Origin of the sequence: Bifidobacterium asteroides (genome assembly GCF_009683175.1) — a bacterium.
Taxonomy (GTDB): Bacteria; Actinomycetota; Actinomycetes; order Actinomycetales; family Bifidobacteriaceae; genus Bombiscardovia; species Bombiscardovia asteroides_H.
On the sequence record NZ_WKKW01000003.1, the window covers coordinates 173,015 to 230,685 of the forward strand.

Consider the following 57,671-nt stretch of genomic DNA (forward strand, 5'->3'; position numbering starts at 1 on the left):
CGCCTACGGGGAAGGTGCGGGTGATGTCGGCCGTGTAGAGGCTGTTGACCTCCACGCCGGCGTCGATCAGGAGCAGGTCGCCCTTCTGAACGGTTCCGTCATTGCGCATCCAGTGCAGGATGGGGGCGTGCTTGCCCGAGGCGATGATGGAACCGTAGCCCACGTCGTTGCCCTTCTCGCGGGCGTTGGCATTGAAAACGCCTTCCAGCATCCGCTCGGAGCGGGGTTTGCCCACCACCTGGGGCAGGTGGGTCAGAATCCGGTCGAACCCGTCCTTGGTGGCGGCGATGGCCTTGCGCATCTCGCCCACCTCGTAGTCGTCCTTGATCATGCGGGCCTCGGAGGTGAACTCTTCAAGCTTGTCGTCGGCTTCCTCATTGCGGTCCGGACCACCGATGCCGTTGGCCTTGCGGGCGGCCTCAACCTGGTTCAGGACCTCCTGGTCAGCAGTGCGGATCACCCGCATCTTGACCGCACCCTGGTCCGGTCCCAGATCCTTGGCGATGGCATCAGGGAAGGAGGCGATGTCCTTGGTGGGGATGCCGGTCATGACGGCCAGCTCCCGCAGCCCGGCCCGGGGACCCACCCAGTACTCCCCGTACTGGGCGGACCGGTAGTAGTCGCGAGTGGACTGATCGGCCCGGGGATGGACGAAGAGCTCAGGGGTATGGGTCAGGCCCTTGGCGGCCTCTGGACTGTCAGGGTCCACCGGGTCCAGGACCAGGATGGCTCCGGGTTCATAGTCCTCGCCCAGTCCCGTGTAGTAGGCGAAGGTGGTGTCTGGGCGGAAGGCGTAATCGTTGTCGTTGTTACGGGTCTTGTAGGATCCTGCGGGGATGACCAGGCGTTCGCCAGGGAAGCGTTTACCCAGTTCACGCAGACGGCGCTCGGTGTATTTGCTGGACTCCAGCGGCTCGATTTGAGGCTCCTGGGCCTGCCAGCCGGTGGTCATGAACTTCTGGAAGGCGGGGGAGTTGGGGCGCAGGGTGCGGTTGTTCACCCGGTCCTCCATATTCTGCTCATCCAGGTCCACGTTCTTGGGATCGGTGTCTCCTTGTAGATGCTCATGAGCGGATGCGGTCACGTCCAGCCTCCTTGAAATTCCGGTTCTGACTATGTTGGTTCCATGGTAGTGCGTTCGGCCGATGTGACAGTCGGCTGTTTCGGCCTTCAATCGGGGCCGGTCGCGCATAGAATGGGCGGGAAGCATCCACAGCCAGCAGGAGGCGCAGGCAGAATATGTCATTCGAACACCCCAACAGCAAGGGTCAGAATATTCGCGATGTCGAGCGGGCCATCATGTCGCGTCCCGCCGAACATGACAGCCCAAATCTGGACTTGGATAGGATGGGGATGATGCTGGACCTGCTGGGCCACCCCGAGCACAGCTTCCGGGTCATCCACGTCACCGGGACCAACGGTAAGGGGTCCACGGCGCGGATGGCCGAGGCCCTGGTGCGGGCCTATGGTCTGCGCACCGGGCTCTATACATCGCCCCACCTGGAGCGGATCAACGAGCGGATCGCCATCGACGGCAAGGAGCTTTCAGACGAGGACTTCGTAGACCTTTACCAGCAGATCGAGGATTTCATCGCCATGGTGGATGACCGCTTCGCCCAGCAGGGCAGGGCTCCCATGAGCTTCTTCGAGGTCCTGACCGCTATGGCTGTCTGGGCCTTCGCCGACGCCCCCGTGGATGTGGCCATTGTCGAGGTGGGGATGGGCGGCCGCTGGGATGCCACCAACGTCCTCGATGGCGATGCCTCCATCATCGGGCCGGTGGACATGGACCATATGCAGTGGCTGGGGGATACGGTCGAGCAGATAGCAGGGGAGAAGGCCGGGATCATCAAGCCCAAGTCCACGGTCATCGTCGGCGCCCAGCCCCATGAGGATGCCGTCATGCCCATCATCGAGCAGGCCGTGCGCGAGCAGGGCGCCCCCACACTGTTGAGGGATGGCAACGAGCTGGAGGTGGTCTCCCGCATGCCCGCAGTTGGCGGTCAGGTGGCCACCTTGCGCACGCCCCAGGGACTCTACGAGGATGTGCCCATCGACAAGTTCGGCGAGCACCAGGCCCACAACGCCCTGGCGGCCTTGGCGGCGGCCGAGACCGTCATCCCCGTCAACGGGGCCCTGGACCAGGATCTGGTGGCCGAGGCCTTGAGCCAGGTGCGCATCCCCGGACGGATCGAGCAGGTGCGCACTTCGCCCACCATCATCATCGATGGCGGGCACAACCTGAACGCGGCCCAGTCCCTGCGCTCGGCCATCGAGGAGAACTACGACTTCAAGCAGCTGGTGGGCGTGATCTCCATGATGGCCGACAAGCAGGTGGAGGACTACCTGGGCCTGTTGGAGCCCGTGCTGGACAGCGTCGTGGTCACCGAGAACTCCTGGAAGGGCCGGGTCATGCCGGCCGAGGATCTGGAGCGGGTCGCCGTGAGGGTATTCGGGCCAGACCGGGTGGTCCGGCGCGACCGGATGCCCGATGCCATCCAGACGGCCGTTGACATGGTCGACAGTGAGGACCAGACTGGCGTGGGCTATGGCCGGGGGGTGCTGATCTGCGGCAGCTTCGTCACCGCCGGCGACGCCCGCACCCTGCTGGCCGAGCGTCCCAATCCTGACTTGGCCAAACCTAAGGCGGAGCGCGCCTGATGTATCTCAAGGAGCTGACCCTCAAGGGCTTCAAGTCCTTCGCCTCGGCCACCACCCTGCGTTTCGAGCCGGGCATCACCGCTGTGGTGGGCCCCAACGGATCAGGCAAATCGAACATCGTCGACGCCCTGGCCTGGGTCATGGGCGAGCAGGGGGCCAAGAGCCTGCGCGGCGGATCCATGGAGGACGTCATCTTCGCAGGCACCTCCTCCAGGCCGCCGCTGGGCCGGGCGCAGGTCACCCTGACCATCGACAACACCGACCGGACCTTGGACATCGACTACACCGAGGTCACCATCAGCCGGACCATCTACCGCAACGGCGGGTCCGAATACGCCATCAACGGATCAGACTGCCGCCTGCTGGACATCCAGGAGCTGCTCAGCGACACCGGGCTGGGCCAGCAGATGCACGTCATCGTCGGTCAGGGGCGGCTGGATGCCATCCTGCGGGCTGATCCGGCCGGCCATCGGGCCTTCATCGAGGAGGCGGCCGGCATCCTCAAGCACCGCAAGCGTAAGGAGCGGGCCCTGCACAAGCTGGCCAACACCGAGGCCAACCTGTCCCGCCTGGATGACCTGATCGGCGAAATTCATCGGCAGCTGGGCCCGCTGGGCCGACAGGCCAAGGTCTCCCGCCGGGCCGACATGATCCAGGTCAGCCTGCGGGACGCCCAGGCCCGCATCCATGCCGACGACGCCCTGACCTCGCAAAAGAAGCTGGAGGATCTGCACTCGCGGATGGTTCAGACCCGTGGGCAGCTGGCCCGGGGGCAGGAGGAGCTGACCAGGGTCAAGCTGCGCATCGAACAGCTGGAGGGGCTGGATCGGCAGTCCAGTCCGGCCCTGGATGCGGTCAACCAGCAGTGGAACGACCTGACCAAGCTGGGTGAGCGGGCCGGGTCCCTGGCATCCTTGGCCAGGGAGCGCAGCCGTTCGCTGGAGGCCGGCATGGTGGCCGACCAGGGGCAGGATCCCGGGGTGCTCAGGCGGCGGGCCGACGAACTCAGGGGCCAGGCCGACCAGGAGGAGGGCCAGGTCGGAGCCGACCGGATCGCCCTGGATGGCTGCGTTCAAGCCCGTGCGGATCTTGAGCGGCGGCTGGCCGCTCACCGGCAGACCATGACCGAGCTGCGGCAGGCGGCCAGAAAGCGACAGGCTCGGTTGGGGGACCTGGCGCAGCTGGTGGCCAAGGAGGAATCGGCTCTGGAACTTTCCAGGCAGCGCGAGCGTGACCTGATCCGCCAGCAGGATCAGCTCAGGGAGGGCTTGGAGCGGGCCAGAAACCGGGTACGCGACCTGGATAGCCAGGAGGAAAGCCCCGACCAGGACGGCAGACAGGCCCTGGATCAGGCAGGTCAGGTCAGGGACCAGGCCCGCAGCAGACTCAACGACCTCCAGGAGCACGAACGTCGCATCCAGTCCGATGCCATCTCGGCCCAGGCCAAGGCCGACGCCCTGGCGGACACGCTGGACCATCGTGGCGCTGGCGAGGCCTTGTCCCAGGCCGGGGATCCGGCCCTGCTGGGTCAGCTGACCGACTTCGTCCGCGTAGAGGAGGGTTGGGAGGAGCCCTTGGCCCAGGCCCTGCACGACTATGCTTCGGCCCTGGTGGCCAAGGATGGCCAGACAGTCGATCAGACCCTGGAGCGGGCGCGCCGGGACCGTCTGGGACGTGCTGCACTGATTTCGGCATCAGGCCCGCTCGAGGGGGCAGGTGTAAAGCCGGGCGATGGCCCCTGGCGGTCGGCCGCCGACCTGGTGGCCCTGCGTGATCATCCTGCCGATTCTGACCGGGCCCAGGGAGTGCTGGATGCTGTCCGCAGTCTGCTGGCCTCCACAGCTGCCGTTGATGACACTGATCAGGCCCGACGTGCCCTGAAGGATGGATGGCAGCAGGCGTTGACCCGCTTGGGCGACCTCTACGACCGGGTGGGTGCTGTGGGCGGTTCCGCCCCGGCCACCAGTGATCTGGCGCTGACCGCACGCAGGGATAAGGCCCTGGCACAGGTGGAGGCCCTACAGGAGGAATCCAAGGCATTGCAGCCGCAGATGGATGCGGCCCATTCCGTTCTTGAGCAGGCTGAGAAGAAGCTGCAGGAGGCGCGCAACCAGTGCACCGAGGCCCGGGTCAAGGCCGAGCAGGCCGCCCGGGAGCTGGCAGCAGCCCGCAAGGAATCGGATCGGGCCCAGGCAGGGGTCAAGGATTTGGAAGACCGGCTGACCCAGGTGCGTGACCAGGTGCGCACCCACGAACTCAAACTGGAGGATCTCAGGGCCGGCCTGGCCCGAGCCCAGGAGGACGGGGGGTCTGATCCTGATGACCCGGAGGGCATGGAAGAGCGGCAACATGAATTGGAGACGGCCCTGGACCAGGCCCGCACGGCCGAGATGGAGGCCAAACTGACCTGGACCGAGACCGACCGGCGGCACGCCTCCCTGCTGCGGCAGATTGATCTGCTGCGGGATCAGGCCGACCAGGCCGAACGTCATCGGCAGCGGATAGGCGAGGAGAACCGTCGTCGCAGGGCAGGCATGGCCTCCCTGGGGCTGATTGCGCTCAGGGCCGACCTGCTGGCCCAGCTGATCAAGGGCAGGATGGACCATACGGCCCGCCGCCGAGATCAGCTCAGGGCCAAGGCCTCGGCACATGACAAGGAGCTGACCGATCTGCGGGCCGATAGGGACGCTCTGGAACCCAAGGTGGCCGGTCTGCGACAGGACGAGCATGGTCTGGATCTGGAGCGGGAGCGTCTGGCCGGCGAGGACGGCCGTCTGCGCCAGCGCATCCAGGATGACCTGGGCATGGAGCCGACGGAACTGATCCGCGAATACGGTCCAGACCGTCCGGTGCCTGTCCTGGATGATGAGGGCAATCCGGTGCCTCTGGACCAGGAGGGGACGGATGAAGACGGGGATTCGCCGGCCTTCAAAACAGTGCCCTATCGGCGCGGTGAGCAGGAGAAGCGGCTGGCCAAGGCCAAGCGGGACCTGGCCGCCCTGGGCAAGGTCAACCCGCTGGCCACCGAGGAATACGAAGCCCTGGAGTCCCGCAACCGCTACCTGCACGAGCAGCGTCAGGATGTAATAGGTTCCCGGGACGATCTGATGGCCCTGGTCAAGGATCTGGATTCGACCATGGTCACGGTCTTCAAGGAGGCCTTCGACGACACCGCCCAGGCCTTCGAACGCATCTTCGCCACCCTCTTCCCCGGCGGACGCGGGCGGCTGCGGCTGGAGGACCCGGACGACCTGCTGACCACCGGCGTTCTGGTCGAGGCCAGTCCGGCCGGCAAGAAGGTCCGTCGGCTCTCCCTGCTTTCTGGCGGGGAACGGTCGCTGACGGCCCTGGCCCTGCTTCTGGCCATCTTCACGGCCCGACCCAGCCCCTTCTATGTCATGGACGAGGTCGAGGCAGCTCTGGACGACGTCAACCTGACCAGGCTGCTCAAGGCCTTCGAGCAGCTGCGGGAGCATGCCCAGCTGATCATCATCACCCACCAGCAGCGGACCATGGGCATCGCCGACGCCCTCTACGGGGTCACCATGAGGGGGGACGGGGTGACGGCCGTCATTTCCCAGCGGCTGAAGGATCCGAATCGTTCCGGTCGCGAAGAGCCCGAGCCCGATCAAGGGTGACCTCTGCCAGGACTGCCTGAGAGTCCACGATGGGCAGTTGCGGCATGGGGTAGGCCTCGTTGAGCACCGAGAGCTCGGTGCAGCCCAGCAGGACCGAATCGCAGTGGTAGTCGTTCAGGAAAGCCTGGAGGACGCTCAGGTAGCGGTCCCGGTCCAGTCGCCCTTCCTTGACATCGTCGTAGATCAGCGCGCTCACCCGGTCCTGCAGGGCCTGGTCCGGGTCCACCAGCCGGTAGCCGGCGCTGTCGGCCGGGCCCTGGTAGATGGCGGCATGGCGGGACCCCTCGGTGCCCATGTACCCCATGCGCGGATGGGATTTCGCAGGATAGTGCCGATCTGCCCAGTCGATGGTGGCCTGGGGCATGCTCAAAATGGGCACCGGGGTCAGGGCCTGGAGCCTGGGCAGAATCTGATGGGCGGTGTTGCAGGCCATGACCATGAAGGAGGCTCCCATGGCTGTGGCCTGGCGCACGTCCTCGGCCAAATAAGGGAAAGGATCATCCTTGCTGCGGCCCAGGATGAACTCGGTGCGGTCGGGCACGGTGGCGTGGTTGAAGACCACGTAGTCCAGAAAGTCCTGGTCCCGGTGCGCCCCGGTCATCCGGTCCAGCACCCGTACGAAACTCTCGGTGGCCAGCGTGCCCATGCCGCCCAGGACGACGAAGAAGTTCCTCATGCCAGTGTCCTCTTGTCACGGAAGTAGCGCCGGTAACGACGCCTATAGATGGAAAACATGTGTCGAATCAGCAGCCAGCGCTTGAAATTGCGGTCCTTGCTGTACTCCAGGGTGGTGCCCCAGTCCCCGCGGCGAATCATGGCCATGGCCTGTCGCTTGTCCTCGGATTCGGCGCAGTATTTGCGGAAGATGTCCTTGGGGATCTCCATCCAGAGGCGATGCCCCCGGCCGAAGACGGTGCGTCCGTTGAAGGGGGTGTCCAGAACCAGGTCGTCCACGAAGTAGCGGGCCAGGTTGAAGCCGTTCAGGGTGACCACGTAGCTGCTGCGGCCCTGGCGCAGATTGATCTCGAAGAGCTTGTAGACGCCGTCGCGCGGGTCGTACTTCATGTCGAAGTTGGCCACCCCGCTGTACTTGATGTCCTCAAGGAAGGCCTTGATCCGGTCGAAGATGTCCTGGTTGTAGTCGGGGATGATGGCCGCGTAGTTGCCCACGGCCTCGGGCGCGGGATCCTCCAGCAGGGGATGGCCCAGGAACATCATGCGCACCCGGTGGTGACGGTCCACGTAGGCATTGAGCACCCTCATGTTGTCATCGCCCCCGGGCACGAAGTCCTGGATGACCATCTGAGAGGTGTACCCGGCCTGGTAGGACCTGCGGATCATGGTGTCCAGCTCATCCGGGTTGCTGAAGATGAAGGCCTTCTTCCTTCCGGGGAAGTCGATGCCCAGCCACTCGTCGCTGTCCGCGGGCTTCATGGCCACCGGGTAGTCGAAGGGCAGGTTGCGGTGGCGACCGGCTTTGACGTCATCGGCATCCACCGAAACAGTCTTCGGGTGGGGCAGGTCGTAGCGGTCGCAGAGCTCGTAGAAGGAGGATTTGAGCGAGAGGGAACGGTTCAGTTCCTTGTCGATGGCGTTGAAGACGAACCGTTCGCGCAGGGGCTCGCCGAACTCGTCCAGCAGGTTGGCATAGGTGTCCCCGCAGGGCAGCAGGAGCAGGGTGGCTCCCGGGTGGTCCCGGTGATAAGCGTCGGCCCACTCGTTCAGGGTGGACACGAAGACCTTGGGATTGGTAAAGTCGTGGACCAGGTGCAGGTCCAGGATCTTGCTGTATTTGGTCGGGGAGAGCTGGTAGTGGCCGAATGCGGTGGAGACCAGGCCGTAGGCCTCGTGGAAGGCTCGCGCCATCCCGTAGGTGTTGATGTCGGTTCCCAGTATGACCGGTTGGAATTCTTTCATGTTTCTGAAACCACCTACCATGTGCTCGTGCGCCCCACCCTGCCGCGGGGCATTCGGCTTTCCATCTTAGAACCTGCCGGGATCGTCAGACCTTGGCTGCGCCGGTGGCTCCCAGGTCGTAGCTTTTCGTGCCCAGCAGACGTGCCACTACGTGGTCGTCGCCCTCGTAGGGCACGTGGCGGCCTTGATTCTTGAACCAGCGCTCCTCGCCCTTGCCGGTGACCAGAATGATCCGCAGACGATCCCCCGGCTGGCCCGGTTGGCCAAGACCCTGTTCGATGGCCTGGGTCCTGTCCAGTACGATGCTGGTCTTCAGGTTGGCGTTGGTGACGAAACTCAGCATCTCTTGGTCCACATGTTCCGAGCTCTCCTCGTTTTCGTCGTCAGAGGTCAGGATGAGTCGATTGACGCGGTCCTGGGCTGCCTGGACGATGCCCTTTCGTCGGTCGATACCCCTGCCGCCGGTTGCTCCGCAGACCAGGGTGATCTCAGGTTTGCGCTCGCCGTAGTGCTCATCCACAAAGTCCAGCAAGGCCTTCATAGAGGCGTAATTATGGGCGTAATCGACATAGGCAATCCGGTTGTCGGCTTGGAAGCATTCCATCCTGCCGGCGATGCGGATCTTCTCCATGGCGTGGAGCGCATCGGCATCGGGTTCCAGCCCCAGCCTGTTCAGCATGGCAAAGGCGGCTATGGCGTTCAAGGCGTTGAAATCACCGGCTATGGACAGGCTGATCGGGGCCATGGGACCACTGGCAGGGCCGATCAGATAGTCGTTGCCCTTGCCCGGGGCCTTGCGGGCCACGAAGTCGGCCTCTTGTTGGCCGAATCCAAAAGTGGTCACTGGAATACCGGCGGCGTCGGCATCTTGGCGGATCAGGTCGGCCCTCTGGATGTCGGCTCCCATGACCAGCTGCCTGCTGTTGTAGGCTATACGGCGCTTGCAGTAAAGATAGTCCTCGAAGGTGGGGTGCTCCATGGGGCTGACGTGGTCGGGTGAGATGTTCAGGAAAGCCCCCAGGTCGAAGGTCAGTCCGTAGACGCGATCCACCTTGTAGGCCTGGGAGGAGACCTCCATGACCAGGTAGCGCATGCCGGCATCCACCGCCTGGCGCATCATGCGGAAGAGGTCCAGCGACTCGGGCGTGGTCAGCTGGGATTCCACGTAATGGCGGCCGTCCAGGCAGTTGTCCACAGAGGAGAAGAGGGCCGTCCGGCCTCCGGAGAGTTCACCCAGCATGGCGTGCAGGTAGTAGGCGGTGGTGGTCTTGCCCTTGGTGCCGGTGATTCCCACCAGGGTCAGCTGGTTCTGCGGATAGCCGTAGAAGGCGGCCGAGAGCAGGCTCATGGACTTGCGCACGTCATTGACGATGATTCCCGGGGCGCTGGTGTGAGCGGACAGGTCCTGCTGGGCCACGTAGGCCGCCGGACCTTCGGGACCACAGGCATCCATGTATTCGGGCAGGAAATGCCCCTTGCAGAAGAGCAGGCTGCCGGGTCCGGCCTGGCGGGTGTCGTAGGTGACGTCGGTGAAGGGCTTGAGCGAGGAGTGATCCGCCGGCTGATCCAAGGTCCATCGATCACCCTGAATTACCTCGCGCAGCTGATCGTGTTTGCGCAGCAGCTCCAGGGCCGAAGCCATCGTCAGCGCCATGCCGTCTTCCTCCTCGTCTGATGGGATTCTTTCAGCCCGACTGCAATCCGGTCGAGGCCAGGTCCAAGTCTATAGTCCCGGCCAGGCAGGCACAGAGGAGTCCCGCCACCCCTTGACCGAAAATATACATATGCTTCAGGTCCCATACCGGAAGTGACTGGGCCAACCATTGCCCGGTGATGAAAGGTCAGAGCCAGGAGTCGGTGACCGGGCGGCGGCCCTGGGAGATCAGGTGCTGGTTGAAATGTTCCCGCCACTTGGCCTGTGCCTGCCGCTGCCAGTCCATAAGGGAGTCCATGGTGATCCGGGCCACCTGGGGGAAGAGGGTGGTCATGGGCTTGATCAGGTCCACGGCGGCCACAGTATCCGCCGTGGCATTGTGGAAGTTGCCGTGGGGGATGACGCCGTAGTACTCGCTGGTCATTCCCAGGTTGCGGCGGCCCGACCGATGGGAGATCTCCCTGTCCAGAACAAGAGGGTCCACCACCAGCAGATCGCCCTCGCTCAGGGGCTTGACCGAGCCCGCGCACCAGCGGGCGATGTCCCCGTCCAGCATCTGCACGTCGAAGGGGGCGTTGTAGGCCAGCAGGGGAATGCGCTTGTCCTGGGCCCGGGCGATGAATCCGGCCATCTGCTCGGTGGCCAGCTCAGGCTCCATGCCCTCGGTGGCCAGCTGCTGATCGGTGAACCCGTTGACCCGACTGGCACCCTTGCTGATATGCCGGTGCGGATTGACTATCCAGGTGGCTACTGCATCCCCTGAGTAGCCCTTGGTCGGGTCGCGCAGAACCAGGCTGGCCGAGACAATGCCGTCCTTGCCCGGTCTGGTGCCCGTGGTCTCGGTGTCGAACCCCAGAAGCCAGGAGTCCCCCAGGCGAGTCGACCCCTCCTGCTGCGGGGCGGACGCAAGCGCCTGCTCCATGCTTGTGTGCTCGGTGTTTTCCATAAGCGATTTCTCCTCTGCCATTATGGTAACCGAGGAGCGACCTGCCCGCGACCGGGTCGGAACCGCAACGGGCGAGGGGGGATGGCACAATAGGGGTGTGGCAGATACCAGCGAACTCGAAAGCAGAAAACGTCAATTCGAGGCCCTGGCCATGCCTGCGGTCGATGTGCTCTACCGTCAGGCCATGCGCCTGACCAACAACCCGGATGACGCCCAGGATCTGGTCCAGGATACTTTCGAGCGCGGATTCAAGGCCTTTGACCGCTTCCAGCCTGGCAGCAACTTCGAGGCCTGGATGACCACCATCGAGCGCAATGCCTACTTCAACCAGTACCACAAGGCCAAGCGGCGCCCGCAAAGGGCCAACGACTCGACCGGCGAGTACAACGACTGGGACATCTATTCGGCCTCGGAACACGGGTCCGAGGGGCTCAAGTCCGCAGAGCAGGAATACATGGAGACCTTCGCTCCCGAGGAGATCATGGCCGCCTTGGACCGGCTCAGTCCGGAACGTCGGCGAGTCTTCATCGACGCCGCCATCGACGGCAAGAGCTACCAGCAGGTGGCCGATGAGGAGGGCATCAAGATCGGCACGGTCATGAGCAGGCTGAACCGTGCGCGCTCGCAGCTGCGCCAGGAGCTGGAGCGGTATGCCAAGGAGCGGGGCTACCAGCAGGAGCACGGAGCTGCAGGCAAGCCCTCAGCGGAACGCCATGGACCTGCTGAGGCCAGGCCTAGTATAAAAAAAGAGATCAGCAGCAAGGGGCACTGAGGGCCCCCGAAGATCGGGTATCAGGAAGCGGGCAGGAGCATGGACGGACGCGTGGAGATGAGTCACTACGCCTACGATGACGGCGGCTCTGTCAGGGTGACCCACACCAGTCTGCGCATCTATCAGGATGCCTCCTGCGTGGATCCCAGCGACTGCTTCGATCCGGAATCCTGCTGTGATGATCGCGAGCGCATGGTCATCGAGGAGCTGCGCCGGTATCTACGTCCCGAATGCGCGCCGGACTGTCTGCTGGATCGGCTCAGGCACATGTTCGATCAGATGGATGAACTGGAGCAGGGGACTCCGGACCGCACTACGGACAAGTAGATCAAGTAGATAAAGTCAAGTAGATTCAGCCGGTTTCTCGGCAAAGCAGCGGTTCTGTCCGGCTGTTCAGGCTATTGCAGGAATCATGGTCATGCCTATGCAGCCATGTTTTTTTTTTTTACGTATATATGCAAAACCCCGGCACCGTTGGTGCCGGGGCAGACGATCAGGTGTTCGGCCTCTTGCCGTGGTTGGCGGCCTTCTTGCGGCGATCCCTGCGCTTGCGTCCGCGCATGCCCATGATTGGACTCCTTTGCTACTGATGAACCTATAAGCCTTGCCGATTATCGCACACCGGGCTGACCTTTGTCGACCAGCCAGGATGCTCAGATGCTGCTCAGACCTCTTGTGCCCGGTAACCCACCTGGGTGGTATAGATGGCGGCAGGCTGCAGAATGACCAGGTTACGGCCAGTTCTGAAGGCGTTGGCATAGGCCGTCATGGGTTCCACGGCAACTCCGGCCGGGCGCATGCCCGCGTCGAAGCCGGTCCCGGTGCAGACCTGCCATGAGGTGATGGTCTCATCGCCCCAGAGCTGAATGCGGATGCCGTCCGGCCGGGTGAACCAGGCCGAGCAGGTGCCGTCGTCGTCCCGTTCCACATCGGTCCAGGCATCGTCGAAGTTCGCATCCTCGCCCAGCGCAGGGCCCTGGCGCAGATCGGTTCGCCCCTGGACGGGTTCGGTGCCGGTGGGCAGCAGCCTGTCCGGATCGACCACCACATGGGTGCGGCAGGGGATGGACAGGGTGCAGGGGGCGTTGTCCTTCTGAATCTGATCACCGACGCCCTGCTTGCCATTGGCCAGCCAGGGGTGGATGCCGAAGGCCCAGGGTGCGGCCTCATCGCCCAGGTTCAGGGCACGGGTGGTCATGGTCAGCCCCTGGTCGTCCAGGGTATAGGTGACGGTGACCACCACGTCGAAGGGGTATCCGCCCATGTCCGGCACCCGCCAGGAGAGGCTGACGGAGTCCTCGGTCAGGGCTTGCAGCCGCCAGTAGGCCCGGTATCCGTACCCGTGAATGGCGGTGTTCCGGTCGTGCTCGTCGATGGGCAGGGTGTAGGTGTGGCCCTGGAATTCGTAGGTGCCGTCCTCGATCCGGTTGGGGAAGGGGACCAGCACGTTCCCGTTGCTGCAGGGTACGGTTCCATCCGGGTCGAATGAGGCCAGCAGGTCCTTTCCCCGGTATTTCAGAACGCGCAGGATGGCTCCCAGCTCGGTCACCACCGCCTCGTAGTCCCCGTGACGGATGCTGTACTGCTGTCCTGTCCGGGGCACGGCCCCGCCCATCATCTCGTTCGTATGCATGCTCCCACTTCCATAGTGCCGTTGATGCTTGGTACGCCACCATCCTAGCGCCTGAGTGGTCTTGGCTTCTTGGTGAAAGAGTGGCGGATGGACTACCGGGGTGCTCTCCGGCTTTCTACCATGGACTTGCATTGTCCGGAACCGTCCGGATTGACATCGATAAGGAGCGGCAGTGGCAGGATTTCGGACCACCGTGTGCGAACAGCCGACCCCACAGGGGCGGGGGCGGGTCATTCTGGCTGATCCACGCGGGTTCTGCGCGGGGGTGGACCGAGCCATCCAGACCGTGCAGACCATCCTGGATGCGGACAACCCCCACCAGGATCAGGGTCTGCCACCGGTCTATGTGCGCCGGCAGATAGTCCACAACCGGCATGTGGTCGAGGACCTGTCCCGGCGGGGGGCCGTGTTCGTGGATGAGCTGGACCAGATTCCCGACCAGGCCGTCCGTGCCGGGGTCCCTGTGGTCTTCTCGGCCCATGGAATCGCCCCCTCGGTCGTCAAGGAGGCCCAGCGGCGGGGGATGCGCGTGGTCGATGCCTCATGCCCACTGGTCAGCAAGGTCCACCGGGAGGTCCAGCGCTTCGTTCGCGACGGCTACCGGATCATTTACATAGGCCACCGGGGGCACGACGAGGCTATCGGAGTCATGGGGGAGGCCCCGGACCGGGTTCATCTGGTGGAGAATGAGGATGATATTGAGGCTTTGGACTTCGGACCCGACACCCCGCTGGTCATGCTGACACAGACCACTCTGAGCCTTGACGAGACCGCCGACCTGGCTGCGGCCCTGCGCCGACGCTTCCCCTGGATTCAGGAGCCACCGGGCTCGGACATCTGCTACGCCACCCAGAACAGGCAGCAGGCGGTCAAGCTGGTGGCCGGTCAGGCGGACTGCATGATTGTGGTGGGGTCGGCCAACTCCTCCAATTCGGTGCGTCTGGTCGAGGTGGCCCGTCAGGCCCTGGATGCGCGTTTCCCCGGTCAGGGCCAGCAGAGGGCCCATCGGGTCGACGATGCTGGCGAGCTGGACCCGACCTGGCTGCAGGGCATGGATTCGGTAGGACTCACCTCGGGTGCCTCGGTTCCCGAAAACCTGGTTCAGGGGGTGCTGGAGACCCTGGCTGCCCGAGGGTTCACCCAGGTGACCCGGGAACGAGCAGTCGATGAGCACATGCACTTCGTTCTGCCTGCCGCCCTTCGTTCAGCACGCGCATCAAAGAAAGTCCCGCAACCACAGGGCTAAGGCCACCGCTCAGATCTTTCAGTCGGTGGCTAGAGGTGCGGTCTTGGCCTTGAGGACACGGATCAGATCCCGAGGGTCCAGCCCAAGGCTGATGCCACGCTTGCCGCCGGAGACCATGATGGTGTCGAACTCCAATGCGCCCTGGTCCAGCACGGTCACGTGTTGGGTGCGCTGTCCGAAAGGCGATATACCGCCCAGGACGTATCCGCTCTCTCGTTCGGCCTGGGCCTTGTCGGCCATTTTTGCTTTCTTGGCGCCTACAGCTGCCGCCAGGTGCTTGAGGTTCAGGTGGCCGGTCACCGGTACTATGCCGATGACCCGCTCCTTGCCCGTGTCGGCCATCAGGGTCTTGTAGACCGTGCGCGGGTCCAGGCCCAGCTTTTTGGCGGCCTCGATGCCGTACCCCTGGTCCATGTGGTCCGCATTGTGTTGATACTCGTGGATCGCGAAGGGAACCCCCAGACGCTCCAGCTGGGCCATGGCCGGAGTCGCGGCATCTGAGTCTGCCCGCTTCTTCTTGCTCATGACTCCATGCTAAGGTACTGACCGTTCAGGTAGGCTGAGGGGTGTCTTTGATGCGATCGCGCGGAAAGGGTGGTCCATGACCGCTGTCAATGCCTGGCTGCTCGATGCGGTGACAGGCGGCTGGGGGCTGGCCGTGCTGTTCCTGGCCGCCTTTCTGGATGCCCTGATTATTCCCATACCCACGGAGCTCATGGTCCTGGCCACAGCTTCGGCCTTTCGGGCCTCGGGGCGACCCCTGCCCGTCCTGGTCTTTCTGGTATGCGCCCTGGCCTTCGCGGGCGGCGATGCCTGCACCTATGGGCTGGGGCGGCTGGTCCCCCTGAATCGGCTGGCTGTCTTCCGAGGTGCCGCAGGCAAGGCTGTGACCTCATGGGCCCACCGGGCCCTGCTGCGGGGAGGCGGATTCTTCACACTGGCCTCGCGCTTCGTTCCCTCGGGCCGGACCGTGGTCAATCTGACGGCCGGCGCGGCGCGGTATCCGCTGAACCGTTACCTGCCCCTGGCTGCCCTGGCAGGTCTGCTCTGGTCGATTTATATGTGGACCCTGGGGTATCTGGCCGCCTCCTGGCTGGAGAACAACCCTCTGGCCGTTATGGCCATCGGCTTTTTGGCGGGTATGGTCGTAGGCCTGGTCTGCGACCTGGCCATGCGGGCGCTCACCCGGAGGCGCTGAATACAAACAAGGGGCCCGCCCCCATAGGGAACGGACCCCATAATCGCTATGGCCGGAGGAACTGGCCGGATGCTCAGTCGCCCAGTTCGGCGAAGTAGAGCAGGGTGCGGATCATGTTGCTGGTGAAGCCGTACTCGTTGTCGTAGAAGGCAACGGTGCGGACCAGCTGGTCGTCACCATAGGTGTTGACATCGGTCTGCGTGGGATCGAAGATGCCACCGTGGGTGTCGCCGATCACGTCGGAGGAGACGATGCCCTCGTCGTTGTAGCCGAAGTAGTCCTTGCCCTCGAAGGCCTTCTTGGCGGCGTCGTTGATCTCGTCGACGGTGACCTTCTTGTCCAGGACGCAGGTCAGCTCGGTGACGGAGCCGGAGGGAACGGCCACACGCTGTGCATGGCCCTGCAGCTTGCCGTCAACGGAGGGAACGACCTTGCCGATGGCCTTGGCGGCACCGGTGGAGTGCTCGATGGTGTTGATGGCGGCGGCGCGGGTGTTCCGCGGCTTGTTGCCCTTGGGGCCGTCCAGCAGCATCTGGGAGCCGGTGTAGGCGTGGATGGTGGTCATGTAGCCGATGCGGATGCCGAAGTTGTCATCCAGCATCTTGACCATGGCGGCCAGGGAGCCGGTGGTGCAGGATCCGGCGGAGATGATCTTGTCGGAAGGCTTCAGGGTCTTCTCGTTGACGCCGTAGACCACGGTGGGCGTGGTGTCGTCCTTGGCGGGAGCGGAGATCAGAACCTTCTTGGCCCCGGCGTTCAGGTGGGCCTGGGACTTCTCGGAGGAGGTGTAGAAGCCGGTGCACTCCAGCACGTAGTCCACGCCGTCGTTCTTGACCCAGGGGATGTTGTTGGCATCCTTCTCGGCGTAGACCGGGATCTCCTTGCCGTCCACCACGATGGCGGTGTCGGTTGAGGTGACCGACACATTGGTGCCGTCGTCGTGACGGAAGGTGCCCTGGGTGCTGTCGTACTTGAGCAGATAGGCCAGAATGGCCGGGGTGGTCAGATCGTTGATGGCGGCAACCTCGATGTTGGAGGCGTCGCCGCCACGGGCCTGGAGCTCAAAGATGCGCCGGAAGGCCAGACGACCGATGCGTCCGAATCCGTTGATGCCAATCTTTACTGTCATTCAATTCTCCCTTGGAGATTGGCCGTATACAGCACAAAAATTACCGGACCGTATATGGCCGATTACTGATAACATCTCATAGTTTATAGAACCCTGTGTACTTATAGCAAGCGATTACGCGGGTTCTGCCAAGGAAAAAACGAACAAAAAAATTGGTAGGTTTTGTTGTTTGTTTGCGCAACAAAACGATCAGGAATTGTGAGGATTTTCGTTCGTATCGGCCAGCCAATCCTCCCACTGCTGCTGGTGGAATCCGACCAGGACATGCCGGCCGTCCAGCAGAATGGGACGCTTGACCAGCATGCCGTCGGTCGACAGCAGTTGCAGAGCCTGCTCCGTATCCATCTGCGGCAGGCGCTTGCTCAGGCCCAGGCTGCGATAGGCCTGACCCGAGGTGTTGAAGAATCGCCGAACGGGCAGGCCGCTCATGTTCAGCCATTCGGTCAGTTCCTCCTGGGTGGGGTGGTCCCCCTTGATGTCTCTCTCGGTGAAGTCCACATTGTGGTCACGCAGCCAGGTGCGGGCCTTGGCGCAGGTGGAGCAGCGGCTGTAGCAGATGAAGAGTGGGTGTTCGGGTGTAGGTGATGCTGTCATAGTTTTCCTTTCCAAGTAGGATTTCAAGTCAAAAGAGGCTCAGGCCAGCCGTCGGGAGGGCCGGGTCTCCAGGGAGCCCAGGTCGGCCTTGGGCACCAGGCTGGTGCTCCAGACCGGCTCGGGCGCCGAAGTGGGGTAGGTGACGAACACAGTTCCCTGCTTCAAGGCTATGTGTGCGGGCCTGCCGGTCAGGAACTCGTTGCTGACGCCGGTCACCTGCTGGTTGGTCATGGTCATGCCGTCCGTCTGATATTTGAGGCCCTGCTCGACTACGCCCAGGGCCTGGTCGTCGGCTGCCAGGACGGAGACCATGGACCTGGGCGGGCAGTCCCAGGCGGGGAAGTCCAGGTTTCCGGGGCCAAGTGCCGTGACAAGCATCCCCTGGCCCCAGAGTTCGGCCCGGCCCCCGCTGGCTGCAATCATGTGGATCAGATTCAGGTTGGCCAGCGTGTGGTCCATACGCCCGCCCAGGCCACCATATATAAGGAATCGTCGGCAACCCCGCTGCCAGCCCACTTTGACTGCAGCCAGCAGGTCCGTATCGTCCTTCTCGGCAGGCAGGACCCGGCGGGGGATGTCTGTTCGTAGCCTTCGGCTACCAGCGGGCAGGGAGTCGAAGTCGCCCACGACCAGGTCGGGCTCGTCACCATGATCCAGGGCCGGCTCCAGTCCTCCGTCCGCCGCGATGACCAGGGCCTGTCCTCCGCGTGCCACCTCTTCGCCAAAGTATTGTCCGGCGCCCCAGATCCGGCAGAGCAGTCCCTGAGCAGACTGACCGTCATCCTGCATAAGATTCTTCTTTCTGCGCTCGCCCATTGGACGCGTCCCCATCATCCCAGACCAACCAGACGGATCAGGAAGATCAGCCACCCTTGCACCAAGGCCATGTAGGTCAGGGTGCCGCAGGCGATGCTGACCATCATGTTCCGCCAGCGCAGGTGGACCAGGGCCGTGACTAGCAGAGCCAGAGCTTCATAGAGCCCGTGGTCGCCTCCCATCAGGTTGGTGTGCCTCAAGGAATAGACCACCAGCAGTCCCATGACGGCGGCGGGCAGCAGACGTCCCAGCCGGGTCACCAGTGCCGGCGGCCGACGCCCCTCCGGCCAGATTATGAAGGGCAGGAATCTGGTGGCCATGGTTCCCAGGACCACAATGCCTATGGTGATCAGTTGCTGCGCAGTGGTCATGAGGCCTCCCTTTGGCTGTGGAAGTCCAAGAGGATGAAGATGGCCAGGATGGCCACCATGGACGGGATGATGAACCGGTCGGGTCCGAAGACCAGCAGGCAGGCCAGCGAGGCCAGCAGACCGATCAGGGCCGGCACGCGGGCCTCGGCCTGTCGCCACTGCTCCAGGAAGAGCACCAGGAACATGGCGGTCAGCACGAAATCCAGCCCCCTGGTGTCGAAGTTCGCCAGGTTGCCCAGTACGGCACCCAGGGTGGCGCCGCCCACCCAGTAGATCTGGTTGAGCAGGGTGACGAAGAAGAGGTACCAGCCCTTGTCGGTTCCGGCAGGATGAGGATCGGCAGACTCCAGAGCGAAGGTCTCATCACACATGCCGAAGATCAGGTAGGGCTTCTTCCGGCCCGTCCCTCGAAAGACCGGCAGCATGGCCAGGCCATAGAAAAGGTGCCGTGCATTGACCATCAGGGTCAGCATCAGCGCACCCCAGGGATTGAAGCTGGACAAGAGCAGGTCCACGGTCACGAACTCCATGGACCCGGCATAGATCAGGGCACTCATGGCCAGCGGATAGATCACCGGGAATCCGCGGCTGGTCATCAGAAAGCCGTAGGAGATCCCCAGCACCAGAAATCCGGCCATGATGGGCAGGGTCCGTGGGAAGGCCGCAGCCAGGGAGCCCAGAATGGTCCCGGCGGACCTCGCGTCTTCGTCAGCATCTTCCTGCGCTCGCTGCATGACCCGCCTCCTGACTTCGATTTGGAGATGGTCATATGATAATCGCCTCTTACGCTGCTGGGGCAAGCCGGTCGACAATGTGAGAAGGCTGTCAAGACGTAACAGGGTCGGAATAGGCGCTCTCCGGCTCCTGTTGAGCCTAGCAAAGGCAGAAGTATGCGAGGAGGAATCATGGATAAGAACAAGATTTCGACCAACAACCCGGCCACGGTCGTTCTGGCTGGAGGATGCTTCTGGGGCATCGAGCGGTTCTTCCAGGAGGTGGACGGGATCATCGACACGCAGGTGGGATACGCCCAGTCCACAGTGCCCAACCCCAGCTATGAGCAGGTCTGCAGCGGTGTCACCGACGCCGTGGAGAGCGTGCGGCTGACCTATGATCCCCATGCGGTCAGTCTGCGGACCCTGACCCTGCTTCTGCTGGATGTGATCGACCCCTTCTCGGTGGATCGGCAGGGTAACGACCGGGGCCGGCAGTATCGGAGCGGCCTCTACTGGGATCCCGAGCATCGCGAGCAGGAGGAGCCCGTCTTCCGACGCGCCTTGGAGGAACTGGAGCGCAGGACCGGCCGTCATCCCGCTGTGCAGGTGGAGGCCCTGATCAACTTCTATCCGGCGGAGGAGTCCCACCAGGACTACCTGCTCAAGAACCCCGGCGGATACTGCCACATCCCGCTGGAGGCCATTGCCAACGCCGCCTCCCGCCAGCGCTACATCGAGCGCATCTGGTCCCTGGATCCTGAAAGCTACGAGGTGACCCAGCACGCGGCCACCGAGCGGCCCTTCGCCAACGCCTACGACGGGGAGTTCCGCCCCGGCATCTATGTGGACGTGGTCAGCGGGCAGCCGCTCTTCTCATCCGCGGACAAGTACGATTCCGGATGTGGCTGGCCCGCATTCACCAAGCCCATCGATCCCGACCTGCTGGTCAACCGCAAGGACTACAAGCTGCTGGGTCGGCCCCGGATCGAGGTGCGGACGGCACAGACCGGCATCCATCTTGGGCACGTTTTCGACGACGGTCCGGCCGACCGTGGCGGGCAGCGCTACTGCATGAACTCCGCCGCCCTGCGGTTCGTGCCGCGGGACCGGATGGAGGAGGAGGGCTACGGAGACTATCTGCCCCTGGTGGACGGAGCAACCGCCTGACCAGGCCCGGTCCTGAGGGTTGTGCTATACTGCTTCTCGGCTTGAGAAATCAAGAAAGCGGATGATCCCACCTGGGGGCCTTCCATGGCTTCGGGTTCGACCTGCGCCGGTGACGGTCGGCCGTCATCTTGTGCGGTGCGGGTATTGGCTGTTTCACTGCCATACGGCTGCGACAGTCATGTTCGAAACTATGGGTTCTTCGCTGGGCAGTGGATGTTGTGGTATTTGAGAAGGAGTCATCATTAGCGACGAACCAAGGATTAACGACGATATACGAGTGTCTCAGGTACGCCTGATCGGGCCCAACGGCGAGCAGGTGGGAATCATTGCGACCTCCGTCGCCCTCAACCTGGCCAAGGAGGCCAACCTTGACCTGGTCGAGGTTGCACCCAAGGCCAAGCCTCCGGTCGCCAAGCTCATTGATTACGGCAAGTTCAAATACAACGAGAAGATCAAGGCTCGTGAGGCGCGCCGCAACCAGAGCATGTCGGAGATCAAGGAGATCCGCTTCAGATTGAAGATCGACGACCACGACTTCGAGGTCAAGGAGGGGCACGTGCGCCGCTTCCTGTCCGCCGGGGACAAGGTCAAGGTCACCATCATGCTGCGTGGGCGCGAGCAGTCCCGGCCCATCGGCGGCGTGGAGCTCCTGCGCAAGCTGGCTGACGACGTCGCGGATCTGGGCTCCATCGAGTTTGCCCCCAAGCAGGAGGGGCGCAACATCATCATGACCCTCTCGCCCAAGGGCAAGAAGGTCCACACCCAGTCCGAGCAGCGTCGGCGGGGCGGCCAGGCCCGTGCCGAGCGCAAGGCCCGTCAGGCGGCCCATCTGGCTGCCAAGGCCGACAACAATACTTCTCCCAAGCAGATGAAATCCAAGGAGGGCAGCAATGCCGAAGATGAAAAGTAACTCCGCCGCATCCAAGCGCGTCCGGACCACAGGTTCGGGCAAGCTCATGCACGCCGGGACCGGTATGCGCCACAATCTGGAGCACAAGTCGGCCAAGAAGCGTCGTCACCTGTCCACTGACGAGGTGCTCGCTCCGACCCAGTCCAAGAACATGAAGAGGATGCTGGCCCGCTGAGCGGGTGCTGTCGCGTCGAGTGAGATTTTAGAAAGCTGAGGAATATCTATGGCACGAGTCAAGCGGGCAGTCAACGCGCATAAGAAGCGTCGGGTCGTCCTGGAGCGGGCGTCAGGCTACCGTGGCCAGCGCTCCCGTCTCTACCGCAAGGCCAAGGAGCAGCTGCTCCATTCATATACATACAACTTCCGGGACCGCAAGGCCCGCAAGGGCGACTTCCGCAAGCTGTGGATCCAGCGCATCAACGCCGGATGCCGCGCCCAGGGAATCACCTACAACCGCTTCATCCAGGGGCTGCGCCTGGCCGGGATCGAGCTGGACCGCCGTGCCCTGGCCGACCTGGTCGTCAACGACATCGACACCTTCAACGCCATCGTGGCCGAGGCCAAGAAGGCCCTGCCTGCCGATGTGAACGCTCCGGTCGCTGCCTGATCAGCGGACCTGAACACCGTATTGCAGGAACCTCGCCTTTCGCGGGGTTCTTTGCATATTTGACCATTCCTCAGGGGGACGGTAAGTTGATTGACGACAATGATGCCGGGAGCCGCCATGAACGATGATCACAGCCTAGACGCATCGGCTGTCTCGGCAGAATCGGCGGATCAGGTCAGTCCATCACCGGGCAGCGGCACTGCCAAGCGGGCCGGATTCAGTCAGCCGCGCCCTATTTTGCGGTCGCGGGTTTTTCTCTATGTGACGGAGTTCTTCTCGGGGATGGCCGTCATGGCCGCCGAGCTCGGGGCCTCCCGTCTGCTGGCTCCTTACTTCTCGTCCTCCCAGATCGTGTGGACCATCATCATCGGGACCATCATGATTGCCCTGGCCCTGGGCGCCGTTATCGGCGGTCGCTGGGCCGATAGAAATCCTGACCCGGACAGGCTCTACCTGTGCATTATGGCCGCGGCCGTCTGGATCGCCCTGATCCCCCTGGTCGGCAAGTATCTGATCATCCTGATCTCTGGACTTCTGATCGTGGCCGTCTCCACGAATTTCCTGGTCCTGGCGGCCTTCATCTCCTGCCTGATCATCTTTGTTCCGCCCCTCTTCCTCCTGGGCACCATCACCCCCGGCCTGGTCAAGAGCGCCACCGACTCCCTGGACGACAACGCTTCGGTGGTCGGTCGACTCAGCGCCTGCAACACCGTGGGGTCCATCCTGGGCACCTTCCTGCCCACCTTCGTGACCATCCCTGCCGTAGGGACCTTCGTCACCTTCCTGATCTTCTCCGGGATACTGCTCCTGGTGGCCTTGGCCTACTTTCTTTCCTCCCAAGCCCACCGCTTGGCCTGCCTGATCGCCACGGTGGCCTTTGTGGTCTCGGCCGCCCTGTCCCCGATGACGGGGTTCGCCTTCTGGGAGAAGGGCCTGGCCTACGAGGGCGAGTCCATCTACAACTACCTGCAGGTCAAAACCCTGGCGGACAGAACCATCCTTTCCACCAACGTGCTCTTCGGCGTCCAGTCGGTGACCATGAAGCATCCCGGGATGACCGGCATGTACTACGACACAGCCCTGGCGGCGCCGCTCATGGCCGATCAGGCCCGCTCGGCCCTGATTCTGGGGATGGGGACAGGGACCTACGCCCGGCAGCTGAGGCGGTACTATCCTCGGATGGCCATCCAGGGGGTTGAGATCGATCGGACCATCAGCGATCTGGCCATCAAGTATTTCGATCAGCCCAGTGATATTCCGGTTTCCACATACGACGGGCGAGCCTGGCTGGCAGCCAGCGCTCAGCGCTATGATCTGATCATGGTCGATGCCTATCAGGACATCACCATACCCTTCCAGATGAGCTCCACCGAGTTCTTCAACCTGGTCAGGAAGCACCTGAATCCGGGTGGTGTCATGGTGGTCAACATGAACATGATCGACGACGGCCAGGGGTCCATCAATGCAGCCCTGACCAACACCATCACCAGGGTCTTCGGATCCGACGCCATTCTGATGGCCGACGTGCCCCAGACCACCAATCGCGAGCTCTTTGCTCGTCGCCCAGTTTCCGAGGCTTTTGCGGAATCTGGGGGACTCAAGAAGGCAGCGATGCGGGACTATCCTGGTTCTGACCTGCTGGCAGAAGCTGCCTCCAGGGTCAGTCCTGATCCGGACCTGTCCCAGATGATGGAGCAGGTCAGCTCCCGCCTGCGCACGGTTGGAAATGCAAAGGGGAGGGTATTGACCGATGACAATGCGCCGGTGGAGTTGCTGGGCATGCACGCCATCGACGGCATCATCAGCAGGGAGGCCGGCCCCTACCGACGCATTCTTCAGCAGGAGGGGATTCAAGGGCTGATCCGTGAGGTCTCCTAGGCGGTCGTCTCAATCCCAAGCGCGTTGGAAGCATGGAAACAGAGGAGCGTAGCGTTACTATGGCCTGAGACCAGCACTGATGAAAGAGAACCGGAGGTTAAGCGGTAGTGGACGGTGATCATCAGGAGGGGCTGACCGCATTGTTGGACCAGTTCCTGGCCTACACCGGTCTGGAGCGGGGTCTTGCACCCGCCACGGTCAAGGCTTATAAGTCCGATCTGACCATGTATATCAACTGGTTGTCCGGCCGCGGCATCACCAGCCTGGAGCAGATCCAGACCGCCGATGTGGAAGGTTTTCTTGCCCATCTGGCCGATGAGAGTCCAGCCAGCCGCTCGCGGAGGATGGCCGCCGTCCATGAGTGGCATCGGTTCGCCCTCAAGCAGGGGGTGACCGACCAGGATGTCTCCCGTACTGTCAAGGCTCCCAAGGGTACCTCGGCCCTGCCGGATGTGCTGGACGTGGACCAGGTGACCCGGCTGCTGGATGTGGCCGCCATGGGCGGGTCCAAGGATCCGGTGGTCCTGCGAGACAAGGCCCTGCTGGAATTCATGTACGCCACCGGCTGCCGGGTCTCGGAGGCCGTAGGCACCAACCTTGAGGACATGGACCTGGATGAGCGGGTGGTCCGTCTGACCGGCAAGGGCGACAAGCAGCGTCTGGTGCCCATGGGATCCTATGCCTGCCAGGCCATGCAGACCTACCTGAATCTGGGACGGGCCAGCCTGTGCAATCGGGCCACCAAGGGCAGGGAGCTGCGGGCCGTCTTCCTCAACAAGCGCGGCAAGCGGCTGACCAGGCAGACGGTCTGGCAGGTAGTCAGGGATGCCGGTCGCCGTGCGGGCCTGAACAGGCCCCTGCACCCCCACACCCTGCGGCACTCCTTCGCCACTCATCTGCTCGAGGGAGGCGCAGATGTGCGGTCGGTCCAGGAGCTGCTGGGCCACGCTTCGGTGACCACGACGCAGATCTACACGCATGTAAGCCCCCAGGCCCTGATGGAGACCTACCAGACGGCCCATCCTCGCGCTCGCTGACCCGCCAACCCGCGAATGCGGTCGGAAACTTGATAGGGTAGAGGCATGCCTACGGATTTGTTAGGGCGCGAGTATGAGACGTTCGCTGCCCCGGAGCCTTTGAAACAGCACGGCCCGGCCCGTGTCCTCGCCATGTGCAACCAGAAGGGCGGCGTGGGCAAGACCACCTCATCGATCAACATCGCTGGGGCCATGTGCCAGTATGGGCGACGGGTGCTGATTGTGGACTTCGACCCCCAGGGCGCGGCCACCGTGGGTCTGGGCATCAATGCCAACAGCGTGGACAACACCATTTACACCGCCATGTTCGACACCACCCTGGATGTTCACGAGGTGGTCCGGCACACCCGTTTTGACGGTCTGGACATCATTCCGGCCAACATCGATCTGTCAGCCGCAGAGATTCAGCTGGTCACCGAGGTCGGCAGGGAACAGGCCCTGGCGGCCACCATCCGGCCCCTGCGGCAGGAGTATGACGCCATCATCATCGACTGCCAGCCCTCGCTCGGTCTGCTGACCGTCAACGCGCTGACCGCCGCGGACGGGGTCATCATTCCTGTGGCGGCCGAGTTCTTCGCCCTGCGCGGTGTAGCGTTGCTCATGCAATCCATAGAGAAGGTTCGCAGCCGCATCAACCCCGACCTGCAGGTTTACGGGGTACTGGTCACCATGTACACCAAGACCCTGCATTCGGATGAGGTGCTTCAGCGCATATACGAGGCCTTCAAGGACAAGGTCCTGCACTCCATCATCAGCCGGTCCATCAAGCTGCCCGACGCCACGGTGGCCGGCGAGCCCATCACCATGTTCGCCCCCGAGCACAAGACCGCCAAGGAGTATCGGGAGGTCGCCCGGGAGCTGATCGCCCGCGGCATCGTGGCGTGAGCGGATCATCGGACGGCTTTGCCGTCGATCTGGATGTCTACCAGGGGCCCTTCGACCTGCTGCTGGGCATGCTGGCCAACCGAAAACTCTCCCTGACGGAGGTCTCCTTGGCCTCTATCACCGGGGAATTTCTGGACTATGTGCGCACCCTGGACTTCAGCCAGGGCCTGGACCAGGCCAGCGCCTTCCTGGATGTGGCCTCGGTTCTGGTGGAGGCCAAGAGCGCTGCCCTCCTGCCGGTGGAGGACGAGTCCATGCGCGACCAGGCCTCCATGGATGCCCTCCGGGAGCGTGATTTGCTCTTCGCCAGGCTGCTGCAGTACCGGGCTTTCAAGCAGGCGGGGCAGGACTTCCGAGCCAGGCTGGCCGCCAACTCGGGCCGCTACCCGCATCCCGGCCATCTGGAGCCCCAGCTGACCCATCTGTTGCCTGATCTGGTCTGGACTCTGAAACCAGAGGATCTGGCCCTGCTCTGTGCCAATGCCCTGGTCAACGCTCCGGCTTCAGAGGTTCGTTTGGACCAGCTGCACGTGCCCTTGGTTGATCTGAACAAGGAGGCCGACCAGGTTCGCCGGGCCCTGCTGGCACAGCCCGGCCAGCCGGTGGCCTTCGCCGATCTGGTTGCCTCCTCCAAGGGCCGGGCACAGGTGGTGGCCCGATTCCTGGCCGTGCTGATCTTCTTCAGGCAGGAATTGATCCAGTATCGTCAGGATGGCCCCTATCAGCCGCTCTACCTGCGCTGGGTAGGGCCGACCCAGGAGCCGGAAACGGCCTTGATCAGTGAGGGGGACTTTGCATGAGCCAATCCTCGGCTCCCGATACCCGTCCCGAATATGTGGACTTCGACGTGCAGGACTTTCCCGGCGGACTGGCCGCCTGTCTGGAGGCCATTCTGGTGGCCACGGACCGGCCGCTGACTGCAGAGGATTTCTCCCGGGTTCTGGCCGTGGACCCGGCACCGGTCAATGCCGCCCTGGAATCGCTGGCCGAGTCCTACAGCGACCGAGGATTCGAACTGCGCCGGACCGCCCGGGGCTGGCAACTGGCCAGCCGGGCCGCCTACCAGCCCGTTGTGGCGGCTTTCGTCAAGGACGGTCAGACGGCACGCCTCTCCCAGGCGGCCTTGGAGGCCCTGGCCATCGTGGCCTACCGCCAGCCCATGACCCGTGCCCAGGTGGGTCAGATCCGCGGGGTCAACTCCGACGGGGTCATCCGGGCCCTGCTGGTGCGCGGCCTGGTTCGTGAGGAGGGCCTGGACGAGCAGACCCACGCCGCCCTGCTGGTCACCACTGATCTCTTCCTTGAACGGATGGGCCTGCAATCCTTGGAGGATCTGCCCTCCCTGGCCCCCTTCCTGCCCGACGAGGACTCGGCCCTGGCCCAGGCCCGCCAGGAGCTGTCCGGTCAGCTTCAGTCCCCGGATCCGGCCCAGGGTTCGCCCCAGGGCGAGGAGCAGTGATCGCCTGTCACACAAGGCGGTTACACTTGTCTCTGTTTGTCCAATTCCTGGACCACGCCAGCCGGCAGACAGGTCGGTGGGGGCATGGATAGCATTCACGAGAATGAGGTTTTGATGGCGGTACGCGGCGATATACGAAATGTGGCGATTGTGGCACACGTTGACCACGGTAAGACCACCCTGGTCAACGCCATGCTGCAGCAGTCGCACGTCTTCTCCGAACGGGAGGAGGTGCCCGACCGGGTCATGGATTCCAACGACCTGGAGAAGGAGAAGGGCATCACCATCCTGGCCAAGAACACCGCCGTCAAGTACACAGGCCCTCTGGCACCCAAGCTGGGCCAGCCCGACGGCATCACCATCAATGTGGTGGACACCCCCGGCCACGCCGACTTCGGCGGCGAAGTGGAACGCGGCATCTCCATGGTCGACGGCGTGGTGCTGCTGGTGGACGCCTCCGAGGGACCCCTGCCCCAGACCCGCTTCGTCCTGCGCAAGGCCCTGGAGGCCAAGCTGCCCGTCATTTTGGTCATCAACAAGACCGACCGTCCCGATGCCCGCATCTCCGAGGTGGTCTCCGAGTCCACCGATCTGCTCCTGGGTCTGGCCCAGGACGTGAGCGAGGAGGGAGTGGACCTGGACCTGGATTCCCTCCTGGATCTGCCGGTGATTTACTGCGCAGCCAAGGCCGGCAAGGCCTCCGTCAACCAACCCGCCGACGGCGCTGTGCCCGACAACGACGACCTGGAGCCGCTCTTCGAGGCCATCCTGAACAACATCCCCGCCCCGGAGTACGAGGAGGGCGCGCCCCTGCAGGCCCATGTGACCAACATCGACGCCTCGGACTACCTGGGCCGTCTGGGCCTGGTGCGCATCTACAACGGCACCCTGACCAAGGGCCGCCAGTACGGTCTGTCGCGCGTGGACGGGTCCATCGAGAACTTCAAACTGACCGAGATCCTGCGCACCAAGGGCCTGCAGCGCTTCCCGGTGGATGAGGCCGGCCCCGGAGACATCGTGGCTGTGGCAGGTGTGGAAGACATCATGATCGGCGAGACCATCGTCGACCAGGACGATCCCCGCCCCCTGCCTTTGATTCACGTGGATGACCCGGCCGTCTCCATGACCTTCGGCACCAACGATTCGCCCCTGGCCGGCACCGAGGGCAAGGATCACAAGCTGACTGCCCGCATGCTCAAGGACCGTCTGGACCGCGAGCTGATCGGCAACGTCTCCATCAAGGTGCTGCCCACCGACCGTCCCGACGCCTGGGAGGTCCAGGGCCGTGGCGAGCTGGCCCTGGCCATCCTGGCCGAGCAGATGCGCCGAGAGGGTTACGAGCTGACCGTGGGCCGCCCCCAGGTGGTCACCAAGACCGTGGACGGCAAGCTTCAGGAGCCCATGGAGTCCGACACCATCGACGTGCCCGAGGAGTACATGGGCGCGGTCACCCAGCTCATGGCCGACCGCAAGGGCCGTATGGAGACCATGACCAACCATGGATCCGGCTGGGTCAGGATGCAGTTCACCGTGCCTTCCCGTGGCCTGCTGGGCTTCCGCACCGCCTTGCTGACCGCCACCCGAGGCACCGGCATCTCCTCGTCGATCTCCGCCGGCTACGCCCCCTGGGCGGGCGACATCAAGACCCGGCAGAACGGGTCCATGGTCTCCGACCGCTCAGGTAAGGCCAGCCCCTACGCCATGCAGAAGCTCCAGGCCCGCGGCGAGTTCTTCGTCAAGCCCCAGTCGCCCGTCTACGAGGGGCAGATCGTGGGCATCAACAACAAGCCCGGCGACTTGGACATCAACATCACCCTGGAGAAGCACATGACCAACATGCGTTCCTCCACCGCCGACGTGCTGGAGACCCTGACCCCGCCCATCGACATGAGCCTGGAGGAGTCCCTGGACTTCGCCAACGATGACGAGTGCGTGGAGGTGACCCCCGAGTCCATCCGCGTGCGCAAGATCATCCTGGACAGGGATGCCTGGTACAAGTGGAACGCCCGCCAGCGCAGGGCCAACAAGAAGTAAGTCTTCTCTCACAATCAGAACAGTCCGACCCGGCCGCCCCACGGTGACCGGGTCGGACTAGTCTTGAACCCATGAAGTCTCAGGTTTTCAAATCCAAGGACCAGGCCGCCTCCCATTCGACGGGGGAGTCTGGCAAGGCAAGTCTCTTCCGCTGCCTGCTGGGACTGCCCATCGGTCTGGCTGTTGGCGTGCTGGGAACCCTGGTCCAGCGTTCCGGGGCCGCCCAGGGTCTGCCCTGGGGGATGGTCCTGGCCTATCTGCTGGTGGCTCTGGCCTCCTGGTGGGTCCGTTGCGACAGCGGCACCATGGGTCTGGCCCTGCATCTGGTGGCCTCGACGGTCACGGTCTGGCTGCTCTCCATGCGGGGGCCGGGCGGTGATGTGCTCATGCCCTACGCCAACTTCCCCACATTCTTTGCCAAGTATGCGGTCTTCCTCTGGATGGGTGGACTGGTCCTTATCCAGACCCTGGCCATCTGCCTGCCGGCCTCCTGGTTTGCTGACGGTCCCCTGCGTCGTCATGGGCGATCCGCATGAGCCAGGCTTCGTCAGACCGTATTCCCCTGCACTTCCTGGGACCCGAGGGGACCTTCACCCATCAGGCCGCCCTTGAGGCCGCCAACCTCATGGAGACAAGGCTGGGCTGCCAGGCGTATCTGAGGCCCTGCACGGATGCGGCCGCCATTGTGGCTGCCGTGGAGGAGGGCCGAGGCTGGGGGGTGCTGGCCTGGGAGAACAACGTGGAGGGTCATGTGGTGCCCAACATGGATGCCCTGATCGACGCTGAATCGGTAGCGGGTTTCGGCATGGTCCGCCTGCCCATCGTCTTCGATGCCTTCGTCCGGGCCGACCATGGCCCCCTGCGCCAGGTGGGCGCCCACCCTCATGGACTGGCCCAGTGCAAGGGCTTTATCAAAGAGACCGGCCTGAATCCGGTGACAGCCAACTCCAACGCTGCGGCCTGCCGTGATCTGGGCCCCGATCAGGTGGCTCTGGGTCCGCGCATCTGCGGGAGCCTCTACGGACTGGAGACCTACCGGCGTGAGGTTCAGGACTATCAGGGGGCCCGCACCGACTTTCTGATGCTGGCTCCCCGGAATCAGGCCGCCGGGCTGGCACGCCGTCTGACGCCGGGAGGGGATTTCGAGTCCATTGTCACTTTTATCCCCCTGAATACCGGGCCGGGCGTGCTGGCCAACCTGCTGGACCGTCTGCGCGATGCGGGCCTGAACATGACCTCATTCATGTCCCGGCCCATCAAAGGGCACGACGGGACCTACAGCTTTGTAGCCAGCATCGACGCCGCACCGTGGCAGAAGGGTCTGCATCAGGTGCTGGCCGACCTGCTGGAAAGGGGGGACTGGCTCAAGACCCTGGCGGTCCATCCGCGCACCCCGCATCCAGCTCCCCCCATCCGTGAATGGATGCTGCCCAGGGCGGGGGCCTTCCGGGGTGAGGACCCTGATTCCGAGACGATCAGCAAGGAGTTGCTATGGTAGATGAATCCGCGACCTTCCCACACATGGACCTGTCCGGGCCCGAGCACATGCACCCGATAGCAGGCATGGCCGCCTCGCCGGTGCTGACCTCGGCCCACAAGATCGCCGTGGCGGGACTGGGTCTGATCGGCGGGTCGCTGGCCCGTCGCCTGGCCGCCCGTGGCCGGTTCGTGATTGCATGGAACCATAACGACCGTCCCTATGAGCAGGCCCGCAGCCAGGGAATCCATTGCGTCGACACCTTGGAGGAGCTGGCCAAGGGCAAGGCCGACGTGCTTGTGCTGGCCACCCCCTTGCGGGCCATGCCCGACGTGCTCCAGGCCTTGGCACCCGTGCTGACCCGTGGCACCACCCTGACCGACGTGGGCAGCGTCAAGGGACCGGTCCGCAGGCAGGTCGAGCAGGCCGGTCTGGCCGATCGTTATGTAGGCGCCCATCCCATGGCAGGCAGCGAAGGCTCCGGCTATGAGGACTCGGACCCGGCCCTTTTGGAAGATGCCCTTTGGGCTCTATGCGTCGATGAGCATACGGACTACAGCCGCTTTTTGACAGTGGCCGACATGGTCACTCAGGGGCTGGGCAACCGGCTGATTGTCCTGGACGATGCCACCCATGACCGTGCTGTGGCATTGATCTCGCATATGCCCCATGTGGTGGCCACCGCCCTGGCCAACATGCTGACAAGGTCGCCTGACCGCCGTGTGGCTTCGGCCCTGGCGGCCGGATCCTGGCGGGACATGACCCGTGTGGCCCTGACCGACCCGGAACGAACCCGGGCCATGGTGGAGGAGAACGCAGACCAGGTGGCCGACCTTCTGGATGTCCTGGTCGAGAATCTGCAGGGCACGGCTTCCCTTTTGCGGGATCAGAAGCCGGAGACCGGCGAAAGGCGTAAGGACTTCTTCCTCCAGGCCGATCCCTTCCGGCGTTACAAGGCTGCCTTGAGCGACCAGGAGCAAATCCCCACAACTGATTTGGAACTGGATTCGCAGGAGGGCAACTGGCGGCAGGATCTGCTGGATTCGGCCCTGCGCGGGGAGCAGGTCTCGGCCTTCCTGACCACAAGCCGGGCCCGGGTGTTGTACCCGCCGGTCATCGACTGAGACTGGAAGGGTCCGGGCGGGGCGAGCGGCGTTCCGGGACCGGCTTCAGCGCCACCATGTCTGCCGCCTGAAGGGTCACGCGCTCCCCGGGACGCGACCCATTGGCCGCCGGGTCCCTGTCCAGGATCAGCCGCCGTCCGTCCCAGTCGACCACATGGCCCACATAGTCGCGGAATTTGGGCCTTCCGTCTTCCGGGTCCTGTCCCAGGGCAATCCTGACCACCAGCCGTGCTCCGGCCGGTATGGTTGCTGGCAAACGCATGGCCATCCACCTCCTGGGTCAGTATCGCCTGCGGCTGCGACGGGGTGAAAGAGCCTAGACTGTATTGCATATACTGCACAGCCAAGCGAAGGGAGCGCCCGTAGTGGACCAGGATCTGCAGGACTTTACCGACTATCTTTCCCGGGTGGCAGGCAAGAGTCCCAATACCGTGCGATCCTATCGGGCCGATCTGGCGGGCTTCCTGCACCTGATGCATCTGCACGGCATCGATGACCCTGCACAGATCGACCTGGCCACCATCAGGTCCTGGCTGGCCCACGAGGCATCGACCCACGCCCGCTCGACCATGGCCCGGAAGACAGCGGCGCTGAGGTCCTTCTTCGGCTGGCTCAGCCGGCACGGCCGCATCGAGACTGACCCCACCCTGGCCCTGAGTAGCCCCAAGCAGTCCGAGCACCTTCCACGGATCCTGACGCACGACCAGGCCCGCACCCTGATGGATACTGTCGACCAGGATCCGGTCGAGCACCGGGAGGACGAGAAAGTTCAGGCGGCCCTGCAGATGCGGGACGCGGCCATGCTGGAGCTGCTGTACGCCACAGGCATGCGTGTGGCCGAGCTGTGCGGGCTGGATCTGGATGACGTGAACAGGCGCAGCCGCACTGTAAAGGTCCTGGGCAAGGGTTCCAAGGAGCGGGTCCTGCCCTATGGCCTGCCCGCCGATCGAGCCCTGGATCGCTGGCTGGGGGAGGGGCGGCCGGTCCTGGCGGGCGCAAGGGCCAAATCGGCCCGCAAGGCGGGTCAGGCCCTCTTCCTGGGTCAGCTGGGCGGCAGGGTTGGCCAGCGCCAGGTCCGCAAGGTGGTCCACCAGGCGGCCGGTCAGGCCGGTGTGCCCGACATCGCCCCCCACGCCCTGCGGCACTCGGCCGCCACGCATATGCTGGATGGGGGAGCCGACCTGCGCGAGGTTCAGGAGATGCTGGGCCACTCCTCCCTGCGAACCACCCAGCGCTACACCCACGTCTCCATCGAGCAGCTGCGGGCCCGGTACAGGCAGGCGTTTCCCCGGGCCTGAGATTCGGCAAGTGAGACGAGACCTGTCCTGTGAAACATACTGGTATCAGAATGTGGCGTATCGCAGCCTACACGTCAGTCAAGGAACGGCGGTCAGGAACCTTCGAGGTGTACGCGCGACGGTGAGAACCAGCTCAACAAGGGGGCAGTAGCCATGAAGAAGGGTTCAAAGCTTACGCTTGTATCCGCAACCATCTGTGCCTTGGCGCTCTTGGCCAGCGGCTGCGGCGGTGGCGGCACCAACACAGAGGGTGCCGAGCAGTCGTCCAGCAGCCAACCCAGCAGCAACACAGTGGTCTCGGTCCATGGATGCGAGCCGGCCCAGCCGCTCATTCCCAGCAGTACTGCGGAGAGTTGCGGCGGGCAGGTCGTAAACGCCATCAACTCCAGACTGGTCCGCTTTGACGACCAGGGCAAGGCCCGCAACGATCTGGCCTCCGAGATCAAGGGCAACGACGACATGTCCCAGTACAAGATCACCCTGACTGACGGACGCAAGTTCTCGGACGGCACTCCAATCACCGCCAAGTCATTCACAAGGGCCTGGTCCTGGAGCGCCAACGTGACCAACGGCCAGCTGAACGCCAGCTTCTTCTCCAACATCAAGGGCTTTGACGATCTGCAGAAGCAGGGTGTGCCTGCGGATGCCCAGTTCTCCGGGTTGAAGGTCATCGACGATAAGACCTTCACCGTGGATTTGAGCTCGCCCTCCTCCACCTTCCCCATCCAGGTGGGCTACATGGCTTTCGCGCCCCTGCCCGAGTCCTTCTACAAGGACCCCAAGGCCTACGGGGAGAACCCGGTCAGTTCGGGCCCCTACAAATTTGAGTCCTGGCAGCACAACGGCATGATCAAACTTGGCAAGAACAGCGACTACAACGGTGATATCAAAGTCCAGAACGGCGGCATTGACTACAAGGTCTACACCGACTTGGGTTCCGCCTATTCGGATGTGCAGGCGGGCAACCTGGATGTGATTGACAGGATTCCCACCTCCGCCGTCAAGACCTTCATGACGGACAGCATGGTCCAGAGCTACAACAAGCCCGGTTCCGGCCTGCAGATGTTCACCATTCCCACAGCCATGGAGCACTTCGGCCAGGATCGGGAGGGTCACCTGCGTCGTCAGGCCATCTCCATGGCGATTGACCGCAAGATGTTGATCGACAAGGTCCTGGGCGGTCTGGGTGTCCAGCCCACCGACTTCACCGCACCTACCATCCCGGGCTATGCCAAGAGCCTCAAGGGTTCGGACAAGATCAAATACAACGCCAATAAGGCCAAGGAGTACTGGTCCAAGGCCGACGCCATCAGCCAGTGGCCGGCTGACAGGACTTTCAGGATGCTCTACAATGCAGACGGCGGTGCCAAGGATTTCTATGACGGCATGGCCAATTCCATCAAGAACACGCTTGGAATCAAGGCCGAGGCCACCCCCGTGCCCACCTTCAGCGAGTTTCGTGGCAACGTCAAAAAGCGCCTTTACAATGATGCGGCCTTCAGGTCATCCTGGTCACCCGACTACCCATCGCCTGAGACCTACCTGATGAGCAACTTCGCAAGCTCTGCGGCCGATGGGAATGGGTCCAACGACGGCGACTACAAGAACCCCAAGTTCGATGCCCTGCTCCAGCAGGCAGCCAAGGCCAAGGACACCGATGAGGCCAACAAGTTCTTCCAGCAGTCGGAGGAGATTCTTCTGCAGGACATGCCGGCGGTGCCGCTCTACTACGCCAACAACACCGGCGCCTCTGCCAAGATGGTCCATGGTATGCGTCTGGGCTGGGATGGCTTCCCGATCTTCGCGGAGCTTTCCAAGGACCAGTGATGGCAAGCAGCTGCTGACCTGAGACCGGCAAATGAGATGAGACTTGCTTTACGAAACATCTTCGTACCAGAATATGGCGTAATGTGGCTTACACGTCAGTCAGGGATCCTTGAGGTTCGGTCATCCCATTGTTCCTGGTCATAGACGTGAGGTTGACACTCAGTAAATATAAGCAATATAGGGAGCAGCAGCAATGAAGAAGGGTTCACAGCTTACGCTCGTGTCCGCTACCATCTGTGCTTTGGCGCTTTTGGCAAGCGGCTGCGGTGGAGGTTCAGACACCAAGGGCGCACAGCAGTCGTCCAGCAGCCAGTCCAGCAACGATACCGTCATTTCGGTCCATGGGTGTGAACCGGCCAAGCCGCTCATTCCCAGCAACACAGTTGAGAGCTGCGGCGGGCAGGTCGTGGATGCCATCAACTCCAAGCTGGTCCGCTTTGACGATCAAGGCAAGGCCCATAATGATCTGGCTTCGGAGATCAAGGGCAACGATGACATGACCCAGTACAAGGTCACCCTGGTCGATGGGCGCAAGTTCTCGGACGGCACCCCAATCACGGCCAAGTCCTTCACCCAGGCCTGGTCCTGGGCGGCCAATGTGAACAACGGGCAGCTGGCTTCCAGCTTCTTCGCCAACATCAAGGGCTATGACGATCTGCAGAAGCAGGGCGCGCCCGCGGACGGGCAGCTGTCCGGCCTGAAAGTCGTGGATGACAAGACCTTCACCGTGGATCTGAGCTCGCCTTCGTCCACCTTCCCCATCCAGGTGGGCTACACCGCCTTTGCGCCGCTGCCTGAGTCCTTCTATAAGGACACCAAGGCCTATGGCGAGAACCCGGTCAGCTCGGGCCCCTACAAGTTCGATTCCTGGCAGCACAACGCCATGGTCAAGCTCCGCAAGAACACCACCTACAAGGGTGATGTCAAGGTCCAGAACGGCGGCATCGACTTCAAGGTCTACACCGACGTTGCTGCGGCCTACTCCGATGTGCAGGCGGGCAACCTGGACGCGATCGATACCATTCCCACCTCGGCCCAGAAGACCTTCATGACCGACAACCTGGTTCAGGGCTACAACAAGCCTGGTTCCGTCCTGCAGATGTTCACCATCCCGACCACCATGGAACACTTCGGCCAGAACGAGGAGGGCCACCTGCGTCGTCAGGCCATCTCCATGGCTCTGGACCGCAAGATGCTGATCGACAAGGTCCTGGGCGGTCTGGGTGTGCAACCCACCGACTTCACCGCGCCGGCCATTCCCGGCTACTCCAAGAACCTCAAGGGTTCCGATAATCTGAAGTACAACGCCAAGAAGGCCAAGGAGTACTGGGCCAAGGCCGATGCCATCAGCAAGTGGCCTGCCGACAAGAGCTTCCAAATGGTCTACAACGCCGACGGCGGAGCCAAGGACTTCTATGACGGCATGGCCAACTCCATCAAGAACACACTGGGGATCAAGGCCATAGCCACGCCTGTGCCCACCTTCAGCGAGTTCCGTGGCAACGTCAACAAGCGCGCTTACAACGATGCGGCCTTCCGTTCGGCCTGGTCGCCCGACTACCCCTCGCCCGAGAGCTATCTGCTGAGCAACTTCGCCAGCTCGGCTGCCGATGGCAACGGGTCCAACGACGGCGACTACAAGAACCCCAAGTTCGACGATCTGCTGAAGCAGGCTGCCAAGGCCAAGGACACCAATGAGGCCAACAAGCTTTTCCAGCAGGCCGAGGAGATCCTTCTGCAGGACATGCCGGCTGTGCCGCTCTACTACGCCAACAACAAGGGTGCGTCAGCCAAGAATGTGCAGGGATTGACTCTGGGCTGGAACAGCTATCCGAACTTCGCGGAGTTGTCCAAGAAGAAGTGATGATCGTGCCGGAAACGGCATAATCCGTCGTCACTGACCCGGCCGGATCCGCATCAAAGCGGATTCGTGCCCGGGTCTTGTGTACTAGCGGCGGATTCGGGAAACCAACCAAAGGAAAGAGCAGCATATATGAAGAAGCAATCGGCCCTGACCATTGCTGGCGCCGGACTGTGCGTCATGGCGCTCACGCTGGGCGCCTGCGGCGGATCCGGCGGATCCGACTCCTCAGCCAAGGGAACCGACAGCGGCAGCTCGGATGCCGTCATCTCGGTCTTCAACCCTGAGCCGGCCAATCCACTCATTCCCAGCATGACCAACGAGGTGGGCGGTGGAAACCCCATCGACGTCATGTTCTCCAAGCTGGTCCGCTTCGACGACAAGGGCAAGCCGGCCAACGAGATCGCCAAGCAGATCAAGGCCAACGAGGACAACACCCAGTACACCGTTACCATCAACGACGGCTGGAAGTTCTCGGATGGCACCCCGGTCACCGCACAGTCCTTCACCAAGGCCTGGTCCTGGGCGGCCAACATCGCCAACAAGCAGTTGGGTTCCAGCTTCTTCGCCAACATCAAGGGCTATGACGACCTGCAGAAGGAGGGCACGCCTGGCGATGTCCAGCTGTCCGGCCTCAAGGTCATCGACGACAAGACCTTCACTGTGGATCTGACTTCGCCCTCGTCCACCTTCCCCATTCAGGTGGGTTACACCGCCTTTGCGCCGCTGCCTGAGTCCTTTTACAAGGACACCAAGGCCTTCGGCGAGAAGCCGGTGACCGTGGGACCCTACAAGTTCCAGTCCTGGGAGCACAACAAGGCCATCAAGCTGGTCAAGGATCCTTCCTACAAGGGCGGCATCAAGGTCAAGAACGGCGGCATTGAGTTCCGCGCCTACACCGATGCCACCGCAGCCTACCGCGACGTGCAGGCCGGCAACCTGGATGTGCTGGACACCCTGCCTGCCTCGGCCCGCAAGACCTTCCAGACCGACAACACGGTCCAGGCCATCAACGATCCCGGCTCGGTCATCCAGATGTTCACCATCCCGACCTACATGAAGCACTTCGGCCAGGATCAGGAGGGCAAGCTCCGTCGCCAGGCCATCTCCATGGCCATCGACCGGCCGACCATCATCAAGAAGGTGCTGTCCGGAACCGCCAAGGAGGTCCACGACTTCACCGCCCCCGTCATCCCCGGCTATTCAACCAGCATCAAGGGATCCGACGTGCTCAAGTACAACCCGTCCAAGGCCAAGGAGCTCTGGGCCGAGGCCAACAAAATCTCCCCCTGGGGCGAGGGCGACACCTTCAAGATCGCCTTCAACGCCGACGGCGCCCACAAGGAGATCTACGACGCCGTCACCAACTCCATCAAGAACGCCCTGGGAATCCAGGCTGCGGGCAACCCTCTGCCCACCTTCAGCGAGTTCCGCTCCAACGTGCAGAACCGCAAGTTCACCGACTCGGCCTTCCGCTCGGGTTGGCAGCCCGACTACCCTTCTCCCGAGAGTTACCTGTCCAGCAACTTCGCCAGCTCGGCAGCCAATGGCAACGGATCCAACGACGGCGACTACAAGAACCCCGAGTTCGACGGCCTGATGGACAAGGCAGCCTCCGCCAAGAGCATCGACGAGGCCAACAAGATCTACCAGCAGTCCGAGGAGATGCTCTTCCGCGACCTGCCCGCGGTCCCGCTCTACTACCAGAACTCCAACGGCGTGGCGGCCAAGAATGTCAAGGGATTCTCCTTCACCTGGAAGGGAACCCCCGCCTACTACAACCTCAGCAAGTGAGGTGACGGGAGTCTGAATCCCGCACCTTGAAACTGACACCGCCCGGGCCGGCGCGGAAGGATCCACTCCGCGCCGGCCTTGGTGTTCCTGCACCCCTGTTGAGGTGTGCTGGTAGACTCAAACAAGAATTTTTGCGGCGGCCCCGATCCCCATGCCGATCCCGGTCGCGGATGACAAAGGAGAATAGCCGATGGGAAAATATCTTCTGCGACGTATTCTGCAGATGATCCCCGTCGTTCTCGGTACGACACTGCTGATATACGCGCTGGTCTTCGCGCTTCCTGGCGACCCTGTGGCCGCCATGTTCGGGGACAAGCCGGTCAACCAGGCCGTTGCCGCACAGATACGCTCGGAATACAATCTCGACAAGCCCTTCATCGTGCAGTACGTGCTCTTTCTGAAGAACGCGCTGACCTTGAACTTCGGTAACACCTTCGCCGGCCAGCCCGTCATCAGCGTGATCGGCAGGGCCTTCCCGGTGACTATCAAGCTGGCCCTGATGGCCTTCGTCTTCGAGGGCATCTTCGGCGTGATCTTCGGCATCATCGGAGGCCTGACCAAGGGCAAGTGGTCGGACAACATCATCCTGGTCCTCTCCCTGCTGCTGATTTCGGTGCCTACCTTCGTCACCGGCTTCATCCTGCAGTATCTGTTCGGTGTCAAATGGAAGCTGCTGCCAGCTACAGCCGGAGCCAATCCGGGCTTCATTGATCTGCTCATGCCGGCCATCGTGCTGGGATCGGTATCCATGGCCTCCATCATCCGTCTGACCAGGACGGAGATCACCTCAAACATTTCCGAGGACTACGTGCGCACGGCCCGGGCCAAGGGCATGAGCAACCGGTCCGTCATTATGCGGCACGTGCTGCGCAACTCCCTGATCCCTGTGGTCACCTACCTGGGCGCCGACATCGGCGGACTCATGGGCGGGGCCATGATCACCGAGCGTATCTTCAACATCCAGGGTGTCGGCAACACCCTCTACCAGGCCATCCTGAGGGGCGAAGGCACCCTGGTGGTCTCCATCGTGACCATTCTGGTCCTGATCTTCGTCATAACCAGCCTCCTGGTCGACCTGCTCTACGCAGTGCTCGATCCGCGAATCCGGTATGCGTGAGGGAGAGGGACCGACTATGAGTGAAACGGCAATGAACGAGTCAAGCGAACAGAACGAAAGCCAGGCCCGCGTATACTTCCCCGACCCCTTGCCGGGGCAGGAGCGGTTCGTGGCCCCCATCGACGAGACGCCCCTTCGCGAGGTGGACTCGGTGGATGAGGACGTGCCGCCCACCAGCATGTGGGCCGACGCCTGGAAGACCCTGAGGCGCAACCCGCTCTTCATCATCTCCGCAATCCTGGCGATCGTGGTCATCCTGGTGGCCCTCTTCCCCAACCTCTTCGCCAAGCAGGACCCCATGGCCTGCAACCTGTCCAACTCCGTGGAGCCAGGTCGGCCGGGACACCCCTTCGGCTTCGACCTGCAGGGTTGTGACGTCTACAGCCGCGTCATCCACGGGGCCCGGACCTCGGTGGCCATCGGCATCATGACCACCATTCTGGTTACCGTCTTCGGCGGACTCATCGGCGCAATCGCTGGATTCTTCGGTGGCTGGGTCGACGCAGTGCTCAGCCGCATCACCGACATCTTCTTCGCCATCCCCATGATCCTGGGCGCCATCGTGCTCCTGCAGATGTTCCGTACATCCACCTCACTGTGGAAGATCATCCTGACCCTGACCCTCTTCGGCTGGGTCAACATGGCGCGTATCACCCGAAGCGCCGTCCTGGAGGCCAAAAACCTGGAATTCAACACCGCATCCACGGCCCTGGGCTCCACGCCCCTGCGCAACCTCTTCCGGCATATCCTGCCCAATTCCTTGGCCCCGGTCATCGTCATGGCCACCATGTCGCTGGGTACCTACATCGTCTCCGAGGCCACGCTGAGCTTCCTGGGCATCGGCCTGCCCTCCACCGTGGTCTCCTGGGGCGGGGACATCTCGACGGCCCAGACCCTCCTGACCACCAACCCCTCGGTCCTCTTCTATCCATCCGCAGCCCTGGCCATCACCGTGCTGGCCTTCATCATGATGGGCGACGCGGTCAAGGATGCATTGGATCCCAAGAGCAGAACGGCCTGAGTGGAGGAAGCATGACTGAAGCAGACAAGAACATGACCACCAATCAGGAGCAGCAGCCCCTGCTCGACGTGCGGGACCTGCAGGTGGACTTCACCGCCGATGGACGCACGGTCCACGCGGTTCGCGACGCCTCCTTCAACGTCTATCCCGGCCAGTGGGTGGCCATCGTGGGGGAGTCCGGCTCGGGCAAGTCCACCTCGGCCATGGCTGTCTTGGGCCTTCTGCCCGGCACCGGCAAGGTGACCGGCGGCAGCATCCGGCTCAAGGGCCGCGAGCTGGTGGGCCTGGATCGCAGGGACTACGAGGCGCTGCGCGGCTCCCAGGTGGGCCTGGTCCCGCAGGACCCCATGAGCAATCTGAACCCGGTCTGGCGCATCGGCTCCCAGGTCAAGGAGGCGCTGACCGCCAACCATATGGACGTCTCCCGGGAGAAGCGCTCCCGGCTGGCCAAGGCCCTGGCCGGCGACGAAGAGGTGAAGGTAAAGAAGTCCGACGACGAGCTCTTCATCTCCTCCAAGGATTTGCCTGGCCTGCTCGAGGCCGCCCGTAAGGCCCTGAACGATGCCGGGGTCGCCGACGTGGACAAGGCCATGGAGGCCATGAAGGCCGAGTGGGATGTGGGATCCGAGACCCGCTGGGGCGTGGCCAAGTCCCTGATCGACGCCGGTGTGGATGACGACACGGCCTGGACGCTGGCCAAGGAGCATGTGACCGGCTCGGACATGAACGACCGCATCGCCGGCCTGCTGTCCGAAGCTGGACTGCCAGAGGCCGCCACCAGGGCCCGTCAGTATCCACACGAGTTCTCCGGCGGTATGCGTCAGCGCGCACTGATCGCCATCGGCCTGGCCTCCCGGCCTGACCTGCTGATTGCGGACGAGCCAACCAGTGCCCTGGATGTGACCGTCCAGAAGCGGATTCTGGACCACCTGCGCAGCCTGACCGAATCCCTGGGCACCGCCGTGCTCTTCATCACCCACGACCTGGGTCTGGCGGCCGAGCGCGCCCAGCACATCGTGGTCATGTACCGGGGTCAGGTGGTGGAGTCCGGGCCCAGCCTGGAGGTCCTGCAGCACCCCCAGCACCCCTACACCAAGCGGCTGGTCCAGGCTGCGCCCTCACTGGCCTCCCAGCGCATCATCTCCGCCAAGCAGCGCGGTCAGGATGCCGAGGGCCTGCTGGAGCACCACGTCAAGGGCGAGAGCACCCTGGAGCGCAGCGAGCACGTCATCACCGTGGAGCACCTGACCCGAGAGTTCAGGCTGCCCCGGCGCAAGGAGATGTTCAAGGCCGTGGACGACGTCTCCTTCTCGGTCAAGCGGGGGACCACCCTGGCCATTGTGGGGGAGTCCGGCTCGGGCAAGTCCACCGTAGCCAACATGGTCCTGCACCTGCTGAAGCCAACCTCGGGCAAGGTGACCTATGAGGGCCAGGACATCGCCGGCTTCGGCGGACGTCAGCTCTTGGAATTCCGGCGGCACGTACAGCCGGTCTTCCAGAACCCCTATGGCTCCTTGGACCCCATGTATTCCATCTACCGCTCCATCGAGGAACCCCTGCGCATCCACAAGATCGGCAACGCCAAGTCCCGGCAGAAGCGTGTCAAGGAGCTGCTGGACATGGTGGAGATGCCCGAGTCGGTCATGGGGCGCTATCCCAACGAGCTCTCCGGCGGACAGCGTCAGCGCATCGCCATCGCCCGGGCCATGGCCCTGAATCCGGATGTGATCATCTGCGACGAGGCCGTTTCCGCCCTGGACGTGCTGGTCCAGGACCAGGTGCTGCGGCTGCTCAACGACCTGCAGGCCGAGCAAGGGCTCAGCTACCTGTTCATCACCCACGATCTGGCCGTGGTCAGGCAGATCGCCGACGAGGTGGTGGTCATGCAGCACGGCCGGCTGGTGGAGCATGCCACCACCGACGAGGTCTTCGACCATCCGCAGCGCCAGTACACCAAGGATCTGCTGGACGCCATCCCCGGCGGCAAGCTGCGCCTGGGTCTTGACTAGGTATCCTTTGCACAGACTCACAAGGAAATGAGGCATCATGGGATTGTTCGGTTTCGGAAAGAAACGCGCCAAGCAGCGGGCCGAGGAGGACCTCGAGGATCGGAAGGACCAGTCCAAGGACGCTGAGGAGTCTACTGAGAAATCTGATCTGACGACTGAGGCGGACCGCGATGAGACGGCTGCGGAGCAGGACGAAGCCGAGCAGAGCGGGAAGGGCCCCTGGGACAGCATGGACCCCGAGGCCCCCGACACCGATGAGTACTTGGACATCGGCGCCCTGATGTTGCCCTTCCTGCAGGGCAGTGAGCTCAGGCTCAAGGCCAATTCGCAGACCGGCGACGTGCTGGGAGCCACCATCACCTACAAGTCCTCCAGTCTGGAGCTGGAGCCCTTCGCGGCCCCCAAGTCCTTGGGCCTGTGGGACGAGGTCCGAGCCGACCTGCTCAAGGCCAATCCCTCCTGCAAGGAGGTGGACGGTGTCTTCGGCAAGGAGCTGACCCTGCCCGTCAAAGTCAAAGGCAAGAACCTGCTGACCCGTGTGGTGGGCGTCGACGGACCCCGTTGGATGCTGCGAGGCATCTTCTCCGGCCCGGCAGCCAAGGGTGGCAAGGAGAAGGATGTGCTCGACGGCTACCTGGCCGACCTGGTCGTGGTCCGTGGCGATGAGCCCCTGGCCCCCCGTGACCTGGTTCCCATGCATGCGCCCGTCACCCCCAATCAGCGCCGGGGAGAAGCCGAAGATTCGGAGTCCAAGGACGATGAGAGTGCGCAGATCCCCGGCAAGCCGGAGGGCCCCTTCGACTCGGACCAGCAGACCGAGGTGAAGACCACACTGTCTCGTGGACCCATGTTCTCGGAGGTCCGCTGAGGCTGTGAAGCAAAAGCATTCCGGGCTGGCAGCGCTGGCCGACGACGATTTCTCCGTCATGGAGGCCATCGGCGGATGGCGAGGGATCGTCGAGTCCCTGCTGCCAGGGCTGGTATTTCTGGTTGTCTTTCTGGTGACCGGCCGTCTGGGGCTGACCGTGGCGGTTTCGGCGGCCCTGGCCCTGGTGCAGCTGATGATTCGTCTGGTCCAGCGGCAGTCCTTTCTGGGTGCGCTGACCGGACTGCTTTCGGTGGGCATCTGCCTGGTGGCCGCATGGCTGACCCGGGATGCCCGCAACTATTATCTGCCAGGATTTTTGACCAACGGATTCTGGATCATCGTTCTTGGGGCATCGCTGCTGGCACGGATGCCCGGTATCGGCCTGCTGGTGGAGTACCTGCGCCGGCCTGTGGTCTCCGGGTGGAGACAGTGGCTGGACTCCTGGCGCAGTGAACCGGACCTGGTCCGGGCCTATACCCAGGCCACCCTGGTCTGGATCGCCGTCTTCGCGCTGCGCCTGCTGGTTCAGGTGCCGCTCTACCTGGCCGGTTTCGTTGGGTTTCTGGGCGCTGCACGCCTGATTCTGGGCCTGCCCCTGTTTGCCCTGGGCATCTGGATCAGCTGGCTGCTGATCGGCGGGCCCTACCATCGTCGCCAGGCTGACCAGGTTCAGGCTGACCAGGTTCAGGCCGACCAGGAGGTTCATGCCGATCATGACTGAGACCAGGGTTCGTCTGCGCATCGAACGCTATGCCGACCAGGGCCGTTGCGTGAGCCACCTGGAGGACGGCCGGGTGGTCTTCGTCCGCTTCGCCCTGCCCGGGGAGCTGGTGGAGGTCCTCCTGGACGAACCTCACGGCCGGGCCGGCAGATTCGCCACGGGCGAGGTCACCCAGGTGCTTGAGGCCAGTCCTGACCGCCGCCAACCCGTCTGGCCGCTGGCTGGACCCTTGGCCTGGGGTGGTGGCCTGGGTGGGGCCGATCTGATTCACGTCAGCCTGCCCGGTCAGCTAGCTTGGAAGGCCGATCTGATCGGTCAGCAGATGGCCCGTCTGGGCGGGGTGGACGTCCAGGTGCCGGTGGCCCGGATTCCGGGCGATGAGGAGCTGGGCGGCCTGCACTGGAGGACCCGAATCGAGTTGGTGGCCGACGATCAGGGCTGCCCCTCCATGCGTCGGCGGGGTTCGCATGACCGTCTGCCGATTCAGACCATGCCCCTGGCCACCCAGGAGCTGCTGGACATGGCCGACGAACTGGGCATCTGGGAGGGCGGCCTGCCCGCCGGTGCCCGCATACGCCTGGCCGTGCCCCAGCCGCGCGACGGGGGACCGGTCGGCGACAACTACGCCCTGCTGGTGGACGGTCGCCTGAGTAAGGGGAGCCGCCTGCTGACGGAGCGGCTGGAGGCCGGAGGAGGGCCTGAATACCAGGTCCGGGCTGACGGATTCTGGCAGGTCCACCGTCAGGCACCGGTCGTGCTGACCAAGACGGTCCTGGACCAGGCCAGGCAGGCCCTGGACGGGGTGGCCGAACCGGTCATCTGGGACCTCTACTGTGGGTCAGGGCTCTTCACCCTGCCCCTGGCCGCTCTGGCCGACGGACGGGCCCGGCTCCTGGCCGTGGAAGGGTCCGCCGGAGCCATTGCCAGTGCGAAAAACAACGTAAAGCGGGCCGGACTGGACCGGGTGGCCCTGCGTCGAGGGGACGTGGCCAAGGTCCTGGCTGGCGGTGCGCCCAAGGGGCTGGGCCATCCCGACCTGGTCCTGCTGGATCCGCCCAGGGCCGGTGCCAAGGCCCGAGTCTGCCGACTGCTGGCCGCCAGCGGGGCTGGGACCATCATCTATGTGGCCTGCGACCCGACCAGCCTGGCCCGGGATACGGCCACCCTGATCTCCCTGGGCTACAGCCCCAAGCACCTCGAGGCCTTTGACATCTACCCCATGACCCACCACGTGGAGACGGTGGCGGTCTTCACCCGCACGGCGGGAAGGCAGCGCTGACATGAGCCGCGCCGGGCGGGTCTTGGCAGTGGTCAGGCGGCTGGCGGGTCTGTTGCTGGCGGTCGCCCTGCTGGCAGGCCTGCCCACGCTGACCGGCTGCGCCCCCAAGGACAGGGCCGTGGGCGACTCCTGGCATGAGGGCACCGTGCCCCACGACGGCGTGGATCGCTCCGATACGCTCGTGGCTTTGATCGGCTGCCCGCAGAAGGGCGGCAAGGACCCGGATGCCGGTCTGGACAGCCGTATCCTGGCATCATTGAAGGCGGAGAGGATGAAGGGCTATTTCTCCTCAGCGCAGTCCACCAGCGATCAGCAGGATGGGGTGCAGGATGCCATCAACCGGGGTGTCAGCCTGATTCTGATCCGACAACCCGGAGCCGGCGACTGGACCCCGGCCCTGAAGGCAGCCCGGAAGGCGGGCATTCCTGTGGTAGAGTTCGCTCAAAGCGCCAAGGCTTGGATTCCTGACCCAGGTAGGCTCTACTATGCGGCTACAGTCCACCCGGTGGATCCTGCCGGGGATCCACACGCGCCCCTGCTGGCCGACGCCCTGCAGACCATTGTGGACGACGGACCGCATGCAAGGATTATGGCCGTGCGCCTGAGCGCCGACAGAGAGGGGGGCCAAGGATGAGCACAGGCAGTGATCAAGAGCCGACCACGGGCACAGCAGCGGGCACAGGCTTTCCGGACACCGACCGGCCGGGGCTGAGCTCCCAGGAGGTGGAGCGGCTGAAGGCCCAGGGCCTGGTCAACGTCTCCCAGGACCAAACCTCCCGCAGCCTGGGTCAGATCATCCGCGACAACGTCTTCACCCTCTTCAACGGAATCATCCTGACCGCCATGGTGGTGGTCCTGCTGACCGGGCAGTGGAAGGACGCGGTCTTCGGCCTGATCATCATCATCAACACCGGCATCGGCGTGGCCACCGAGCTCAAGGCCAAGCACACCCTGGACGGGCTGTCCATCCTGGTGGCCTCCGACTACACGGTGCGCAGGGATGGGCGCAACCTGACCGTGCCTCACGATGCCATCGTCAAGGGGGACCTGCTCTGGATCCGCTCCGGGGACCAAGTGCCCGCCGATGCGCAGATCATCGACACCTACGGCCTGGAGCTGGACGAGTCCATGCTGACCGGCGAATCGCGCACGGTCAAGCACAAGCCAGGGGACCAGGTCTACTCGGGCTCCACGGCCGTCTCGGGCATGGCCCTGGCCCAGGTGACTGCCGTGGGCGCCGACTCCTACGCCGCCACGCTGACGGCCAAGGCCAAGGTCTACAAGAAGGTCCGCTCCGACCTGAACGAGGGCATCAACACCATCCTCAAGGTCATGACCGTGGTAGTCATTCCCCTCTGCCTGCTGCTCATCTTCACGCAGATGCGGACCGTGGGCGGCTTCCAGACTGCCCTGGCCACCGGAGCCTGGCGGCAGGCCGTGGTGTCCGCCGTGGCCGGGGTCGTGGGCATGATCCCCGAGGGTCTGGTCCTCTTGACCTCCCTGAACTTCGCCCTGGCCGCCATCCGCCTGGCCCGGCATCAAACTTTGGTCCAGCAGATGGAGTCCGTGGAAACCCTGGCCCGGGTGGACGCCTTGAACCTGGACAAGACCGGCACAATCACCGACGGGGGCATCGTCTATGACGACCTGCACCAACTGGCCGAGGACATCCCGGCACAGCAGCTCCGGCAGGCCCTGGTGGACGTCTGCGCGGAGGAGAGCCCCAACGCCACCGGCCGAGCCATCCTCAAGGGGATGGACGACCTACACCCGGGCAGGGCCGTCAGCCGCCTGCCCTTCTCTTCGGCCCGCAAGTGGAGCGCTGTGGCCGACCAGTCCGGCAAAATCTGGTACTTCGGCGCCCCGGAGGTGCTCCTGGCATCCCAGGCGGGCAGCTGGTCCCAGGTGGACCAGCAGGTGGCCGACCTGGCCGACCGTGGCTACCGGGTGCTGATGCTGGCCGCTCCCGATGAGTACCCGGGCACCGACCAGCCTGACTACTTCACCAGCAGCCCCGACCTGCCCGGGAACCTGAAGCCCCTGGCCCTGATCACCTGCTCGGAGCACATCCGCGACGACGCCGCCGAGACCCTGGCCTGGTTCCGCCAGCAGGGCGTGCGCTGCCGGGTCATCTCGGGCGACAACCCGGCCACGGTGGCGGCCATCGCCAACAAGGTGGGCCTGACCGGCGACCGGGCGCCCAGGGCCATGGATGCCCGTAAGCTGCCCAAGGACACGGCAGCCCTGGCCGATGTCCTGGAGGACGTGGACGTGCTGGGCCGGGTCCTGCCCGACCAGAAGAAGGCCATCGTCCAGGCCCTGCACCTGAAGGGTCACACGGTGGCCATGACCGGCGACGGGGTCAACGACTCCCTGGCCCTGAAGGAGGCTGACCTGGGCATCGCCATGGGCAATGCGGCGGCCGCCACCAAGGCCGTGGCCCAGCTGGTCCTGGTGGATTCGCGCTTCTCCCACCTGCCCGACGTGGTGGCCCGTGGCCGGCAGGTCATGGCCAACATGGAGCGTGTGGCCGGCCTCTTCCTGGTCAAGACCGTCTACTCGGCCCTGATCTCCCTGGGCGTGGTCCTGACCGGCATCCCCTTCCCCTACCTGCCCCGGCATATCACCTACATCGGCGCCCTGACCATCGGCACGCCGGCCTTCTTCCTGGCCCTGGCCCCCAACACCAGGCGCTACCGGCCCGGCTTCCTCAAGCGTGTGGTCACCTTCGCCCTGCCCTCGGGCATCGCCACGGCTTTGATTGTGCTGGCGGCGGCCTGGAGCCTGCCCGGCCTGCTGGGTCTGGATCTGGCCCGGCCCGGGGACCTGGGGCGCTGGCGGTCGGTCTGCGCCATCGTCCTCTTCTGCATGGGCGTGCTGGTCCTGACCCAGGTGGCTCGGCCCCTGCGCTCCTGGAGGGGCCTGCTGGTCCTCTTCTTCGGCGCAGCCGGGGTGATCGGGGCACTCATCCCCATGGTGGCGCAGTTCTTCGCCATCAGCCTGCCCACCGGTCCGGCCCTGGTCGCCACCGTGGCCTTCGCCCTGGTGGGAGCCCTGCTCATGGTCCTGGCCGTCCTGGGCTATCCGGCATGCGCACGTTACATCCGTCAGGTAACACATGGGCGCTAAGAATGAACCTCACAAGCACAGATAAGCGTCACTGACGGCCTGGGGTCCTCCCGCCGCCGGTCCACATGGGCGCCAGGGCAGGGCCCGAGCGTCCAAGGAAGGGGTGGTGCATGTCAGAATCCGCACAAGATGCCGGTCGTTCCAAGCTCAAGGTGGGCTCCGAGGAGTTCGAATACTACCGGATCAGCGACCTGCCGGGCATCGACCACCTGCCCTACAGCCTGCGCATCCTGGCCGAGAATCTGCTGCGGCACCAGAACGGGACCACGGTGACCCGGGACCAGCTGGATCAACTGCTGAACTGGGACCCCAAGGCCCAGCCCGACAGGGAGATCCAGTTCAGCCCCGCCCGGGTGCTCATGCAGGACTTCACCGGCGTGCCCTGCATGGTCGACCTGGCCACCATGCGCGATGCCGTCAAGGCCCTGGGCGACGACCCCTCCCTGGTCAACCCGCTCATCCCCGCACAGATGGTCATCGACCACTCCGTCCAGGTGGACAGCTCGGGCGTGCCCGGCGCCCTGGAACACAACATGGACATGGAATACCAGCGCAACAGTGAGCGCTACCGCTTCCTGCGATGGAGCCAGCAGGCCTTCCAAAACTTCCGCGTGGTGCCCCCGGGCACCGGCATCATCCACCAGGTCAACCTGGAGTACCTGGCCCAGGTGGTCATGCGCAGGGACAGGACCCAGGGGGAGGGGCCGGCCCTGGTCTATCCGGATTCCTGTGTGGGCACCGACTCCCACACCACCATGGTCAACGGCCTAGGCGTGCTGGGCTGGGGCGTGGGCGGCATCGAGGCCGAGGCGGCCATGCTGGGCCAGCCCATCTCCATGCTGGTGCCCCAGGTCTTGGGCTTCAAATTGACCGGATCCATTCCCGAGGGGGTCACCGCCACCGATGTGGTGCTGACCGTGACCCAGATGCTGCGCGAGGTGGGCGTGGTGGGCCGGTTCGTGGAGTTCCACGGCAAGGGTCTGGCCCAGGTTCCCCTGGCCAATCGTGCCACCCTGGGCAACATGAGCCCTGAGTTCGGCTCCACCTGCGCCATCTTCCCCATCGACCGAATCACCCTGGACTACCTGCGTCTGACCGGCCGCAGCGACGATCATGTGCACCTGGTGGAGGCTTATGCCAAGGCCAACGGCCTGTGGATGGACCCGGAGGATGCCGACTGCCCCGAACCCGAATATTCGCAGGTGCTGGAGCTGGACCTGTCTACGGTGCGGCCCTCCATCGCCGGCCCCCGGCGGCCCCAGGACCGCATCCTGTTGGACCAGGCCCAGAAGACCTACCAACGGGACCTCAAGGATTACAGCGACCAGGAGAAGGACAAGGGCGAGGCTGTGCCGGTCAAGAAGGCCGACGGCAGCGAGTTCAGCCTGCGGGATGGGGATGTGGTCATCGCGGCCATCACCTCCTGCACCAACACCTCCAACCCCTCGGTCATGGTGGCCGCCGGTCTGCTGGCCCGCCAGGCGCGCGCCCGGGGCCTCAAGCCCAAGCCCTGGGTCAAGACCTCGCTGGCTCCAGGCTCCCAGGTGGTGACGGACTACCTGAACAGGACCGGCCTGAGCAAGGACCTGGACGCCCTGGGCTTCGAGCTGGTCGGCTACGGCTGCACCACCTGCATCGGCAACTCCGGCCCCCTGGACCCGGCCATCCACCAGGCCATCGCCGATCATGACCTGACGGTGACGGCCGTGCTCTCGGGCAACAGGAACTTCGAGGGGCGCATCAGCCCGGACGTGAAGATGAACTACCTGGCCTCGCCGCCCCTGGTGGTGGCCTACGCCCTGGCCGGCACCATGGACTTCGACCCCTGGAGCGACCCCCTGGGCCGGGACAGCCAGGGCAAGCCTGTCATGCTGGCGGACATCTGGCCCTCCCAGGAGGCCATCGAGTCCGTGGTGGGCACTGCCCTGGACCGGGACATGTACCTGCGCGACTATGCGGACGTCTTCGGCGGGGATGATCGCTGGCGGAAGCTGGAGGTGCCGGAGGGCGAGCTCTTCCACTGGGATCAGGATTCCACCTACATCCGTCGCCAGACCTTCTTCGACGGCATGAAGGCCCAGCCCGACCCCCTGGAGGACATCCACGGGGCCCGGGTGCTGGCATTGCTGGGGGATTCGGTCACCACCGACCACATCTCGCCCGCAGGAGCCATCAAGGCCGACGCGCCGGCCGGCCGCTACCTGCAGGAGCACGGCATAGCCCCCAGGGACTTCAACTCCTACGGCTCCCGGCGCGGCAACCACGAGGTCATGGTCCGGGGCACCTTCGGCAACATCCGCCTGCGCAACCAGCTGCTGGCCTCGGTGGGGCTGGATGTGCGGCCGGGAGGGTTCACCTACGACTTCCTGAACGGCCAGGAGACGACCATCTTCGAGGCGGCGCAGGACTACGCCAGGCAGGGCACGCCCCTGGTGGTGCTGGCCGGCAGCGAGTACGGGACGGGCTCCTCCAGGGACTGGGCGGCCAAGGGCACCCGGATGCTGGGCGTGCGGGCCGTCATCGCCAGGTCCTTCGAGCGCATCCACCGCAGCAACCTGATCGGCATGGGCGTGCTGCCGCTGGAGTTCCCAGCGGGTCAGTCGGCCCAGAGCCTGGGGCTGGACGGCCAGGAGACCTACGACCTGGTTGGCGTCGACGCCTTGAACAGCTCCCTGCCCGAGCAGGTCCAGGTGCGGGCCCAGCGGCCCGACGGCAGCAGGGTTGAGTTTGCGGCCAAGGTGCGCATCGACACCCCTGGCGAGGCTGAGTACTACCGCAACGGCGGCATCCTGCAGTACATGCTGCGTGGGCTGCTGTCCAGGGCCGGCCAGGAGGCCTGAAGATACAAAAATCCCCGCCCCCCGATGCCAGGGGCGGGGATTTCTTATATCAGTTGCGGTCGCCGACCAGATTCAGGATGTAGAGGAAGAGGTTGACGAAGTCCAGGTAGAGGTTGAGGGCGCAGAGGATGGAGACCCGCTTGATGGCCTCCGGCCCCTGGCTGCGGTAGGTGGCGAAGATGACCCTGGTCTGCTGGGCGTCATACATGGTCAGCCCGGCGAAGAGGATGATGCCGATGGCCGAGACCACGCGCAGGGCCGTGTCGGAGGGGGCTACGAAGAGCATGACCACCTCGACCAGGATCAGCATGAGCAGGCCGGCCATGAAGATGGACCCCATGCCCAGCATGTTGCGCCGCGTGGTCAGCCCCAGCATGCTGAGGACGAAGAAGAAGCCCGCGCTGATCACCAGGGTCAGCATGATGGACGGCAGTGAGTAGGTTATGAAGATGGTGCTCAGGGTGAAGCCCATCAGGGCCGCATAGATGTAGAACATGACCCGGGCGGTGGAGGTGCGCATGCGCATAACCCGGACGCTCAGAATCATGGCGAAGGCCACCTGGACCACGGCCATGCCGATCCAGCCCAGGGCGCCCGTGGCCTGCATGAAGGCCAGGAGCAGTCCGGTGCGGGCGGTCAGGTAGGCCGTCAGGGCGGTGACCAGCAGACCGACGGCCATCTCCGCATAGGCGCGGGACATGGAGACCCGCTCCGCCTTTTCAAAGCTGTATGCTGCGTTGGTGTCGATGGGCGAACCCATGCCGTAGGGCTCACCACCCTGCATGGTCGGCATCGGCTGCTGCGCGTACTGACCGTATGGGGCCTGCGGCCGCGGATTCCCGTTGAAAGCCATCTGCTCCTCCTTGTCTTCCCGCCTGTGGCGGGATGGTCGTCTTGTTCAATTCTACATGGCCGGTTCGGCCATATAACAGGTGTTTGCTCTGGTTGGAATCAGGCGGGGATGGCCGCCATGGCGGGGTGGTTGCATGCCCACATCCCGCCATGGCGGTTGCCCCTCTCCTGATATGCCGTCCAGCCCTTGGAAGGGTGGACGGAGTGTGGTGGGGGCGCGGGAGGGAAATGTCGGCTCTCTTGGGGTTTGAGCCTTTAAGTGGCACTTGTCCTCCCTGCTCCCCCTATGTGGGCCGGGGGTGGGGGGATTGATACGCCGCCCGGCCGCTCTTACTCGTGCGAAGCATGTGACAGTTGGTGTTGTTCTCGCCTGTGGCGGCGTGAGGCCAGGACCCCGCCCATGCCGGTCATGCCTGTGGTCAGGGCGAGCAGGATGCCTTCCCCACCGGCCCTTGGGAGCACGCCTGCAGGCAGGTACGTGTATCTGAGGGAGGTGTCGGTCAGCGTGCTTCCTGCGCCGCCCAGCGTGTAGTCCACGCTGACCGTGACCGTGCCCGGCCGGTGCGCGGGCGTGAGCACGGTCACGCTATTACTATCGCCGCGCGTCAGGTTCGTGCCGGCATTGCTGTCGAATCTGACGCCGGTGATCACCAGCTGCAGGTTGAACACCACCGGCACAGGAACAGTCGAATTGCTATAGCTGTTGTTGCCGAGCTGGCCTTTGCTGTTCGATCCCCAGGCGTAAGCGGTCCCGTCGCTGCCCACGGCCAGCGAATAATAGAGTCCTGCGCTTACCTGTGCAGCTCTCAGTCCTCTGCTCTTGTCGGTGGGGTTGGCGGGGTCGCGCACGCGCATAGGAACAGGATTCGCGTCACTGTGCCCGCTGGCGGTGTTGTTGCCGAGGTTACCATAGTAGTTGTCTCCCCAGGCGTAGGCGTATCCGTCGCTGCCCAGGGCCAGCGAATCCTCGTATCCGGCGCTGACCTGCAGGTAGGTGAAATCCTTTGGCAGGTCCGGGTACGTGTTGCGGTCGGGCGTCTTCACCCTGACTGGCGTATGCCGGTCGGTGGTTGTCCTGTCGCCGAGCTCGCCGTTGCTGTTGAATCCCCAGGCGTAGGCGTTGCCGTCGCTGCCCAGGGCCAGCGAATGCTGGCATCCGGCGCTGACCTGCAGGTAGGTGAAATCCTTTGGCAGGTCCGGGTACGTGCTGCGGTCGGGCGTCCTCACCATGACCGGCGTAGACCGGCTGGTGCCGGTTGTCCCGTCGCCGAGCTGGCCCCGGTCGTTGTATCCCCAGGCGTAGGCGTTGCCGTCGCTGCCCAGGGCCAGCGAATAACTCCATCCGGCGCTGACCTGCAGGTAGGTGAAGTCCTTGGGCAGGTCCGGGTACGTGTTGCGGTCGGGTGTCTTCACCCTGACTGGCGTATGCCGGCCGACGAAGGAGACCGTCCCGTCGCCGAGCTGGCCATCGCCGTTGTCTCCCCAGGCGTAAACGTTGCCGTCGCTGCCCAGGGCCAGGGAATGCTGGTCTCCGGCGCTGACCTGCAGGTAGGTGAAATCCTTGGGCAGGTCCGGGTACGTGTTGCGGTCAGGCATCTTCACCCTGACCGGCGCATGCCGATAGCTGCCCGCGTCGCCGAGCTGGCCATACCCGCTGTTTCCCCAGGCGTAGGCGTTCCCGTCGCTGCCCAGGGCCAGGGAATGATAGCCTCCGGCGCTGACCTGCAGGTAGGTGAAATCCTTGGGCAGGTCCGGGTACGTGTTGCGGTCAGGCATCTTCACCCTGACCGGCGCATGCCGATAGCTGCCCGCGTCGCCGAGCTGGCCATACCCGCTGTTTCCCCAGGCGTAGGCGTTCCCGTCGCTGCCCAGGGCCAGGGAATGATAGCCTCCGGCGCTGACCTGCAGGTAGGTGAAATCCTTGGGCAGGTCCGGGTACGTGTTGCGGTCAGGCTTTTTCACCATGACCGGCGTAGACCGGTCGGTGTACGTCCCGTCGCCGAGCTGGCCCCAGTTGTTGTATCCCCAGGCATAGGCATTCCCATCACTGCTCACCGCCAAAGAAGAAATTCCTGCTTGTGATCCGCTGACTTGGCTGAACCTGATGCCCTGGCTGGCGCTGTCTGGCGGGGTGATGGTCGTGGGTTCCCTGCCCAGCTGGCTACCCTTATTAGGGCTGATGCTCCACGAGCTGTTCCGGCTTGCCGGCGTCCACTTGGCGGTCAGGGTCAGGTCCCTGGTGACGGGCCTGCTGAAATCGTAGGCGACCTCGCCGGTGAACCATCCGTCGAACAGGAAGCCTTGGCGCGTAGGGTCGGGGGAGGGCCGCTTCACCCTGCCGTTGGTGGTGGGGAAATGCTGGTCTGCTGGTTCGGGTTTTCCTCCGCCCGTGTTGAATCGGACCGTGAGCGTGGATCTTGGTTCCGTGCCTCGTGTCAGCGGCTGGTCGACCGTGTACTTAAGGCTCTTGGTGAAGGGCTGGCCGTCCTGCCTGCCGGCGATGAGAATGGCGGCTGGCCCCGGCTTGCGGGCGGGCATGTCAGCCTGCCAGGAGCCGTTGTTCTTGATTAGTCTGAGCGGCTGGCCGTCCATGCTGGCTGTTTCCAGGATGGGCGCGGTGCTGGTGTAGATCCTATCGGGTTTGCCCCCCTTGCCCTGCTCGTCCAGGCTCCACGTGAATATGCCGCCCAGCTTGTCGTTGGCGGTGATTCTGCTGCCGGCAGTTGCGGCCTGCACGTAGGCCTGTTCCCCCTTATCTGCGCGGATGGGTGCCTTGCCGGGCTTCCAGGCCCAGACGTGGCCGTCCGTATCAGTGATGATGGCCTGGTCATTGTTGGCGGTGATTCTGCTGGCTTGCACGCCGTCCGGCAGACCGGCGGCTGTGGGACTGGTTGTGCTGTCGGCTAGGTACCGGGCTCGTCCCTTTGAATCCAGTAGGAGAAAGCCTCTGCTGAGGGGTTGCGCTTGGACGGTGTGCGTGCGCGGATCCTGCTTGACGCGTTCGGGTTTGGCGCTTCCGGTCTTGCCTGCGTCCCAGGCCCATGCCTGCCCGTCGGAATCCAGGGCGAGGATTCGGCTGGCGGCGGTGACGGCGGTGACGGCCTGCGCCTTTCCGGGCAGTCTGGTTGTTTCCTGCTCGTCGGGCTTCGGGTTCTGGCTGTCTTGGAAGGTGTGGACCTGTCCCTGCCGGTCCACCGCCAGCAGAAGGTCATCGTTCAGGCTGATGCTGGTGAACTGGGTGTTCTGACTGGTCTTGAGGATGATGGGGGTTGATTGTCCGCTGGCCCAGGTGTATATCTGCTGGTCGGATCCCAAGGCGGCCTGCCGGTGGCTGCCGGCTGAAACCTGCAGGTAGTGGAACCCGTCGGGAGCCTGAGTGGGGGGAGGGACTTGTTTGGGTGTGCCGTCTTGTGTCCATGTGTAGATGCGGCCGTCGCCTGTCAGACTGACAATTTGGTCTTCTGAAGTTTGGATGCTGGCGAACTGAGGCTCCCTCCTGTCTGGCGGGTTGATGGTCAGTCGGGCGCCGGAGGCAGGCCCGTGGTTCGGGCTCAGTGTCCAGTCAGTTATCTTGGTCCACTTGGCTTTCAGGGTTGTGTCCTGGAGGATGGGGGTCCGGGAGTCGAAAGGCCGACCGTCAAGCGTCCACCCGTCGAACCGGAAGCAGGGACGTTGAGGATTGTGCTGCGTGGGAGCGGCTAGAGTCCCGGTCTTTACGGTTACTTGGGTGGGTTTGTTTCCGTTGGCTGGGTCAAAATGCACGATGTGCGAAGCTTGATTATCTGCTTGTTCGGCTGATTTAGTTGGAGCAGAGTCTGCGCCGCCGGGTGTTCCCATCGTCAATGACGGGGTGTTTGGGCTCGGTGTTGCGGAGCTTAATGGTGTGGTGGTCTGTATAGGTGATGGTGTGGGTAGTGGAGTGTTGGTTGCGTTGCTGGGGAGAGCGCCGGGGGTTTGCTCAGCTACGCGAGGGGTCTGACGACCCCCCCCCCCCGGTGAGGATAGGAGCATCCGCGTTGGCGGATGCGACGCCCAGGCCTGCCAGCAGGCTGATCAGGACGGTCATCATCGCCATGATGCGACGCAGACGGGAAACCAGATGCATGAAACCAAAACCCCTTCACCAAACACCAAGCGGAATCAGAACCGCCTGCCTATTCAAATTTCTACCTGTCAACGCTAGCTCCGTATCAAATTGCAAGAGCAAATGGCGTAAGCCAGTCGTCTTCTCGACGTCCCCCGCTTTTCACCCTACCACCCGGTCAGCAGACAACACACAAGCCAGAGCCAGCCGCTTGGCATCAATGATTCTCTTGGTCAAAGAGAGCGTTGTTGACAGCATTGTTTGACAACGGGAGCACGGACAGCGGCAGCGATGGCTTAAGTTGCAAACTCTATGGTCGACCCTGCCGTGTTCGTTTCCCCCGAAGCGGGAATAAGAGCGCCTTGCCCAGATCTCTGCTTGTGAAAGTGCGGTGGGGACGCAAGAGGAGTGTCGGCTCCTTGGGGATTGGGCCTTATACGACACTTTCCTACATGCATCCCCACTTGAGGCGGGTGGATGGGGGTTGTGACCCACCTGCCGGCCTTCTTACTCGAGTGAAGTGTGTAGGAGCTGACGTATTTCTCTCCTATGGCGGCGTGAGGCCAGGACCCCGCCCATGCCGGTCATGCCGGTGGCCAGGGCGAGGATGATGCCTTCGCCGCCGGCATGAGGGAGCACGCCTGCAGGCAGGTATGTGTATCTGAGGGAGGTGTCGGTCAGGATGCGTCCTGCGCCGCCCATTGCATAGTCGACGCTGACTGTGACCGTACCTGGCTGGTGTGCGGGTGTGAGCACGGTTACGCTGTTACCGTTGCTGACAGGAGCCAGGTTCGTACCTGGGTCGGTGTCGAATCTGGCTGCAGTGATCACCGGCTGCAGGTTGAACAACACCGACACAGGGACGTTTGAGTCGTCGGTAGTGCCGTCGCCGAGCTGGCCATAGCTGTTTTCTCCCCAGGCGTATGCGTACCCGTTGCTGCCCACGGCCAGCGAATGATGGTCTCCGACGCTGAACCGTGTGGCTTGTAGCCCTTTGCTAGCGTCGGCTGGACTGGTGGGGTCGCGTACTGGCACAGGAACACTTGAGTTGCTGGTAGTGCCGTCGCCGAGCTGGCGATACAGGTTCCATCCCCAGGCGTAT

At 63.7% G+C, this 57,671-nt stretch carries 50 protein-coding genes (2 of these 50 running past the window's edge); 32 read left to right on the forward strand and 18 right to left on the reverse strand.

Features of this window, described 5'->3' with window-relative positions; translation table 11 throughout:
- Positions 1–1,084: the 5' portion of an aminopeptidase P family protein gene (locus tag GKC41_RS05980; protein WP_418904392.1), read on the reverse strand. Its footprint begins 518 nt before the window's first position; the window shows 1,084 of its 1,602 coding nt (coding positions 1–1,084); its start codon is at positions 1,082–1,084; its stop codon lies off the left edge, out of view.
- Positions 1,085–1,239: 155 nt separating this feature from the next.
- On the opposite strand from GKC41_RS05980, the gene GKC41_RS05985 reads away from it, so the two are divergent.
- Together GKC41_RS05985 and smc are read left to right on the forward strand one after the other, a co-directional pair.
- A complete protein-coding gene (locus GKC41_RS05985; RefSeq protein ID WP_154313385.1) occupies positions 1,240–2,661 on the forward strand; it encodes a bifunctional folylpolyglutamate synthase/dihydrofolate synthase in 1,422 nt (473 codons plus the stop codon).
- Positions 2,661–6,299: a chromosome segregation protein SMC gene (smc, locus tag GKC41_RS05990; protein WP_154313386.1), complete on the forward strand. Its 3,639-nt coding sequence runs from the start codon at positions 2,661–2,663 to the stop codon at positions 6,297–6,299. The genes GKC41_RS05985 and smc overlap by 1 nt, the downstream gene beginning before the upstream one ends.
- Here the strand turns inward: smc and GKC41_RS05995 are convergent.
- From GKC41_RS05995 to GKC41_RS06010, 4 genes are all read right to left on the reverse strand, one after another.
- Positions 6,232–6,975, reverse strand: coding sequence for an aspartate/glutamate racemase family protein (locus GKC41_RS05995; RefSeq protein ID WP_154313387.1), 744 nt, complete (start codon positions 6,973–6,975; stop codon positions 6,232–6,234). The two genes, smc and GKC41_RS05995, sit on opposite strands and share 68 nt — an antisense overlap.
- Complete coding sequence (locus GKC41_RS06000; RefSeq protein WP_154313388.1) at positions 6,972–8,216, reverse strand: carboxylate--amine ligase; 1,245 nt, start codon at positions 8,214–8,216, stop codon at positions 6,972–6,974. The genes GKC41_RS05995 and GKC41_RS06000 overlap by 4 nt, the downstream gene beginning before the upstream one ends.
- A gap of 85 nt (positions 8,217–8,301) precedes the next feature.
- Positions 8,302–9,870, reverse strand: coding sequence for a Mur ligase family protein (locus GKC41_RS06005; protein WP_154313389.1), 1,569 nt, complete (start codon positions 9,868–9,870; stop codon positions 8,302–8,304).
- Between the two features lie 187 nt (positions 9,871–10,057).
- Positions 10,058–10,816 (reverse strand): exonuclease domain-containing protein, encoded by a 759-nt coding sequence (locus GKC41_RS06010; protein WP_154313390.1) that lies wholly within the window; start codon positions 10,814–10,816, stop codon positions 10,058–10,060.
- A 151-nt stretch (positions 10,817–10,967) separates the two neighbouring features.
- Between GKC41_RS06010 and GKC41_RS06015 the strand changes: the two genes are divergently transcribed.
- Together GKC41_RS06015 and GKC41_RS06020 are read left to right on the forward strand one after the other, a co-directional pair.
- The gene (locus GKC41_RS06015) at positions 10,968–11,588 is read left to right on the forward strand and encodes a sigma-70 family RNA polymerase sigma factor (RefSeq protein ID WP_154313442.1); all 621 of its coding nucleotides are present in this window, start codon (positions 10,968–10,970) and stop codon (positions 11,586–11,588) included.
- 39 nt (positions 11,589–11,627) lie between these two features.
- A complete protein-coding gene (locus GKC41_RS06020; RefSeq protein WP_195760187.1) occupies positions 11,628–11,915 on the forward strand; it encodes a hypothetical protein in 288 nt (95 codons plus the stop codon).
- Positions 11,916–12,081: 166 nt separating this feature from the next.
- Here the strand turns inward: GKC41_RS06020 and GKC41_RS09100 are convergent, their stop codons facing one another.
- Both GKC41_RS09100 and GKC41_RS06025 read right to left on the reverse strand, forming a co-directional pair.
- Complete coding sequence (locus GKC41_RS09100; RefSeq protein WP_099327425.1) at positions 12,082–12,156, reverse strand: 50S ribosomal protein bL37; 75 nt, start codon at positions 12,154–12,156, stop codon at positions 12,082–12,084.
- Between the two features lie 96 nt (positions 12,157–12,252).
- The gene (locus tag GKC41_RS06025; protein WP_154313391.1) at positions 12,253–13,221 is read right to left on the reverse strand and encodes an aldose 1-epimerase family protein; all 969 of its coding nucleotides are present in this window, start codon (positions 13,219–13,221) and stop codon (positions 12,253–12,255) included.
- 172 nt (positions 13,222–13,393) lie between these two features.
- Between GKC41_RS06025 and GKC41_RS06030 the strand changes: the two genes are divergently transcribed.
- On the forward strand, positions 13,394–14,467 hold the full coding sequence (locus tag GKC41_RS06030; RefSeq protein ID WP_324612065.1) for a 4-hydroxy-3-methylbut-2-enyl diphosphate reductase: 1,074 nt from the start codon (positions 13,394–13,396) through the stop codon (positions 14,465–14,467).
- 18 nt (positions 14,468–14,485) lie between these two features.
- On the opposite strand, the gene ybaK is transcribed toward GKC41_RS06030, so the two are convergent.
- Positions 14,486–14,992, reverse strand: a complete 507-nt coding sequence (gene ybaK / locus GKC41_RS06035) for a Cys-tRNA(Pro) deacylase (RefSeq protein ID WP_154313392.1) — start codon at positions 14,990–14,992, stop codon at positions 14,486–14,488.
- Positions 14,993–15,068: 76 nt separating this feature from the next.
- Here ybaK and GKC41_RS06040 point away from each other — a divergent pair, with 76 nt between their 5' ends.
- A complete protein-coding gene (locus GKC41_RS06040) occupies positions 15,069–15,665 on the forward strand; it encodes a DedA family protein (RefSeq protein ID WP_154313393.1) in 597 nt (198 codons plus the stop codon).
- Positions 15,666–15,738: 73 nt separating this feature from the next.
- Here the strand turns inward: GKC41_RS06040 and gap are convergent, their stop codons facing one another.
- From gap to GKC41_RS06065, 5 genes are all read right to left on the reverse strand, one after another.
- Positions 15,739–16,794, reverse strand: coding sequence for a type I glyceraldehyde-3-phosphate dehydrogenase (gene gap / locus GKC41_RS06045; protein WP_154313394.1), 1,056 nt, complete (start codon positions 16,792–16,794; stop codon positions 15,739–15,741).
- 189 nt (positions 16,795–16,983) lie between these two features.
- Positions 16,984–17,388, reverse strand: a complete 405-nt coding sequence (locus GKC41_RS06050; RefSeq protein ID WP_154313395.1) for an arsenate reductase family protein — start codon at positions 17,386–17,388, stop codon at positions 16,984–16,986.
- Between the two features lie 39 nt (positions 17,389–17,427).
- On the reverse strand, positions 17,428–18,204 hold the full coding sequence (locus GKC41_RS06055; protein WP_195760188.1) for a thiamine diphosphokinase: 777 nt from the start codon (positions 18,202–18,204) through the stop codon (positions 17,428–17,430).
- A gap of 14 nt (positions 18,205–18,218) precedes the next feature.
- A complete protein-coding gene (locus tag GKC41_RS06060; RefSeq protein ID WP_029677988.1) occupies positions 18,219–18,575 on the reverse strand; it encodes a branched-chain amino acid transporter permease in 357 nt (118 codons plus the stop codon).
- On the reverse strand, positions 18,572–19,309 hold the full coding sequence (locus tag GKC41_RS06065) for an AzlC family ABC transporter permease (RefSeq protein WP_195760189.1): 738 nt from the start codon (positions 19,307–19,309) through the stop codon (positions 18,572–18,574). The genes GKC41_RS06060 and GKC41_RS06065 overlap by 4 nt, the downstream gene beginning before the upstream one ends.
- A 171-nt stretch (positions 19,310–19,480) precedes the next feature.
- Here GKC41_RS06065 and msrB point away from each other — a divergent pair, with 171 nt between their 5' ends.
- From msrB to GKC41_RS06130, 13 genes are all read left to right on the forward strand, one after another.
- Positions 19,481–20,458: a peptide-methionine (R)-S-oxide reductase MsrB gene (gene msrB / locus GKC41_RS06070; protein WP_154313397.1), complete on the forward strand. Its 978-nt coding sequence runs from the start codon at positions 19,481–19,483 to the stop codon at positions 20,456–20,458.
- A gap of 238 nt (positions 20,459–20,696) precedes the next feature.
- Positions 20,697–21,368, forward strand: a complete 672-nt coding sequence (infC, locus tag GKC41_RS06075; RefSeq protein ID WP_029676114.1) for a translation initiation factor IF-3 — start codon at positions 20,697–20,699, stop codon at positions 21,366–21,368.
- Complete coding sequence (rpmI, locus tag GKC41_RS06080; protein WP_015021617.1) at positions 21,349–21,543, forward strand: 50S ribosomal protein L35; 195 nt, start codon at positions 21,349–21,351, stop codon at positions 21,541–21,543. Before infC ends, rpmI begins: the two co-directional genes overlap by 20 nt.
- Positions 21,544–21,591: 48 nt before the next feature.
- Positions 21,592–21,975, forward strand: a complete 384-nt coding sequence (gene rplT / locus GKC41_RS06085) for a 50S ribosomal protein L20 (RefSeq protein ID WP_015021618.1) — start codon at positions 21,592–21,594, stop codon at positions 21,973–21,975.
- Between the two features lie 117 nt (positions 21,976–22,092).
- Complete coding sequence (locus GKC41_RS06090) at positions 22,093–23,853, forward strand: spermidine synthase (RefSeq protein WP_229281671.1); 1,761 nt, start codon at positions 22,093–22,095, stop codon at positions 23,851–23,853.
- A 107-nt stretch (positions 23,854–23,960) separates the two neighbouring features.
- Complete coding sequence (gene xerD, locus GKC41_RS06095) at positions 23,961–24,890, forward strand: site-specific tyrosine recombinase XerD (RefSeq protein WP_198219764.1); 930 nt, start codon at positions 23,961–23,963, stop codon at positions 24,888–24,890.
- Between the two features lie 45 nt (positions 24,891–24,935).
- Positions 24,936–25,775: a ParA family protein gene (locus GKC41_RS06100; RefSeq protein WP_154313398.1), complete on the forward strand. Its 840-nt coding sequence runs from the start codon at positions 24,936–24,938 to the stop codon at positions 25,773–25,775.
- Entirely contained in the window at positions 25,772–26,575 is an 804-nt protein-coding gene (locus tag GKC41_RS06105; protein ID WP_324612067.1) for a segregation and condensation protein A, read from the forward strand. Before GKC41_RS06100 ends, GKC41_RS06105 begins: the two co-directional genes overlap by 4 nt.
- Entirely contained in the window at positions 26,572–27,234 is a 663-nt protein-coding gene (gene scpB / locus GKC41_RS06110; protein ID WP_154313399.1) for an SMC-Scp complex subunit ScpB, read from the forward strand. The genes GKC41_RS06105 and scpB overlap by 4 nt, the downstream gene beginning before the upstream one ends.
- 114 nt (positions 27,235–27,348) lie before the next feature.
- Positions 27,349–29,268 (forward strand): translational GTPase TypA, encoded by a 1,920-nt coding sequence (gene typA / locus GKC41_RS06115; protein WP_154313400.1) that lies wholly within the window; start codon positions 27,349–27,351, stop codon positions 29,266–29,268.
- A gap of 71 nt (positions 29,269–29,339) precedes the next feature.
- Positions 29,340–29,804: an alcohol dehydrogenase gene (locus tag GKC41_RS06120; protein WP_154313401.1), complete on the forward strand. Its 465-nt coding sequence runs from the start codon at positions 29,340–29,342 to the stop codon at positions 29,802–29,804.
- On the forward strand, positions 29,801–30,766 hold the full coding sequence (locus tag GKC41_RS06125) for a prephenate dehydratase domain-containing protein (RefSeq protein ID WP_154313402.1): 966 nt from the start codon (positions 29,801–29,803) through the stop codon (positions 30,764–30,766). Before GKC41_RS06120 ends, GKC41_RS06125 begins: the two co-directional genes overlap by 4 nt.
- Positions 30,767–30,831: 65 nt before the next feature.
- Complete coding sequence (locus tag GKC41_RS06130; RefSeq protein WP_195760192.1) at positions 30,832–31,869, forward strand: prephenate dehydrogenase; 1,038 nt, start codon at positions 30,832–30,834, stop codon at positions 31,867–31,869.
- Here the strand turns inward: GKC41_RS06130 and GKC41_RS06135 are convergent.
- Complete coding sequence (locus GKC41_RS06135; RefSeq protein ID WP_154313450.1) at positions 31,859–32,131, reverse strand: DUF6725 family protein; 273 nt, start codon at positions 32,129–32,131, stop codon at positions 31,859–31,861. The two genes, GKC41_RS06130 and GKC41_RS06135, sit on opposite strands and share 11 nt — an antisense overlap.
- Before the next feature lie 103 nt (positions 32,132–32,234).
- On the opposite strand from GKC41_RS06135, the gene GKC41_RS06140 reads away from it, so the two are divergent.
- From GKC41_RS06140 to acnA, 13 genes are all read left to right on the forward strand, one after another.
- Positions 32,235–33,167 carry a tyrosine recombinase XerC gene (locus tag GKC41_RS06140; protein ID WP_324612068.1) on the forward strand — a complete coding sequence of 311 codons (933 nt, stop codon included), beginning with the start codon at positions 32,235–32,237 and terminating at the stop codon, positions 33,165–33,167.
- Between the two features lie 153 nt (positions 33,168–33,320).
- A complete protein-coding gene (locus GKC41_RS06145; protein ID WP_154313403.1) occupies positions 33,321–34,994 on the forward strand; it encodes a peptide ABC transporter substrate-binding protein in 1,674 nt (557 codons plus the stop codon).
- Positions 34,995–35,187: 193 nt separating this feature from the next.
- Positions 35,188–36,858, forward strand: coding sequence for a peptide ABC transporter substrate-binding protein (locus GKC41_RS06150; RefSeq protein ID WP_154313404.1), 1,671 nt, complete (start codon positions 35,188–35,190; stop codon positions 36,856–36,858).
- Between the two features lie 129 nt (positions 36,859–36,987).
- Positions 36,988–38,649, forward strand: a complete 1,662-nt coding sequence (locus GKC41_RS06155) for a peptide ABC transporter substrate-binding protein (RefSeq protein ID WP_154313405.1) — start codon at positions 36,988–36,990, stop codon at positions 38,647–38,649.
- Positions 38,650–38,839: 190 nt separating this feature from the next.
- Positions 38,840–39,766: an ABC transporter permease gene (locus GKC41_RS06160; protein WP_029678005.1), complete on the forward strand. Its 927-nt coding sequence runs from the start codon at positions 38,840–38,842 to the stop codon at positions 39,764–39,766.
- Positions 39,767–39,797: 31 nt separating this feature from the next.
- Positions 39,798–40,787 (forward strand): ABC transporter permease, encoded by a 990-nt coding sequence (locus GKC41_RS06165; RefSeq protein ID WP_029678006.1) that lies wholly within the window; start codon positions 39,798–39,800, stop codon positions 40,785–40,787.
- An 11-nt stretch (positions 40,788–40,798) separates the two neighbouring features.
- A complete protein-coding gene (locus GKC41_RS06170) occupies positions 40,799–42,796 on the forward strand; it encodes a dipeptide ABC transporter ATP-binding protein (protein ID WP_154313407.1) in 1,998 nt (665 codons plus the stop codon).
- Between the two features lie 37 nt (positions 42,797–42,833).
- The gene (locus tag GKC41_RS06175; RefSeq protein WP_154313408.1) at positions 42,834–43,664 is read left to right on the forward strand and encodes a DUF3710 domain-containing protein; all 831 of its coding nucleotides are present in this window, start codon (positions 42,834–42,836) and stop codon (positions 43,662–43,664) included.
- A 4-nt stretch (positions 43,665–43,668) separates the two neighbouring features.
- Positions 43,669–44,385 (forward strand): DUF3159 domain-containing protein, encoded by a 717-nt coding sequence (locus GKC41_RS06180; RefSeq protein WP_324612069.1) that lies wholly within the window; start codon positions 43,669–43,671, stop codon positions 44,383–44,385.
- The gene (locus tag GKC41_RS06185; RefSeq protein WP_154313452.1) at positions 44,378–45,664 is read left to right on the forward strand and encodes a class I SAM-dependent RNA methyltransferase; all 1,287 of its coding nucleotides are present in this window, start codon (positions 44,378–44,380) and stop codon (positions 45,662–45,664) included. The genes GKC41_RS06180 and GKC41_RS06185 overlap by 8 nt, the downstream gene beginning before the upstream one ends.
- Before the next feature lies 1 nt (position 45,665).
- The gene (locus GKC41_RS06190) at positions 45,666–46,298 is read left to right on the forward strand and encodes a substrate-binding domain-containing protein (RefSeq protein ID WP_154313409.1); all 633 of its coding nucleotides are present in this window, start codon (positions 45,666–45,668) and stop codon (positions 46,296–46,298) included.
- Positions 46,295–48,793: an HAD-IC family P-type ATPase gene (locus GKC41_RS06195; RefSeq protein WP_154313410.1), complete on the forward strand. Its 2,499-nt coding sequence runs from the start codon at positions 46,295–46,297 to the stop codon at positions 48,791–48,793. The genes GKC41_RS06190 and GKC41_RS06195 overlap by 4 nt, the downstream gene beginning before the upstream one ends.
- A 110-nt stretch (positions 48,794–48,903) precedes the next feature.
- Positions 48,904–51,633, forward strand: coding sequence for an aconitate hydratase AcnA (gene acnA / locus GKC41_RS06200; RefSeq protein ID WP_154313411.1), 2,730 nt, complete (start codon positions 48,904–48,906; stop codon positions 51,631–51,633).
- Positions 51,634–51,682: 49 nt separating this feature from the next.
- Here the strand turns inward: acnA and GKC41_RS06205 are convergent, their stop codons facing one another.
- The 4 genes from GKC41_RS06205 to GKC41_RS06215 form a co-directional block, all read right to left on the reverse strand.
- The gene (locus GKC41_RS06205) at positions 51,683–52,486 is read right to left on the reverse strand and encodes a Bax inhibitor-1/YccA family protein (protein WP_154313412.1); all 804 of its coding nucleotides are present in this window, start codon (positions 52,484–52,486) and stop codon (positions 51,683–51,685) included.
- A 329-nt stretch (positions 52,487–52,815) separates the two neighbouring features.
- On the reverse strand, positions 52,816–56,247 hold the full coding sequence (locus GKC41_RS09025; RefSeq protein WP_324612070.1) for an InlB B-repeat-containing protein: 3,432 nt from the start codon (positions 56,245–56,247) through the stop codon (positions 52,816–52,818).
- 196 nt (positions 56,248–56,443) lie between these two features.
- Positions 56,444–56,590 (reverse strand): hypothetical protein, encoded by a 147-nt coding sequence (locus GKC41_RS08715; RefSeq protein ID WP_195760190.1) that lies wholly within the window; start codon positions 56,588–56,590, stop codon positions 56,444–56,446.
- Between the two features lie 486 nt (positions 56,591–57,076).
- The coding region annotated (locus tag GKC41_RS06215) for an RCC1 domain-containing protein (RefSeq protein WP_418904393.1) crosses the window boundary (this coding region is incomplete at its 5' end): on the reverse strand, positions 57,077–57,671 show 595 of its 789 nt. Its footprint extends 194 nt past the window's final position.

Excerpts from the sequence above, each read along its gene's own strand:
- GKC41_RS05985 (WP_154313385.1), top strand. The coding sequence starts at position 1,240 with ATGTCATTCGAACACCCCAACAGCAAGGGTCAGAATATTCGCGATGTC.
- smc (WP_154313386.1), top strand. The coding sequence starts at position 2,661 with ATGTATCTCAAGGAGCTGACCCTCAAGGGCTTCAAGTCCTTCGCCTCG.
- GKC41_RS05995 (WP_154313387.1), bottom strand. The coding sequence starts at position 6,975 with ATGAGGAACTTCTTCGTCGTCCTGGGCGGCATGGGCACGCTGGCCACC.
- GKC41_RS06000 (WP_154313388.1), bottom strand. The coding sequence starts at position 8,216 with ATGAAAGAATTCCAACCGGTCATACTGGGAACCGACATCAACACCTAC.
- GKC41_RS06005 (WP_154313389.1), bottom strand. The coding sequence starts at position 9,870 with ATGGCGCTGACGATGGCTTCGGCCCTGGAGCTGCTGCGCAAACACGAT.
- GKC41_RS06010 (WP_154313390.1), bottom strand. The coding sequence starts at position 10,816 with ATGGAAAACACCGAGCACACAAGCATGGAGCAGGCGCTTGCGTCCGCC.
- GKC41_RS06015 (WP_154313442.1), top strand. The coding sequence starts at position 10,968 with ATGCCTGCGGTCGATGTGCTCTACCGTCAGGCCATGCGCCTGACCAAC.
- GKC41_RS06020 (WP_195760187.1), top strand. The coding sequence starts at position 11,628 with ATGGACGGACGCGTGGAGATGAGTCACTACGCCTACGATGACGGCGGC.
- GKC41_RS06025 (WP_154313391.1), bottom strand. The coding sequence starts at position 13,221 with ATGCATACGAACGAGATGATGGGCGGGGCCGTGCCCCGGACAGGACAG.
- ybaK (WP_154313392.1), bottom strand. The coding sequence starts at position 14,992 with ATGAGCAAGAAGAAGCGGGCAGACTCAGATGCCGCGACTCCGGCCATG.
- GKC41_RS06040 (WP_154313393.1), top strand. The coding sequence starts at position 15,069 with ATGACCGCTGTCAATGCCTGGCTGCTCGATGCGGTGACAGGCGGCTGG.
- gap (WP_154313394.1), bottom strand. The coding sequence starts at position 16,794 with ATGACAGTAAAGATTGGCATCAACGGATTCGGACGCATCGGTCGTCTG.
- GKC41_RS06050 (WP_154313395.1), bottom strand. The coding sequence starts at position 17,388 with ATGACAGCATCACCTACACCCGAACACCCACTCTTCATCTGCTACAGC.
- GKC41_RS06055 (WP_195760188.1), bottom strand. The coding sequence starts at position 18,204 with ATGGGCGAGCGCAGAAAGAAGAATCTTATGCAGGATGACGGTCAGTCT.
- GKC41_RS06060 (WP_029677988.1), bottom strand. The coding sequence starts at position 18,575 with ATGACCACTGCGCAGCAACTGATCACCATAGGCATTGTGGTCCTGGGA.
- GKC41_RS06065 (WP_195760189.1), bottom strand. The coding sequence starts at position 19,309 with ATGCAGCGAGCGCAGGAAGATGCTGACGAAGACGCGAGGTCCGCCGGG.
- msrB (WP_154313397.1), top strand. The coding sequence starts at position 19,481 with ATGGATAAGAACAAGATTTCGACCAACAACCCGGCCACGGTCGTTCTG.
- rpmI (WP_015021617.1), top strand. The coding sequence starts at position 21,349 with ATGCCGAAGATGAAAAGTAACTCCGCCGCATCCAAGCGCGTCCGGACC.
- rplT (WP_015021618.1), top strand. The coding sequence starts at position 21,592 with ATGGCACGAGTCAAGCGGGCAGTCAACGCGCATAAGAAGCGTCGGGTC.
- GKC41_RS06090 (WP_229281671.1), top strand. The coding sequence starts at position 22,093 with ATGAACGATGATCACAGCCTAGACGCATCGGCTGTCTCGGCAGAATCG.
- GKC41_RS06100 (WP_154313398.1), top strand. The coding sequence starts at position 24,936 with ATGCCTACGGATTTGTTAGGGCGCGAGTATGAGACGTTCGCTGCCCCG.
- scpB (WP_154313399.1), top strand. The coding sequence starts at position 26,572 with ATGAGCCAATCCTCGGCTCCCGATACCCGTCCCGAATATGTGGACTTC.
- typA (WP_154313400.1), top strand. The coding sequence starts at position 27,349 with ATGGCGGTACGCGGCGATATACGAAATGTGGCGATTGTGGCACACGTT.
- GKC41_RS06120 (WP_154313401.1), top strand. The coding sequence starts at position 29,340 with ATGAAGTCTCAGGTTTTCAAATCCAAGGACCAGGCCGCCTCCCATTCG.
- GKC41_RS06125 (WP_154313402.1), top strand. The coding sequence starts at position 29,801 with ATGAGCCAGGCTTCGTCAGACCGTATTCCCCTGCACTTCCTGGGACCC.
- GKC41_RS06130 (WP_195760192.1), top strand. The coding sequence starts at position 30,832 with ATGGCCGCCTCGCCGGTGCTGACCTCGGCCCACAAGATCGCCGTGGCG.
- GKC41_RS06135 (WP_154313450.1), bottom strand. The coding sequence starts at position 32,131 with ATGCGTTTGCCAGCAACCATACCGGCCGGAGCACGGCTGGTGGTCAGG.
- GKC41_RS06145 (WP_154313403.1), top strand. The coding sequence starts at position 33,321 with ATGAAGAAGGGTTCAAAGCTTACGCTTGTATCCGCAACCATCTGTGCC.
- GKC41_RS06150 (WP_154313404.1), top strand. The coding sequence starts at position 35,188 with ATGAAGAAGGGTTCACAGCTTACGCTCGTGTCCGCTACCATCTGTGCT.
- GKC41_RS06155 (WP_154313405.1), top strand. The coding sequence starts at position 36,988 with ATGAAGAAGCAATCGGCCCTGACCATTGCTGGCGCCGGACTGTGCGTC.
- GKC41_RS06160 (WP_029678005.1), top strand. The coding sequence starts at position 38,840 with ATGGGAAAATATCTTCTGCGACGTATTCTGCAGATGATCCCCGTCGTT.
- GKC41_RS06165 (WP_029678006.1), top strand. The coding sequence starts at position 39,798 with ATGAACGAGTCAAGCGAACAGAACGAAAGCCAGGCCCGCGTATACTTC.
- GKC41_RS06170 (WP_154313407.1), top strand. The coding sequence starts at position 40,799 with ATGACTGAAGCAGACAAGAACATGACCACCAATCAGGAGCAGCAGCCC.
- GKC41_RS06175 (WP_154313408.1), top strand. The coding sequence starts at position 42,834 with ATGGGATTGTTCGGTTTCGGAAAGAAACGCGCCAAGCAGCGGGCCGAG.
- GKC41_RS06185 (WP_154313452.1), top strand. The coding sequence starts at position 44,378 with ATGACTGAGACCAGGGTTCGTCTGCGCATCGAACGCTATGCCGACCAG.
- GKC41_RS06190 (WP_154313409.1), top strand. The coding sequence starts at position 45,666 with ATGAGCCGCGCCGGGCGGGTCTTGGCAGTGGTCAGGCGGCTGGCGGGT.
- GKC41_RS06195 (WP_154313410.1), top strand. The coding sequence starts at position 46,295 with ATGAGCACAGGCAGTGATCAAGAGCCGACCACGGGCACAGCAGCGGGC.
- acnA (WP_154313411.1), top strand. The coding sequence starts at position 48,904 with ATGTCAGAATCCGCACAAGATGCCGGTCGTTCCAAGCTCAAGGTGGGC.
- GKC41_RS06205 (WP_154313412.1), bottom strand. The coding sequence starts at position 52,486 with ATGGCTTTCAACGGGAATCCGCGGCCGCAGGCCCCATACGGTCAGTAC.
- GKC41_RS08715 (WP_195760190.1), bottom strand. The coding sequence starts at position 56,590 with ATGCATCTGGTTTCCCGTCTGCGTCGCATCATGGCGATGATGACCGTC.